The organism is Nocardioides salsibiostraticola, from assembly GCF_054783655.1.
Genome location: NZ_BAAGQD010000004.1, coordinates 1 through 57,295 on the forward strand (window position 1 = coordinate 1; position 57,295 = coordinate 57,295).

General features: G+C 67.2%; 53 protein-coding genes (1 of these 53 cut by a window edge). 34 read left to right on the forward strand and 19 right to left on the reverse strand.

Annotation, left to right across the window (positions count from 1 at the left end; translation table 11 throughout):
* Positions 1-520, reverse strand: a 520-nt coding sequence (locus tag ACYVLV_RS02815) for a GIY-YIG nuclease family protein (protein ID WP_460807533.1), incomplete at its 3' end; no start/stop codon positions are given.
* Between the two features lie 139 nt (positions 521-659).
* Here ACYVLV_RS02815 and ACYVLV_RS02820 point away from each other — a divergent pair.
* The 3 genes from ACYVLV_RS02820 to ACYVLV_RS02830 all read left to right on the forward strand — a co-directional run bounded on the left by ACYVLV_RS02820 (position 660) and on the right by ACYVLV_RS02830 (position 2,542).
* Positions 660-1,112, forward strand: coding sequence for a hypothetical protein (locus tag ACYVLV_RS02820; RefSeq protein WP_460807534.1), 453 nt, complete (start codon positions 660-662; stop codon positions 1,110-1,112).
* Between the two features lie 827 nt (positions 1,113-1,939).
* On the forward strand, positions 1,940-2,131 hold the full coding sequence (locus tag ACYVLV_RS02825; protein ID WP_460807535.1) for a hypothetical protein: 192 nt from the start codon (positions 1,940-1,942) through the stop codon (positions 2,129-2,131).
* 33 nt (positions 2,132-2,164) lie between these two features.
* Positions 2,165-2,542: a hypothetical protein gene (locus tag ACYVLV_RS02830; protein ID WP_460807537.1), complete on the forward strand. Its 378-nt coding sequence runs from the start codon at positions 2,165-2,167 to the stop codon at positions 2,540-2,542.
* Positions 2,543-2,609: 67 nt separating this feature from the next.
* Here the strand turns inward: ACYVLV_RS02830 and ACYVLV_RS02835 are convergent, their stop codons facing one another.
* The 4 genes from ACYVLV_RS02835 to ACYVLV_RS02850 form a co-directional block, all read right to left on the reverse strand.
* Positions 2,610-3,758 (reverse strand): DUF6544 family protein, encoded by a 1,149-nt coding sequence (locus tag ACYVLV_RS02835; protein ID WP_460807539.1) that lies wholly within the window; start codon positions 3,756-3,758, stop codon positions 2,610-2,612.
* Complete coding sequence (locus ACYVLV_RS02840; RefSeq protein WP_460807540.1) at positions 3,755-4,486, reverse strand: hypothetical protein; 732 nt, start codon at positions 4,484-4,486, stop codon at positions 3,755-3,757. Before ACYVLV_RS02840 ends, ACYVLV_RS02835 begins: the two co-directional genes overlap by 4 nt.
* An 82-nt stretch (positions 4,487-4,568) precedes the next feature.
* Entirely contained in the window at positions 4,569-7,112 is a 2,544-nt protein-coding gene (locus tag ACYVLV_RS02845; protein ID WP_460807541.1) for an ABC transporter permease, read from the reverse strand.
* 1 nt (position 7,113) lies between these two features.
* Positions 7,114-7,905: an ABC transporter ATP-binding protein gene (locus tag ACYVLV_RS02850; RefSeq protein ID WP_460807543.1), complete on the reverse strand. Its 792-nt coding sequence runs from the start codon at positions 7,903-7,905 to the stop codon at positions 7,114-7,116.
* Between the two features lie 391 nt (positions 7,906-8,296).
* Here ACYVLV_RS02850 and ACYVLV_RS02855 point away from each other — a divergent pair, with 391 nt between their 5' ends.
* The 3 genes from ACYVLV_RS02855 to ACYVLV_RS02865 all read left to right on the forward strand — a co-directional run bounded on the left by ACYVLV_RS02855 (position 8,297) and on the right by ACYVLV_RS02865 (position 11,278).
* Complete coding sequence (locus ACYVLV_RS02855) at positions 8,297-9,037, forward strand: hypothetical protein (protein WP_460807544.1); 741 nt, start codon at positions 8,297-8,299, stop codon at positions 9,035-9,037.
* Positions 9,034-10,128, forward strand: a complete 1,095-nt coding sequence (locus ACYVLV_RS02860; protein WP_460807545.1) for a YHYH protein — start codon at positions 9,034-9,036, stop codon at positions 10,126-10,128. Before ACYVLV_RS02855 ends, ACYVLV_RS02860 begins: the two co-directional genes overlap by 4 nt.
* Before the next feature lie 94 nt (positions 10,129-10,222).
* A complete protein-coding gene (locus ACYVLV_RS02865; protein WP_460807546.1) occupies positions 10,223-11,278 on the forward strand; it encodes a YHYH protein in 1,056 nt (351 codons plus the stop codon).
* 62 nt (positions 11,279-11,340) lie between these two features.
* Here the strand turns inward: ACYVLV_RS02865 and ACYVLV_RS02870 are convergent, their stop codons facing one another.
* Positions 11,341-12,912, reverse strand: a complete 1,572-nt coding sequence (locus tag ACYVLV_RS02870) for a Dyp-type peroxidase (RefSeq protein WP_460807547.1) — start codon at positions 12,910-12,912, stop codon at positions 11,341-11,343.
* A 635-nt stretch (positions 12,913-13,547) separates the two neighbouring features.
* Here ACYVLV_RS02870 and ACYVLV_RS02875 point away from each other — a divergent pair.
* Positions 13,548-13,955, forward strand: coding sequence for a hypothetical protein (locus tag ACYVLV_RS02875; RefSeq protein ID WP_460807548.1), 408 nt, complete (start codon positions 13,548-13,550; stop codon positions 13,953-13,955).
* A 115-nt stretch (positions 13,956-14,070) separates the two neighbouring features.
* Here ACYVLV_RS02875 and ACYVLV_RS02880 read toward each other — a convergent pair whose 3' ends face one another.
* Together ACYVLV_RS02880 and ACYVLV_RS02885 are read right to left on the reverse strand one after the other, a co-directional pair.
* Positions 14,071-14,613, reverse strand: a complete 543-nt coding sequence (locus tag ACYVLV_RS02880) for a hypothetical protein (RefSeq protein ID WP_460807549.1) — start codon at positions 14,611-14,613, stop codon at positions 14,071-14,073.
* A gap of 137 nt (positions 14,614-14,750) precedes the next feature.
* Positions 14,751-15,614, reverse strand: coding sequence for a patatin-like phospholipase family protein (locus ACYVLV_RS02885; RefSeq protein ID WP_460807550.1), 864 nt, complete (start codon positions 15,612-15,614; stop codon positions 14,751-14,753).
* Between ACYVLV_RS02885 and ACYVLV_RS02890 the strand changes: the two genes are divergently transcribed.
* Positions 15,607-15,744, forward strand: coding sequence for a hypothetical protein (locus ACYVLV_RS02890; protein WP_460807552.1), 138 nt, complete (start codon positions 15,607-15,609; stop codon positions 15,742-15,744). The two genes, ACYVLV_RS02885 and ACYVLV_RS02890, sit on opposite strands and share 8 nt — an antisense overlap.
* Before the next feature lie 120 nt (positions 15,745-15,864).
* Positions 15,865-16,566, forward strand: coding sequence for a Crp/Fnr family transcriptional regulator (locus ACYVLV_RS02895; RefSeq protein WP_460807554.1), 702 nt, complete (start codon positions 15,865-15,867; stop codon positions 16,564-16,566).
* A gap of 62 nt (positions 16,567-16,628) precedes the next feature.
* On the opposite strand, the gene ACYVLV_RS02900 is transcribed toward ACYVLV_RS02895, so the two are convergent.
* Both ACYVLV_RS02900 and ACYVLV_RS02905 read right to left on the reverse strand, forming a co-directional pair.
* Complete coding sequence (locus ACYVLV_RS02900) at positions 16,629-16,940, reverse strand: hypothetical protein (RefSeq protein WP_460807555.1); 312 nt, start codon at positions 16,938-16,940, stop codon at positions 16,629-16,631.
* Positions 16,940-17,230, reverse strand: coding sequence for a YiaA/YiaB family inner membrane protein (locus ACYVLV_RS02905; protein WP_460807556.1), 291 nt, complete (start codon positions 17,228-17,230; stop codon positions 16,940-16,942). The genes ACYVLV_RS02900 and ACYVLV_RS02905 overlap by 1 nt, the downstream gene beginning before the upstream one ends.
* 185 nt (positions 17,231-17,415) lie before the next feature.
* Here ACYVLV_RS02905 and ACYVLV_RS02910 point away from each other — a divergent pair, with 185 nt between their 5' ends.
* Entirely contained in the window at positions 17,416-18,156 is a 741-nt protein-coding gene (locus tag ACYVLV_RS02910) for an NAD(P)H-hydrate epimerase (protein WP_460807557.1), read from the forward strand.
* A 73-nt stretch (positions 18,157-18,229) separates the two neighbouring features.
* On the opposite strand, the gene ACYVLV_RS02915 is transcribed toward ACYVLV_RS02910, so the two are convergent.
* From ACYVLV_RS02915 to ACYVLV_RS02940, 6 genes are all read right to left on the reverse strand, one after another.
* Positions 18,230-18,985: a hypothetical protein gene (locus tag ACYVLV_RS02915; RefSeq protein WP_460807558.1), complete on the reverse strand. Its 756-nt coding sequence runs from the start codon at positions 18,983-18,985 to the stop codon at positions 18,230-18,232.
* Positions 18,986-19,031: 46 nt separating this feature from the next.
* Positions 19,032-21,014, reverse strand: a complete 1,983-nt coding sequence (locus ACYVLV_RS02920) for a thiamine pyrophosphate-dependent enzyme (RefSeq protein WP_460807559.1) — start codon at positions 21,012-21,014, stop codon at positions 19,032-19,034.
* Between the two features lie 69 nt (positions 21,015-21,083).
* A complete protein-coding gene (locus tag ACYVLV_RS02925) occupies positions 21,084-21,941 on the reverse strand; it encodes a formate/nitrite transporter family protein (RefSeq protein WP_460807561.1) in 858 nt (285 codons plus the stop codon).
* The gene (locus ACYVLV_RS02930; RefSeq protein WP_460807563.1) at positions 21,938-22,330 is read right to left on the reverse strand and encodes a glutaredoxin domain-containing protein; all 393 of its coding nucleotides are present in this window, start codon (positions 22,328-22,330) and stop codon (positions 21,938-21,940) included. The genes ACYVLV_RS02925 and ACYVLV_RS02930 overlap by 4 nt, the downstream gene beginning before the upstream one ends.
* 178 nt (positions 22,331-22,508) lie before the next feature.
* The gene (locus ACYVLV_RS02935) at positions 22,509-23,789 is read right to left on the reverse strand and encodes a cation:proton antiporter (RefSeq protein WP_460807565.1); all 1,281 of its coding nucleotides are present in this window, start codon (positions 23,787-23,789) and stop codon (positions 22,509-22,511) included.
* A gap of 165 nt (positions 23,790-23,954) precedes the next feature.
* Positions 23,955-24,224, reverse strand: a complete 270-nt coding sequence (locus ACYVLV_RS02940) for a hypothetical protein (RefSeq protein ID WP_460807566.1) — start codon at positions 24,222-24,224, stop codon at positions 23,955-23,957.
* A gap of 188 nt (positions 24,225-24,412) precedes the next feature.
* Here ACYVLV_RS02940 and ACYVLV_RS02945 point away from each other — a divergent pair, with 188 nt between their 5' ends.
* Positions 24,413-25,618 (forward strand): hypothetical protein, encoded by a 1,206-nt coding sequence (locus ACYVLV_RS02945; RefSeq protein WP_460807567.1) that lies wholly within the window; start codon positions 24,413-24,415, stop codon positions 25,616-25,618.
* Positions 25,619-25,652: 34 nt separating this feature from the next.
* Here ACYVLV_RS02945 and ACYVLV_RS02950 read toward each other — a convergent pair whose 3' ends face one another.
* Positions 25,653-26,168: a LysM peptidoglycan-binding domain-containing protein gene (locus tag ACYVLV_RS02950; protein ID WP_460807568.1), complete on the reverse strand. Its 516-nt coding sequence runs from the start codon at positions 26,166-26,168 to the stop codon at positions 25,653-25,655.
* Positions 26,169-26,293: 125 nt separating this feature from the next.
* Positions 26,294-27,514, reverse strand: coding sequence for an MFS transporter (locus ACYVLV_RS02955; RefSeq protein WP_460807570.1), 1,221 nt, complete (start codon positions 27,512-27,514; stop codon positions 26,294-26,296).
* 337 nt (positions 27,515-27,851) lie between these two features.
* Between ACYVLV_RS02955 and ACYVLV_RS02960 the strand changes: the two genes are divergently transcribed.
* The 5 genes from ACYVLV_RS02960 (at position 27,852) to ACYVLV_RS02980 (ending at position 35,592) form a co-directional block, all read left to right on the forward strand.
* Positions 27,852-29,315, forward strand: coding sequence for a class I adenylate-forming enzyme family protein (locus ACYVLV_RS02960; protein ID WP_460807571.1), 1,464 nt, complete (start codon positions 27,852-27,854; stop codon positions 29,313-29,315).
* A gap of 68 nt (positions 29,316-29,383) precedes the next feature.
* The gene (locus tag ACYVLV_RS02965; protein ID WP_460807572.1) at positions 29,384-31,165 is read left to right on the forward strand and encodes a DUF3556 domain-containing protein; all 1,782 of its coding nucleotides are present in this window, start codon (positions 29,384-29,386) and stop codon (positions 31,163-31,165) included.
* Positions 31,162-32,574, forward strand: coding sequence for a phytoene desaturase family protein (locus ACYVLV_RS02970; RefSeq protein ID WP_460807573.1), 1,413 nt, complete (start codon positions 31,162-31,164; stop codon positions 32,572-32,574). The genes ACYVLV_RS02965 and ACYVLV_RS02970 overlap by 4 nt, the downstream gene beginning before the upstream one ends.
* Positions 32,571-33,869, forward strand: a complete 1,299-nt coding sequence (locus ACYVLV_RS02975; protein ID WP_460807574.1) for a PucR family transcriptional regulator — start codon at positions 32,571-32,573, stop codon at positions 33,867-33,869. The genes ACYVLV_RS02970 and ACYVLV_RS02975 overlap by 4 nt, the downstream gene beginning before the upstream one ends.
* 58 nt (positions 33,870-33,927) lie before the next feature.
* The gene (locus ACYVLV_RS02980; protein ID WP_460807575.1) at positions 33,928-35,592 is read left to right on the forward strand and encodes a WS/DGAT/MGAT family O-acyltransferase; all 1,665 of its coding nucleotides are present in this window, start codon (positions 33,928-33,930) and stop codon (positions 35,590-35,592) included.
* Between the two features lie 9 nt (positions 35,593-35,601).
* Here ACYVLV_RS02980 and ACYVLV_RS02985 read toward each other — a convergent pair whose 3' ends face one another.
* Positions 35,602-36,495, reverse strand: a complete 894-nt coding sequence (locus tag ACYVLV_RS02985; RefSeq protein ID WP_460807576.1) for an AfsR/SARP family transcriptional regulator — start codon at positions 36,493-36,495, stop codon at positions 35,602-35,604.
* A 166-nt stretch (positions 36,496-36,661) separates the two neighbouring features.
* Between ACYVLV_RS02985 and ACYVLV_RS02990 the strand changes: the two genes are divergently transcribed.
* The 18 genes from ACYVLV_RS02990 to ACYVLV_RS03075 all read left to right on the forward strand — a co-directional run.
* Positions 36,662-38,233, forward strand: coding sequence for a phage tail sheath family protein (locus ACYVLV_RS02990; RefSeq protein WP_460807578.1), 1,572 nt, complete (start codon positions 36,662-36,664; stop codon positions 38,231-38,233).
* 25 nt (positions 38,234-38,258) lie between these two features.
* Positions 38,259-38,783: a phage tail protein gene (locus ACYVLV_RS02995; RefSeq protein ID WP_460807580.1), complete on the forward strand. Its 525-nt coding sequence runs from the start codon at positions 38,259-38,261 to the stop codon at positions 38,781-38,783.
* A gap of 21 nt (positions 38,784-38,804) precedes the next feature.
* Positions 38,805-39,482 (forward strand): hypothetical protein, encoded by a 678-nt coding sequence (locus ACYVLV_RS03000; RefSeq protein WP_460807581.1) that lies wholly within the window; start codon positions 38,805-38,807, stop codon positions 39,480-39,482.
* A 185-nt stretch (positions 39,483-39,667) separates the two neighbouring features.
* The gene (locus ACYVLV_RS03005; RefSeq protein WP_460807582.1) at positions 39,668-40,261 is read left to right on the forward strand and encodes a hypothetical protein; all 594 of its coding nucleotides are present in this window, start codon (positions 39,668-39,670) and stop codon (positions 40,259-40,261) included.
* Positions 40,258-40,506 carry a hypothetical protein gene (locus ACYVLV_RS03010; protein ID WP_460807583.1) on the forward strand — a complete coding sequence of 83 codons (249 nt, stop codon included), beginning with the start codon at positions 40,258-40,260 and terminating at the stop codon, positions 40,504-40,506. Before ACYVLV_RS03005 ends, ACYVLV_RS03010 begins: the two co-directional genes overlap by 4 nt.
* Entirely contained in the window at positions 40,506-41,138 is a 633-nt protein-coding gene (locus ACYVLV_RS03015) for a hypothetical protein (RefSeq protein WP_460807585.1), read from the forward strand. Before ACYVLV_RS03010 ends, ACYVLV_RS03015 begins: the two co-directional genes overlap by 1 nt.
* Positions 41,138-41,533 carry a hypothetical protein gene (locus tag ACYVLV_RS03020; protein ID WP_460807587.1) on the forward strand — a complete coding sequence of 132 codons (396 nt, stop codon included), beginning with the start codon at positions 41,138-41,140 and terminating at the stop codon, positions 41,531-41,533. The genes ACYVLV_RS03015 and ACYVLV_RS03020 overlap by 1 nt, the downstream gene beginning before the upstream one ends.
* On the forward strand, positions 41,526-42,653 hold the full coding sequence (locus ACYVLV_RS03025) for a hypothetical protein (RefSeq protein ID WP_460807588.1): 1,128 nt from the start codon (positions 41,526-41,528) through the stop codon (positions 42,651-42,653). The genes ACYVLV_RS03020 and ACYVLV_RS03025 overlap by 8 nt, the downstream gene beginning before the upstream one ends.
* Positions 42,650-43,177 (forward strand): phage baseplate assembly protein V, encoded by a 528-nt coding sequence (locus ACYVLV_RS03030; protein ID WP_460807589.1) that lies wholly within the window; start codon positions 42,650-42,652, stop codon positions 43,175-43,177. The genes ACYVLV_RS03025 and ACYVLV_RS03030 overlap by 4 nt, the downstream gene beginning before the upstream one ends.
* Before the next feature lie 15 nt (positions 43,178-43,192).
* A complete protein-coding gene (locus tag ACYVLV_RS03035) occupies positions 43,193-43,510 on the forward strand; it encodes a hypothetical protein (RefSeq protein ID WP_460807590.1) in 318 nt (105 codons plus the stop codon).
* A complete protein-coding gene (locus ACYVLV_RS03040; RefSeq protein ID WP_460807591.1) occupies positions 43,507-43,914 on the forward strand; it encodes a GPW/gp25 family protein in 408 nt (135 codons plus the stop codon). Before ACYVLV_RS03035 ends, ACYVLV_RS03040 begins: the two co-directional genes overlap by 4 nt.
* Positions 43,911-46,388 (forward strand): putative baseplate assembly protein, encoded by a 2,478-nt coding sequence (locus tag ACYVLV_RS03045; protein WP_460807592.1) that lies wholly within the window; start codon positions 43,911-43,913, stop codon positions 46,386-46,388. Before ACYVLV_RS03040 ends, ACYVLV_RS03045 begins: the two co-directional genes overlap by 4 nt.
* Positions 46,385-48,982, forward strand: a complete 2,598-nt coding sequence (locus tag ACYVLV_RS03050; protein ID WP_460807595.1) for a baseplate J/gp47 family protein — start codon at positions 46,385-46,387, stop codon at positions 48,980-48,982. The genes ACYVLV_RS03045 and ACYVLV_RS03050 overlap by 4 nt, the downstream gene beginning before the upstream one ends.
* The gene (locus tag ACYVLV_RS03055; protein WP_460807597.1) at positions 48,979-51,120 is read left to right on the forward strand and encodes a hypothetical protein; all 2,142 of its coding nucleotides are present in this window, start codon (positions 48,979-48,981) and stop codon (positions 51,118-51,120) included. Before ACYVLV_RS03050 ends, ACYVLV_RS03055 begins: the two co-directional genes overlap by 4 nt.
* A 48-nt stretch (positions 51,121-51,168) precedes the next feature.
* A complete protein-coding gene (locus ACYVLV_RS03060; RefSeq protein ID WP_460807598.1) occupies positions 51,169-54,264 on the forward strand; it encodes a DUF6519 domain-containing protein in 3,096 nt (1,031 codons plus the stop codon).
* Positions 54,264-54,599, forward strand: a complete 336-nt coding sequence (locus tag ACYVLV_RS03065) for a hypothetical protein (protein WP_460807600.1) — start codon at positions 54,264-54,266, stop codon at positions 54,597-54,599. Before ACYVLV_RS03060 ends, ACYVLV_RS03065 begins: the two co-directional genes overlap by 1 nt.
* An 11-nt stretch (positions 54,600-54,610) precedes the next feature.
* Positions 54,611-55,816 (forward strand): Pvc16 family protein, encoded by a 1,206-nt coding sequence (locus ACYVLV_RS03070; RefSeq protein ID WP_460807602.1) that lies wholly within the window; start codon positions 54,611-54,613, stop codon positions 55,814-55,816.
* Positions 55,813-57,295, forward strand: the 5' portion of a protein-coding gene (locus tag ACYVLV_RS03075) for an ATP-binding protein (protein WP_460807604.1). The gene runs 497 nt beyond the window's last position; only the first 1,483 of its 1,980 coding nucleotides appear in the window; the start codon lies at positions 55,813-55,815; its stop codon lies off the right edge, out of view. Before ACYVLV_RS03070 ends, ACYVLV_RS03075 begins: the two co-directional genes overlap by 4 nt.

Here is a 57,295-nt window from a genome sequence, read left to right on the forward strand (position 1 = left end):
GGGCTGTAGCGACGCGTAGTCGGCTTGCCCGGGGTGTTGTTTTTCGGCATGAGTCCATCCTCGTTTCAAAACGATGGAGACTCCAACCAACCCAGGGCGATTCACACGTCGACAGCGTCAACCGCTTGTCCATCCAGGCACTTAATCGCTCTTCGCTACGGTCTTCGAGTCCGAAGTTGGCACTCCCATCAGGCTTGACCAGGTTGCGAGGCACAGCAACCAGTTCGAAGTCGTTCGCGAGTAGGGCCGCGAGGCTGCGCCGAACTGTCGACGAGCCGGTCTTTCCAGCGGTGAAGTGCGTACCGACATCGCGTCCGTTCAAACTTCGCTCGGCTTTGCCAACGTAGAGAGGTTGGGTGGCAAAGACAGGCGATAGACCGAGATCCGACCATGCTCTGGCGTCGCCATAGAACGCATATAGTCCCGGATTCTTCGGCACAACCTCAGCTGCCTCAGCTCGGGAACGCTTCTTGTCGGCCAAGGCCCCAAGCGCGGCGACGACGATGTCTTCATTGGTCATATCTCATTCTCGCTCTCGGTGGCGTCCAGGAGCACATTGTTCGCGCCTTTCCGCGCGAAGAGGGCGACCATCCCTAGCGAGCGGTCGCAAGATCTGGAGCAACGCGACTCGGCGGCGACTACTCGTTAACCTGACCAGCATGACTATCTGGCGCAGCGTGATCTCGGCCGTCATGCTGGTGTCTGTGACTGCATGCGGTGGCTCCATCGATTCGTCTCCGACGCTGGGCGGGACGTCCGCGGACGTTGAAACTTTCACTGCGACAGGGGTTCTGACACTCGCTCTGCCATTAATGAGTGACAGCATCGAGGGCAACCTTGACCTGTGCCTTCGACAGATGCCCGTACAACTCGGCCGCCAGATCACGATCGAGAATGCTCAAGACGAAGTTGTGGGCTTCGGCACTTTGAAGCCACCAGACTTCGACCCGACCGATGGAACCTGCCGGTCTTCTTGGACTGCGAAAGGCGTCCCCGCGTCCGTGGAGGTCTACTCGCTCGTGGTCGGCGACGACTACAGGCCGATCTATTTTCGACAGTCTGAGGGCGAGGCAGGAATGGTCTCCTCGTTTCCCGCCTCAGCCACTCCCTGATGCAGAACCGGATCATGGTCGTTCAAGTCGGCGGGCCGAGTCGGACAGCGACCTCGACCGACCCCTAACTGCGGCTGCCTGATCTCGATTGAAATCGTTTGGGTAGCTTGATATTCGGACTACTCCGGCGCCATCTACAGACGTGCATGTGCGTCATTCCCCCGCGAATGCCCTTGAACCGGGTGCGCTCCAGAGCCAGCGCGACGGGTGTCCGACGGCGTCCACTCTCGGCGTGTTCATCGACGCCCAAGGTCGCGACGCTCTCTTACCGGTTTGTGTCCGCGGGTCGTCGCTTGGAGTGTGGGTCGGATCGAGTTCCACTCCGCGGCCCATGTTGTTGACAACGGCCGGGCCAGACGTTGGCTCAACCGTGTCTGCCTGGGGCGTCGGCGGGGTGCAGACTTGGGGTCGCTTGCTGCTCGTACCCCAAGTATTCCCCGTTTAATCGCGCAAACGGGGTCATCTAACGGCCCACAAGTTCAAGTTCTGTTTTGCCGGGGCGAGTGTTGTCGCAGGTCAGAGCACATGTCGGCACAGCTTGACCCATGCGCGTGACCCGTCGTTTGTGATCAAGGGGTCGCAGGTTCAAATCCTGTCAGCCCGACCGAGAACTGCCTCTGACCTGCGGAAACGCAGGTCAGAGGCGTTTTTTCTTTGTCGAACCGTCGTGTGGTCCCGAGTGGTGGTGACCCCTGCGCACGCGCAACGACACATGAACGGCGCTTTCTGCGGCAAGAAGTGACCTTCGGCTCTGACGAGAAGCGGCGGGCAGGGCGATGCTGAACCTGCGCCCCGACACGAGACGGCGGCCGCGGAAGGAATCTACGGTGACGAGCGACAGCAAGGCATTCGGACAAGCGGACCAGTACACGGGCCTCGGCGCCGGTGTCGGGGCGGGTATCGGCGCGACGATCGGCATTCTGATCGGTGGTTGGGCGTTCCCGGTGGGCATCGGTGTGGGCGCCGGAGTCGGTCTCGCGCTGGGTGCTGCGATAGATGGACGACACGTCGAGGGGTAGCCCTCGAAGCGAGATTCACGAAGGAGCGGCATCATGCGGTTCAACGCACTGGTCTTGAGGCTGATCGAGGGCCCCGGGCACCGTTTGCTGCCACGCGAGCTCACTGAGATCTCCTACATCGCTCCGATCTCTGGCAACGCCATCCGCTTCCCAGCGCAAAGCGTCGTGGATGCGAACCGGTTCCTGGTCGTAGCCGTCCGCCCGGAGAGTAAGCGGTGGTGGCGGGCGTTCAGGCATCCACTACCAGCGCTACTCGTCCGAGGCGGCACAAGGTACGAAGCGACCGGGCGGGTCCTCGAGGGATCGGAGCGGCTCACTGCTCTCCAGGCATACCTGGTTGCTCATCCCGGAAGCCGCCGCGCGATCGGACCCGAAACACCAATCATCGCGTTCGAGAAGGTGAACTTCTGACCGTTCTCGTCGTGTGCGCTTGGCGCGAGGGCCACGGGTCCACAGCCTCCACCATCGCCCTGGCTCCCTATCGCGCCGTTGCCTCGCCGGCGTCGGCGTTGTAGTCGATGTCGTCCAGATCGAACTCCAGATAGGTGAACGACTCTCCGGGCTGTGCGGGGTGCCAGACACCTTCACCCGACGTCAGGATCCGACGGCCACCGACGTCACGGTGTCCCGCCAGCGGGGTCGACCAGCGTCGTTGCTCGAAGGTCTTGCTGTCGGAGGATGCGGCGGTCCGGTCGTCCGAGACGAAGTCGACGAGGTCGTGCTGGGCGTCAAAGGTCAGAATGGCGGAGATGGTCTGGTCGCCGTCAGTGAACTCTCCGCGGACGTGCCGTTCGTCGATGTCTGTCCACCTCGCGGTGGCGTCGACGATCGCGCCGGGAGCCATAACGACGAGGTCGTTGAGCACAGTGACGGTCTCCGCGCGATCCATCTCAGGGCCGGAGGCGTCGACGAGGGTGAACAGGGAGAGCAGTTTCACGCGCATCGTGGCCGTGGTGTCGGCAAAGACGTGCAGGACGGTGACCGGTAGCCCGGATCTGGTGGCGTCCATCATGAAGATGCGTTGCGGCTGCGCTCCGTACGTGTTGACCTGCTGACCGGTGAACGGCATCCACGCCGCGTCCGGGCCGCTGCGGATCCGGCCGTGGAAATCGGCGTGGAAGCTCACCACCCGGGGCTGTCCCACAGCGCCGGAGCGCCGGATGTACGCCGCCAGGGGCTCAGGCAAGTCCACCAGATCCGCTTCGTCCAGGACCGCCGGAGACGGGTCGACGCCGGCGAGGGCGTGCGTGGCGCCTTCCCGGTACTCGGCATGGAAGCTGGTCGGCCCCTCGGTCGCGAAGCCGTACCCGGCGGCGAGGACGAGGACGACGTTCACGATGGTCCCGGCTCGCGCGTCCTGCCAGGAGGTGATGATGGCGATCTGCGAGATCGCCGCGGCGCCCAGGGCTAGGGCCCACCACCACGTGGGTGTACCGACGGCGAGGAGTGCCGCGGCGGTCAGGACGAGCACGGCAGCGAGCAGCCAGAGCACCCCTGTCACGACGCTGATCGGTTTCGTGAGCTGGGAGACGTCGGCCCACCCGAAGCCCTTGGCCACACCCAGGAGATGGATGAGTCCGTGGCCCGCGAAGACGACGACGAGCAACCAGCGGAGGGTTGTGGTCATGGGGTGGTCCTCCCGTGTGGCGGTAGGAAGGTGTCGGTGTCGGGGTTGTGCAGGACGGCGGTGACATGCAGAGCGGTGTGGCTGATGACCGAGCCGATGGGGTTGAGGGTGACGAGCGTGGGCACGCTCCACATCACGTTACCGATGAGTGGTTTCACCACCTTGTCCGAGCGGAAGTCGCTGTAGCCGACGTGGTACGTCGCAGTCATGACGAGCGAAGCGAGCATCGCCGCGGCAACGACGGCGACCTGGCCGATCAGGTGTGTGCGTAATCTGCTCCCCGACGCGGCCGCGAAGACGGCCAGGATCGGGAAGACGGACAGCAGCAGAGCATCCATTGCGCCGTACATCACGCCGCGCCAGAGCAACGCCCACGCAAGTTCCAGGCCCTCGGGTCGGGCGGTCGCGGCATCGGTGCGGATCACGACGACCGCGAGCACGCCGGCGAAGACCACGCCCAACGTGACGGCGAGCGGCCAGCGCCGACGCAGCATCGTCCCGACCTGCTGGTCGGTGGCGCGGGCCCACAGCGCGAAGAACGTGAGCACGAAGGCTGCGTAGATGCCGTAGTAGAGGTCGCGCGACAGGTCCAGCACGTCGGCGAAGACGAACGGGACCAAGAAGCCCAGGACCAGCCCGAGCGCGAGCCACCGGAGCTGCTGGGAGGCGACCCCGGGAAGTTGCGAGTCTGAGTGCGCACTCGGGGAGCTCAGTTGTGTGCTTGCCATGGTGGTGTCTCCTTCTTGCCCACTCCCGGCGACCTCTGGACTCCGGGAGTGTGCGCGTGAACGGTGTGTATCAGGGGTCGGGCTAGGAGGTGGCGATGGATTGCAGGATGTTCAGGCGTGCGGCTCGTAGAGCCGGTAGGCCTGCCGCCAGCACCCCGACGACGCCTGAGGCCAGCAGCATTGCGAGGATCAGGGTCCACGGAATGGCGAGGACCGTCAGTCCCTGGGAGACGAGACCGTGCTGGAGGGCGACGCCGAGTCCGAGCCCGAGCGCGGTGCCGAGCAGGGCGCCGAATACGGCAGTGGTCACGGCTTCGATGGTGACCATGGAGCTGAGCTGTCTGCGTCGTAGTCCGATCGCCCGGAGCAGCCCGATCTCACGCGTCCGTTCGAACACGGACAGTGCCAGGGTGTTGATGATCCCCAACACAGCGACGATGACGCTGAAGAGGAGGAGGACGTAGAGCAGGTTGATGAGTGTGTCGACCGAGGCCCCCTGGGCGTCTGCGAACTCCGCTTTGTCCTCGACCGAGACGATCAGATACGGACGGACGAGGTCGGTCAGCTCCGCTCGCAGGGCAGGGAGGTCGGCCCCGGGGATGGCCCGCACGAAGAGACGAGCATCGGCGCGCTGTCCCGAGGGGAGAGCGGCGTCATAGAGCGATCGGTCCACGATCACGCCTCCTTCGCCGAAGGCCTGACTGTCCTGATAGATCCCACCCACGACGAGCGACTCACCGCTCAGTGTCCCGACCGAACCGGTCAGGGAGTCGCCCACCTGCCAACCTTGCTCGTTGGCGGTGCTCTCACCGACCAGGACCGTGTGACGGTCGAGCGCTGACAGTTGGCCGCTCTTCATCGGGACCAGGAAGTTGTCCGCTACGTCGGTGGCGATGGCGGCGGCGGCTGTGGTGTGAAAAGTCCCGATCCGCAGGTCCACGAAGCTCAGGGCGGCGACCGAGCGCACGGCGGACAGCTCACGGGCGCCGAGTGCCACTGGTGCTGGCACCGGAGCAACGTTTCCGCTGTTCAGCACGAAGTCCGAGGTCAGCTCCTCGGACACACCACTGCTCACGCTGGCCTTGACGCTCTCGGCCAGCACGGAGGTGCCGGCGATCAGGGCAAGTCCGATCATCAGGGCGCTCGCCGTGGTCGCCGTACGACGGGGAACGCGCAACGCGTTCTCGCGGGCGAGTCGGCCGATGGCCCCGAAGAGGGCGACGAAAGGCAAAGCGATGACGCGTACGACGGGACGGGTCGCCAGCGGTGCCGCGACCAGCATGCCGAGCACCGCGGCTACGGCTCCCACGGCAGCGACCGGCCAGGAGACCTGGTCGCGCGTGACTGCGGCACCCAGGACCACCGCACCCGAGACCAACAGCACGAGGCCGATCCCGCCACGCCGCCCGAGACCGCCGGTGACTGCGCCGACGTCTCCGCGCATGGCTGCCACCGGGGCAACCCGGGAGGCACGCCGTGCTGGCATCACGGCGGAGACGACGGTGACCACGACTCCGACCAGGACGCTCAACGCGACCGTGGTCGCACTGAGCGGGAGGTCGGATCCGATGTCGGTGCTGAAGAGAGTCCGGATGGCCGCCCCGGCACCGGCAGCGATCAACAGGCCGAAGGCGATACCGAGGCCCGAGCCCACCACGCCGATGACGACCGCCTCGCCGAGCACACTGCGGATCACCTGGGCCCGGGTCGCGCCGATGGCGCGGAGCAGGGCGAGCTCTCTAGCGCGCTGTCCGACGAGCATCGAGAAGGTGTTGACGATGATGAATGAGCCGACGAAGAGCGCGACGCCGGCAAAGGCCAACAGAAAGGTGGTGAAGAAGGCGAGTCCCTTCTGTAGGGACGTTTCCTTCTCGCTCTGCACGGTCGCGCCCGTGACCGCCTCGAGGTTCGACGGCAGCACGTCCGCTACGGCTGTGCGCAGCGTTGTCTGGCTGACCCCGGGTGTGGCGGTCACCGACAGGGACGGGACCCTCCCATCGGGAGCGAAGGCCTCTAGTGCCGTGGCTTCATCCACGAGAACGACGGTGGCGCCGAAGAGAGAGGATCCGACCTCAACCTCACCGGTGATCGTGGCCTGCCCGGCCTGGTCACCGATGACGATGCGGGTGTGGTCGCCCACCTGCAGATGTGCTCGTTCCAGGGTGCTGCTCTCGACGACGATCTCTCCCGAATCGTTGGGGCCGCGACCCGAGAGCAGGGTGAACCCCGGATCGTCCGCGGAGTAGGCGAACCCGAGAGATGGCGCACCACCATTGCTGACCGCGATACCGTCGCTGCCGGCCAGGATGGCGGTGCCCTCGAGGCTCGGCAACACCCGCTCCACGCCGTCCACCGCCAGAATCGAGTCGACGAGCACCAGAGGCACACCGAGTGCGATGGTGGACCCGTCGACGTTGACCGGGGACACTGCGGCGGCCTCGGCGTCGCGAACCGAGACATCCAAACCCTTGGACGACTGGGCGACGAGCCCACCCAGGGTGTTGTCGATACTGTCGCGGAGCACGAAGGTGCCGGTGACGAACGAGACGCCCAGCATCACGGCGAACGCCGTCAGCAGGAGCCGGACGATGTGACCCTGCAGTCCGCGGAGGGTGACGTGCAGCATGTCAGGAGTCCTGTCCGGCGAGTTCGAAGGATTTCATCCGGTCGAGGACCCCGGCCGTGGTCGGCGCGAGGATCTCATCGACGATCCGACCGTCGACCAGGAAGAGCACCCGGTCGGCGTACGACGCTGCGGCCGGATCGTGAGTGACCATCACGATGCTCTGCCCGAAGTCGTCAACCGAGTGCCGCAGGAAGGCCAGGATCTCGGCACTGGCACGGGAGTCCAGGTTGCCGGTGGGCTCGTCGGCGAAGACGATGGCGGGGCGACGCACCAGCGCCCGGGCGCAGGCGACCCGCTGCTGCTGACCACCGGACAGCTCGTCGGGCCGGTGACCAAGCCGATCCCGGATCCCCAACGCTTCGACCACCGTGTCGAACCAGGCGACATCGAGCTTCACGCCCGCAATGTCGACGGGCAAGGTGATGTTCTCGCGAGCGGTGAGGGTCGGCACCAGGTTGTAGGCCTGGAAGACGAAGCCGAGGCGGTCGCGGCGGAGCAGCGTCAGTGCCTTGTCCTTGAGGCCGCGTACGTCGACCCCGTCGATGATCACGCGACCGGAGGTCGGTGCGTCCAGCGCGGCCATGCAGTGCATCAGCGTGGACTTGCCGGACCCCGACGGACCCATGATCGCGGTGAGCCGACCACGGCCGAACTCCACCGTGACGTCGTCGAGAGCCACCACCTGGGCGCCGCCCGTCCCGTAGATCTTGGACAGGCCCTCGGCTCGAGCGACAGCGTCCCCATCGGTGAGGGCGTCGATTTCTGCGGGGGTGCGTTCCCGGGTGAGCGTCATGTGGTGCTCCAGAACAGCCAGCGAGGAGGCAGACCGTGAGTTGTGTGTCATGCACGGCGCTTGGGCGATCTGGCGACGTACTTCCCTACCTAGGACGCTAGATGGACACTTACGGCACTCCCAGGGCCGAACGACCCGCCCCCGGGGGCCGCCCGGCACTGAATGGGTGGAGGCCGCCCTGAGCGAGCTCAAGGTCGAGCGGACGTGTTGAGGACGAACGACTCGATGGCAAGGCAAGCGAAGGTCGCCTGGTCAGGCTGAAACGCCAGACCTGAATGGAACGTACATCTGTCCTCATGCCTCGATCACAGCAAGTCCGCAGAGTTGTCACAGGCGGCCGTCGTAGGTTCTCGAAGCAACCAAGCAACCACCAATCCTAGGAGCCGACGCAGTGCCCATCACATCCCGACTGGCCAGTGCTCTGGTCGTCACAATGGGGTTGCTCGCGACGGGCTGCTCCTCGGACACCACCGCCCAAGATTCCGCCGTCAGCCAGAGTGCGAGTGCTTCTGCGTTCACCGATGACGCGCCCACGGCTGACACCTCTGGTGCCTCGACGGGGTTCCAGATCGAGGTGTGGGCCGACAACTGGAGCGTGGTCTACATCGACGGCGAGAAGATCGGAGAAGACTCGGTGCCGATCACGACCGAGCGCTCGTTCAACGCAGAGACGTACACCTTCGACGCCCAGACGCCGTTCACGGTCTCGATCGAGGCCAGGGACTTCAAGGAGACCGACTCGGGGATCGAATACATCGGAGAGCCCAACCAGCAAATGGGTGACGGGGGCATCATCGCCCAGATCACTGATCTGGCCACCGGGGACGTCGTGGCATCGACCGACGCGGACTGGCAGTCGCTAGTCGTCCAGCAGGCGCCGCTCAACACCGACTGCGCCGATGACCCGGACCCTGACGCGACCTGCGAATCGGCCGCGGTCGACATCCCCGCGGACTGGACGTCACCGGACTTCGACGACAGCGACTGGGTGGCGGCCACCGAATGGAGCGCGGCCGAGGTCAGCCCCAAGGAGGGCTACGAAGAGATCACCTGGGACCCTGCGGCGCGACTCATCTGGGGGACCGATCTCGAGGTCGACAACACCATCCTGCTGCGTTCGACGGTCTCGTGAGGACCAGTGGGAGCAACGCGATCGCGAAGTTCCACCATCATCCTCATGGGCACCCGCACGAGCACCCGCACGAGCACCCGCACATCGCAAGCGCGTTGGACCGGCGCGCGTTGTTGCAGTCCGGAGCCTTCGGAATCGGAGCCATGCTCCTCGCGGCGTGCAGCTCGAGCGCTTCATCGGTGTCCGGCCAAGACGGCAACTCGGCCCCGACCCCCTCAACCTCCCCTCCGGGCGCCACAGACGGGGTGGACCTCACCGATGGCGCCACGCAATCGTCACTCGACGGGTTCGACGCCTTCGCCGACTCGGTGCGGACCTTCACCACCGGTGACCTGTGGCTGGTCGAATCCGACGGCCTCCCGTCCCACCCGATGATGGTGGGCATCACCAGCTGGCAGCAGCAGGTGCCCGTCGCCCAGGCCTACGTCGGTGCCAACGCGTGGCAGTTCCCCGTGACACCCCAGATGGCAGACACGCCCATCTCGGCGAAGACGGGACTGTTTCGTGGGGCGATCGCGATCGCCGCGAACGGGGTCCCCGTCTTCAACGCGCTCAACAACCGCGGAGATGATGCCTTCCTGGCCGGCGAACTCGACGAGTTCGGGGGGCACTGCGGTCGCGGGGACGACTATCACTACCACGTGGCCCCCCTGCATCTCGAGGAAGCCGTCGGACCCCAGAATCCCATTGCGTACGCCCTGGACGGGTACGCCATCTACGGCTCCGTCGAGCCCGACGGCAGCGCGGTCCAAGACCTGGATGAGTACAACGGTCACCCCGGTATCGACGGCGCGTATCACTATCACGGCACCACGACGTACCCCTACATCAACGGCGGCCTCGTCGGCGTGGTCGATGTGTCCGACCAGGTCGAACCACAACCGGTGACCCCTGCGTTCCGTGAAGCCGGGGAACCCCTGCCCGGTGCCACCATCACCGCATTCGACGACCTAGGCAACGGGTCCTACGTGCTCGAGTACACCATCGACGGGACGGTCGGGTCTGTGGCTTACACGGTCACGGACGCCACCGTGGACTTCCAGTTCACCAGTCCTAGCGGTGAGGTCACGTCGGAGACGTACCGCCGCTGAGCCGGGCGCCCGGAGTTCGCATCACAGTGTCACCACAGGCGGGCACCGTAGGTTCCTCGGAGCAGCATCAGCCACCACCCGAGGAGCCGACATCTTGCCCATCACCCCCCGCCTAGCCAGCTTGCTGGTCGTCTCGGCAGTGCTCGTGTCCGCTTGCGGAAGCGATCCATCGCCCGAAGAGACGACGACCGAGTCGACCGACGGGGACACCGGCACGGTGAGCTCGATCGATCCCGATGGCTTCCTCGACGGCGCCCTGACCGAGGACGCGACCACCACGGACTGCACCCTGGTGAGCGGTACCGACACCTCCTGCTACGAACTCACCGTTGCCGGCTTCCCAGCCAACCGTGACGAGATCGGGCCGTGGTGCCCGGAGACGACGTCCGACACCGCGGAGGACGCCGGGATCTGGTTCGACGGCGAGACGGTGTACGACGTCGACGGGGAGTTCATCACGAGTCTCGCCGAGATCTACGACGACCCGACCTGGAAGCTGTACGACGACGAAGGCAACGTCCTGTCGACCGACACGTCCGAGAAGTTCAACGATCTCGTCACCGGAGGCGCTCAGGCGGATGCGGACGCCGGGCCGGTGAACCTGTGTGTCTACGGCGAAATCGAGTGGACCGACGACGGCGGTGCCATCCCCTCCACGGTGACCATCCCCGTTACGCCCGTCGTCGCCGACGAACCCACCAGCGCCGGCACAACTATCGGGGTCACGCTCGACGGCGTGGTCATCGACGGAAGCGCACCGATCGATCTCATCCTGGGCAACTACACGATCGGGGTCTTCGATGACTGCGGTGGTCACGTCAACCCCCAGGAGGGTTACCACATGCACGCCACGACGGGTTGTTCGGACGCCGATCAAGACGTCCCCGAGGGCGAGACGGCGATCTTCGGCTATGCCCTCGACGGCTTCGGCATCCACGCCCCCTACGAGACGGCCGCCGCGGTCGAGGCTGGGCTGGATGAATGCAACGGTCACGAAACCGAGAGCCTCGGCTACCACTACCACGCCAACGACGTGGCGGAGAACGCCGTCCTGACCTGCCTGACGGGTGAAACGACCGAGCTGGCCGACGCCGGGCCCGGCGGAGGAGGGCCACCCCCTGGTGGTGACGCACCTCCCAGCGACGGTTGATCACCTGCGCCCCGCCGCGTGCGGGTGCAGGTGGCTAGCCTCGCCGAACAGGGGGAGAGGTTTCAGCCGCGGCGCTGCTTTCGACGCTCGGTCGGCACGTGGCGCGAGAGTTGTCGCAGCGCGGAGATCGAAGGTTGGAACAGGTAGGCACCACCGGTCGTCGTGACGTAGCGCTCCAACATCGTGATGTGGTCGGGCTTTCCACCCGGGAGCGACATCGTCCTCGTCGAGTCGGCCTGTCCGATCACCAGATCGTGGCCAGCGTCCGTGCCCGGTGCGTCGGGGTTGTTGACCCAGTCGCGTTGGACGAACTCGAACTGTCGCTCGATCGAGGTCTGGTAGGCCAGGAACAGCAGCCCCCGGTCGTGGGGAAAAGCTGGCGTGGCGCCGCTGGGCGATGTCGACGGCGCAGATTCGTCGTACGACAGCCCGAACGGAATGCCACGGCGCAGCAGCCGCCGTGTCTGGGTGTCGGACTCGCCGCCGGTCGGGGTGGCGTCGTCGCGGGGGTAGGTCTTGCGGATGTGCGCGGCCAGCGGGACGACCCCACCGTCGATGTCCTCACCGAACTCGAAGTCGTTGATCCGGTCGTCGTCAAGCAGCGAGGGATCGTCGACCGACGGGTCGCCAGCGGTGGTGTCCAGCCTCGCCGGCTGATCCTCGGTGTGTTCCAGCGGGGCACCGCTGGGATAGCGCCCGACGATTTTGGCCCCGAGTTGTTCGTCACTCAGACCCTGGGTGCGGGCGGTCTCGCTGATGAACGACCGGAAACCCTCGACGTCCTGGTGGAGACGACGAAAGACCAGGTAGGACCCGTCGGCGGTCCACATCGGGCCGTTATGGGCGTCCGGGCCGGGGTCCGGGTTCACTCCTCCCGGGTGGTCGGGGTGCTCAGTGGCGATCTGGGTCGGGTGCCCGAGCACGAACTCGCCGGGCCAGAGCAGGTCTTGACCTGGCATACCCTGGTCGGGGTTGTCCGGGTTCTGGGGTTGGGTGAAGCCGCGGATACCGGGTTGGGAGATTCCGTCGCGGAAGCCGAAGTGCTCGTGTCCGCGAAGGTCTTGGCGCACCAGCCCGTTCTGGTTGAAGAGCACCTCGATCCCGGCGGCTGTCATCCGGCGGCGCTGCCTGGTGGTGAGGTCCTCCAGCTCAGCGGGGTTGTCGGCCGCAAGCAGGAGCACGCCGTGAAGTCGGCGTGAGGCGAACGGACCGACCCAGGAGTCGGGCGCGTTCTGGTCGACATCGCCGATGTGCGCAGCGCGGGCGGCCATCCCCTGCCGGAAGTCGGACGGGAATCGGGCCAGATCGCGCTCCTTCACGTTCAGGGCGGCAAACCCCTCATAGGTGAAGGCCACGTTGAGCCACCGCGACGTGGGCGTGTCGTCTTCGCCGCCCCGACGGGCCCTGGCCCTCTTGAAGAGTCGGTTGAAGCTCATCACTTCTTCGCTGGTGGCCACCTCGTCCACCAGGTCAGCCAACCACTGACACGCTGGAGCACCAGCGCCCAAGCGGAAGAACAGCAGCCGTTGATGATCCTTGTTGAAACCACCGAGGATGTTGCCCTGGATGTTGTCCAGCGCCAGCGCTGATCCTTCGGACTGCCCTGAAGTGTTCCCCGCGACGGCTCTGGTCACGACCGAGCCGGCGGCTGGACTGCTCTGGGTTACCACGACATTGGTCACTCCGGCGGCGATCAGAGATCGCCGGCTAAAGGGGTTTCGCAGATGATTCGTCATGGAGGCAATGGTGAAGGCCGCGACTGTGCCCGGGCTGAGCAGATGCTGTCGCCCAGGGATGGATCGAGCGTGGCTCAACACCTGCATACCCCGCACCCCCGTCGATCGCTCAGGCGGCGGCTCCCCGATAGTCCCGCGGAAGGCGGAGGGTGAAGGTGACCCCGCCGGTGGGGGTCGGATCGATGTGAACTGGGTGACGGCTAGGCCGAGACCGGCTCAGGCGTTGGCGCCGAGATTGAGGACAGTCTGGTGAATTCGGGCGGCAGCACCTGGCTCAATCAGCACCCCTTGTTCGTACAGGTCGACGTAGCACCATCACCTGACCTACGACTCCCCGAACCTGCCCGCTTGCCGGGTGGGGGCGGCAGCCGAGTCCGGACTCACCGCATCGCCGTATGCGCGGGCGCGGGTCTGGTCGGGCTCGGCTGGACGGCCGCTCTCCTGACCGCCCGATGGCGGCCACCGCTCGGCACAGACAACGTCGACACCTGAGGCCGTCGCTTCCGACGAAGCTGAAGTTGTATGGTCGGCGCATGTTGCCTGGCACGAGCGAACACGACCCGCGAACGCCCATCAGCCCGGATGGACAGTCCTGGTGGGACGGCGAAACTTGGTTGCCACGAGGCCAGGTGCGGGCTCAGCCGCCGCCGGAGGTTCTCGTCGATCTGGACCACAACCAGCGGGTCGAGGCGTTGAACGCAGAGATCGCTCGACGGGTCGAATCGAAGTGGACCGTCGAAACGCGCAGCGACTACCAGGCGGTCATGTCCTACGGCGGCACCACGAACCACGTGTTTCATCTGATCCTGACCATCCTCACGGGCCTGTGGTGGTTGCCTGTCTGGGCCCTCATCTGGGGCGCTGTGCACGTCCTGAACCTCTCGAGCCAGGACATTGCGACCGTCTCGGTTGACGAACAGGGCCAGTCCCACGTCACCTGAGTGAATCGCCCCACCCTGTCCGCGATCACGGTGCCGTTCCCGATGGCCTGCGTCATGACGATCTCCTCGGGTGGCTCGGCTCTGCCAGGGCCGATGATGGATGGGTCGGTTGGGTTCAGGCGTTCGTACGGGTCGAGACCGCTGCGTGGTGCCGGGCGACGATGAGGCCCAGGGTCATGCCGAAGGCGGCGTGAGCGAGGTACCAGAGCCACTGCGGCGAGACGGCTTCTCCGGTGAACAGGTCCGCGGTGCCGTCGTTCAAAGGGAGCACGAGGTAGCTCATGACGACCCAGGTGGCGATGCCGAACATGGAGCCCAGCGCGACCGAGATCAGCACCCCCTGCTTCTTGACCACGACCGCCATCAGGAGGGCGAACGCGACGCCGAGCATCATCGAGTTGGCCAGGTGACCGCCCATGCCCAGGACGATCGCATCGACGTGGTCGGACGGGGCGCCGAACTGGTCGCTGCCGGCGACGAAGGCCCAGATCGCCATGGGGGCATCCCACAGGGTGTGGCCGTCGGCGATGGCACCGTAGGCCATCTCGATCATCGCCATCATCATGCCGGCGACTGCGCCGCCGATGGCTCCGACGGTGATCGTGCGGCGAAGGTTGAGCGAGCCGTGCTGGGCCTTGGTCGAGTGCATGGTGGTCATGGTGTGCTCCTATGAATAGTTGAGGGATCAGGACTGCCGGGTCGGTCCCGGCGCGAACCCCACGGAACGGGGTCTGTATGGGGAACCCGTCGCTGTGTGCCGTTCCGCAGGGACTGTCCGGCTGCTGACACAGTTGGTCAGGACGAGTCAGGAGGACGATGGTGCGGGTGCTCTCCGAACAGACGCAGGGCGGGCCCGTGGGATCCGGAGACCGGGGAGGCCAGCCAGTCGGACGTGTGCTGATACGCCCGCCGGATCAGGTCGTCGGCCTGGCTGAAGTCGGTCGGCGCCACCGAGATCGGACACAGCGGCGGCACGACGCGTAGGTCCACCGCGTCGGCGTAGTGCTCGACGTCGATGCTCAGACGCTGATGGATCATCAGCGTCACCGCATGCAGAGCCATGCCGAGCGCGGCGCGAGGCGGCCGATGCAGCGAGCACGAGTAGCCGGTGGCCAGCACCCAAACGGTGTCTGCGCCCAGCTCCACGGCGTAGGAGATCGGGGTGTTGTTGACCACGCCACCATCCATGTAGTGCCGGCCCTCGATCGGGACCGGCGGGAGGACTCCAGGGATGGCGGTGCTGGCCAGGATCGCCTCTGCAGCGGGTCCGTCGGAGAACAGCACTCCGAGTCCAGTCAGCACGTCGGTCGCCAGGACGTGGAACGGCACCGGCGCGTCTTCGAGGCGCTCGAAGCGCAGATTCTCGCGCAGCAGCTTTCGGAGTCCGCGATCGCTGACGAGGTGGTCGCTACGGCCCGCGAACCCGAGGAGGCCGCGCAGTGGGTCGGCCGGAAACACCTGACCGCGACGCATCGAGCGCCACAGGTTGCCGAGCTCGTCGAGCGGGGCGTTTGCCGCGACCCAGGAACCGTTCAGTGCCCCGACCGAGGTCCCGATCACCAGGTCTGGGCGCACTCCGCCTTCCTGAAGCGCGGTCAGCATGCCCACCTGGGCCGCTCCCAGGTTGGCCCCTCCCGACAGCACGAGCGCCGTGGTCATCTCAGTGCCCGTGCTCGTGCAGATCGCCGAGGAGGGCCTCGATGCCCCGATGGAAGGTGGGGTAGACGAGCCCGGCCTCGGCGAGGCGGCCTGCGACCTCCTGGCCTGCCACACCCAGCCCGATTACTGACGGCGACCTGTTCATGCATGGTTCCAGCTCCTCGTTCGGCTTGTTCGACACCACGTCGTTAGCGATGCGATCTGCTCCGTTAACCCCCGGCCGGAGGAGGAAGATCCGTAGAGTGTCAGCGTGGTGACACAGATGCTCGCTCGGCGCCGGCCGGACCCGACCGCAGTGCAGAGCGCAGCGTGGGTCGCCCGTTGTGTCGGTCGTGGCGCAAGCGTGCCGCTGGGCCCTGAGGACATTCGGGCTCTGGCTGCCACTCTGGAAGCACGCACGATTGCCCCCGGAGGGGTGCTTTTCGCCGCGGGCGTCGGACCTCTGGGCGTGTGGTTGATCCGATCCGGACACGTCGAGCTGTCGGTGGGCTCGGGCCGCAAGCGCGCGGTCCTGACCGTGCTTCATGAAGGCGATGTGGACGGCGACATCGCGATGCTGTTGAAGATGCCCCCGCCCTACACCGCGCGAGCGCTGGACGAGGTCAGCTGCCTGTACCTGTCACCAGAGGCGTTCGATCGCCTTCTCGCCGGCCAAGGGCAGCTGGCGAGACGCTGGTTGACCAGCGTGGCCAGCCGCCTCGCCCACAGCCAGAAGAGGCTGGTCGGGCTTCTCGGCGGGTCACTGACAGCGCAGACCGCGCGGTTGCTCGTGGACGAGGCAGACGCGACCGGGAGCATCTCCCTCTCGCAGGCAACCCTCGCGGCCATGCTCGGCGCTCAGCGCCCCAGTGTGAACAAGATCCTGGGCGAGTTGGCCGCAGCGGGCCTCATCGAGGTCTCCTACCGCAATATCCGAGTGATCGATCGCGACCGCCTCGCACGGGTCGACTGACCCTGACGGGCCAGTCGGTTCAACCGATGCACCCGTCGACGGTGTTATCGCCGTCGGCGTTCTCAAGCGGGTCTGAAGGTGGCCAGTCGTTGCTGCTTCTCTGCCCGACGTGCCTTGGTCGCGGTCAGCAGCGCGCCGCCCACGAACGTCAGGCCGGTCAGGCCATAGAGCAGGGGGTAGGCCCACGGGGCTGGCGGAGTGTCGACCAGAAAGGGAAGTGCGTCGGTCGCGACGAGCAGGACGACGGTGCTGACGAAGACGACGCCCGTGGCGGTCAGGGTCCCCAACGCCGCGGCGATGACGTACCGCCTGGTGGCAGCGGCCACGACGAGCCCGAGCGGGAGCAACAGCGCCGTCACGGCCAGGAAGCCCATCAGGACACGGCCTTGAACGGGTCGTGCTCGGCCAGGATCTTATCGACGCGGGCCTGGTCGAGACGAGACACGACGTACTTGTCGTCCTGGGCGTCGCGGATGACCTTCGCGAGCGTGAAGGAAGAGGAGACGAGGAACAGGCAGGTCATGGCGAGGAAGCCGCGCTGCCAGGCGTCCATCGGCATGTAGAGCAGGGCCCACAGCAGGCCGAGGAGGGCAATGCCGAAGGAGGCAACCGCCTGGAAGAAAAAGGCCTGGGTGTTCTTGGTGGGTGCGGACTGGTTGCTCATGGGGGCTCTTTTCGTCGGGCGGCTGTTGCTCGGCTTGATGTCCCCAGGCTCGCGGGCCCCGTCCGCCGACGCATGAGTCCGAATACTCAATCGTTGCGCGAGTGCTGTGCGCGAACGATGATGCAGATCATGAGCCCTTTCGAGCCGTACGTCGTGGCGACAGCACCCAGAGTCTGCGAGTAGCGATGCAATCCTTTCGAACCGAGGCAGGAGAGATCGTCGGGGCCGTCACCGCCGACCAGATGCGGGAGCTCGATCGGGTGGCGATCGAGGAGACCGGGCCGAACCTGTTCCAGATGATGGAGAACGCGGGACGGAACCTCGCCTCGATGTGTGTCGAGATGCTGGGTGAGCAGTGGCCCTCGGCTCCGGTCGTCATCGTGGCCGGCACCGGCGGAAACGGTGGCGGTGGGATCTGTGCGGCACGACACCTCGCCAACCGCGGGGGAGACGTCACGCTGGTGGTCTCTGATATCCAGCGTCTGTCGGGTGTTCCGGCTCAACAGTTGGCCCTCTTTCGAGCCAGCGGCGGCAAGACCGCCGAGGGCGGGTCTTCACAGAACCTCGAGGCGTCGCTGACGGTGGATGCCCTGCTGGGCTACAGCCTCGCGGGCGCACCGTACGGCGCTGCCTTGGACCTGATCGAGTGGATGTCGCAGCTTGGTGCTCCGGTATTGGCGCTGGATGTTCCTTCCGGGATCGACGCCACCAGCGGTGACTCGCCAGGAGCGCACGTCCGCGCGGCAACCACGATGACGTTGGCCCTGCCGAAAACGGGGCTCGCGGGGGACACGGTTGGTGAACTCTGGGTGGCCGACATCGGCATCCCTCGTGGCGTCCTGGAGCAGGCACGGGTTCCACTGCCGCCCGCCAGCCTGTTTGCGCAGGGCTACCGCCGCCGGCTCGTCGTACCTCCACGCCAATGAGCCGAGCCGGACAAGGGGGCCTCCGCTCGCGAGGAGGGCGCCACTGTGTCGCTCACCGGTGCCTCCGGTCGAGCTAGCTGTTGCCTGCGGCTAGCAGGGAGCGACCTTCGCGAAGGAAGGCGAGGGCGGCGCTCGCTGGATCGGGCTCGGCGAGCAGATCGGCGTACCGCAGCACGGCCATGCTGCCTGCCGACCAGTAGGCGCTGTCGGGTTTGTCGTCGGGGTACCAGGGCGCGACGTACACGTAAGGCAGCTCCTCCGGACCGGCGGTGGCGTCCTGGGTCACGTCTCCTGGTGAGAACCCGTAACTGGCCCGGGTCGTCCCGTCGGGATCGCCGATCTCGATGGCGGGGTCGAAGTGTTCGGGCCACAGTTGCGGGTCGCTGGCGTGCTTCGAGTCTTCCTCCATCGACAGGGTCTCGAGGACCCCCCAGGCCAGGCCGAACCATCCGGCAAGCGCTGAGGCATCGGTTGCGTCAATCCCCAGATCGGCGTCGAGCGACCCGGGCTTGGGGATGTCGAGCTGTTCGGCCCACGCCACGTCGGGGTCGACACCGACGAAGCGTCCCGCGGCAGCCAGCGTCGACAGGGGTTCCTGGCGTCGACCGGCGTCGGAGTGCACAACGAGGTCTGCGCCCTCCACGGCGACCGCGGTCATCCCGTCGGGGCCCCCGTAGGTCGGAGTAGCCAGGCCGCCGGGGGAGGCGCGCAGTCCCATCCGGCCCATGGCGTGTCGACGAGCGGGGCTGACGACGTACGCCGCGACGCGGTGGACCGCGAGTCGGGTGGCGGGGAACGAGTCCGAGAGTGGGACCAGTGCTGGGTTCATGATGATTCCTTCGTTCAGAGGTGTCAGTGCATTCGGCGCTCGGGGTTTACATCAACATGGGGTCGGTGATCACTTCGACGAGGGAGGGTCCGTCGTGGGCCAGTGCTTCGGCGATGGCGTCCTGGAGTTGTCCGAGATCCGTGACGCGTACGCCGTGCGCGCCGCAGAGTTGGGCGAAGGCCGCGAAGTCGGGGTTGTGCAGACTGGTCTGCCACACCTCGAACTCACCGGACCGCTGTTCCTTGCTGATCTTGCCCAGTTCGCTGTTGTTGAGCAGCACGTGAGTGATGTTCATGCCGTACTTCACCGCGGTCGTGAGCTCCATCGCGTACTGCCCGAAGCCTCCGTCACCCGAGACGGAAACGACCTTGCGGTCGTCACCGACAGCTGCCCACGCCCCCATCGCGGCGGGGAACGAGAAGCCGATCGAGCCGAGGTAGCCCGACATCAGAACGTCCTGGTTCGCGACCTCGAAGTAGCGGCCGAAGGAGTAGGTGTTGTTGCCGACGTCGACGCAGATCACCGCATCGCCAGGCACCTGATCGGACAACTCGGCGAAGACCGAGGCGGCGTTCATCCCCAAGTCATGATCGTCGGTGGCCCGACTGGCCTTCTCCTCACGCCAGATCTGCCAGCGCTCGGCGATGATGGCCCGCTGGTCGATGCACTTGCGTTCACCATCCAGACCCGCAGAGAGCAGGCGGGCCGTAGTCGCGACCGCGCCCTGCAGACCGATGTCGACCGGGTGGTGACGTCCGATCGATAGCGGGTCGTGATCGACCTGGATGATCGACTTGTAGGGCGCGATGCCGGTGTGGTTGGAGAAGGAAGCACCGAAGGCGATGACGAGATCGCATTCGTTCATCAGCCAACTCGCGACCGGGGTGCCGCTGCGGCCGAGCACGCCGCAACCCAGCGGATGGTGGTCGGAGATCGCCCCCTTGGCCTTGAACGTGGTGATCACCGGGGCGCCGATCAGTTCAGCGAGTTCGATGACACCCTCGATATCGGCGCGCGCGCCCTGGCCGACGACGATCACGGGTCGTTCGGAGCCCCGGATGCTCTCGATCGCCTGGGCTACCACCTCGGAAGGCGGAGAGATCTCACGGGAGCCGGTGCGGCCCTTGGGTCCCGACGACTCCTGGTTCGAACGCTCGACCTGGACCTCGTCGGGGAAGATCAGGTGGGCGACGTTCTTGTCCACGATCGCGGTCTTGCAGGCGACGGTCATCAGCTCGGCGTGGTCGGCGTCCGACAGCACGACCTCACCGAAGCGCGCGACGTCCTTGAAGGCGTTGGCGAGATCCATGTCCTGGAACGCACCGCGACCCTTGGTCTTGGACGGAACCTGCCCGGAGAGAGCAAGAACCGGTGCGCGGTCGACCTTCGCGTCGTACAAACCGGTCAGCAGGTTGGTCGAACCGGGGCCAGCGATCCCGAAACAGGCCGCCAGCCGGCCGGTGAGCTTGCCGTAGGCCGTGGCAGCGAACGACGCGGCTCCTTCGTGGCGGATGCCGAAGTAGCGCAGGTCTCCGCGCTGCTCGGCGCGGTGCATCGCGTCCGCGAAGCCCAGGTTGGAGTGACCGACCATCCCGAACACGGAATCCACCCCCCAGTTCACCATGGTCTCGACCATCACGTCAGAGACCGTGCGCTGGTGCTCGACCTCGACCGGGAGCGCCACGTAGACGCCGTCCTCACGGGTGTCGACGGCAAAGGCCTCGGGACCATCGTCGAATCCCGAGGGTGGCGTGCCGTTGCAGGGGCTGAAGTCATAGCCGTGCCACGGGCAGCGCAGCCAACCCTTCTCGATCGATCCCTCGCCGAGTGGTCCACCCTGGTGCGGGCACTTGTTGTCCATGGCGCCGAAGGTGCCCTCGACGTTGGTCACCGCCAGTGTGCGCCGTCCCACGGTGACGGTGGTGACGCGGCCATCCGGGAGGCCGTCGGCGTCGAGCACCTTGTGCCAGGTGTGCTCACCATCGGGGGTGGGCACGGACTGGGTGGATGGACGTTCGGTGTCGCTCATGAGGTTCGGTTCCCGTCGGTAGATGGAATTGACGTTCTTGCTCGTGATCTCTGGTCGGGCGAGTGCCCGTTACGCCGTCCCTTCCGTCTCGCGACGGTTCCGCAGCATGTGGAAGGGAAGCGCTACGAAGAGGAAAGCGCCGATGATGTTGCCGATAGCGGCGGGGAGCACCGCCCATAGGAGGCCAGTGCCCCAGCCCGGTCCCACGCCCAAGGGTTGGCTCAGGGACAGGTAGGCCATGTTGGCCGGGCTGTGCAGAAAGCCTCCGGCGACGAAGGCCATCACGGTGATGAGCACCGGGATGTACTTGCCGATGATCGTTCGGCCCATGGTGGCCAGGAACGCCGCCATTCCGACGAGCCAGTTGGCAACGACGCCGGAGAGCATGGCCTTCGCGAATCCCTCGGCGCCACCGATCTCACTGAACCGGACCTTCGTCGACACCACCTCGCCGAGCAGTTCCTCATAACCGGGGCCGTAGTCCGAGACGTAGAAGATGACGTGGCCGATGACGAAGGCTCCGATCATGTTTCCGACGGCGGCCAGCAGCCACAGCTTGAGGATCGCGGTGCGAAGCGCGGGAAGGCCGAGCCGGTCGCGCTGCTTGCGCAGCAGCGTCGCGGGAAGCTCGACGTTGACCTCGGTGAAAAGCAGCGCGCCGCTGAGCACGACCAGGAAGAACCCGACCGAGAAGCCGAAGCCCTCCAGCAGTCGCTGGACACCCTCGTTCTCCGTGCCGGTTGCGATCAGGGTGCTGAACAGGGCACCGATCGATATGAAACCACCGGCCATCACACTGAGCACCAGCACCTGGGGGACACTCAGCCGGCACGCCCGCTTGGCGCCTGCCTCGGCCATCTCCATCATCACGTCTTCAGGTGCGATGAACTGATTGCGCGGCAGGTCAACCTCCGACTTCTCACTCACGGTGGGGAGACCTCAGCGTCCGTCGACGTGGTGTCGGTCTCGGCGCCCATCCAGCGAGCCACGCGACTTCTGGCGCGGCGCATCCACGATGACGAGGGTCGATCGCCGGTCGCTGCCTTGGGCTCGTCCGGGCCAGCGAGACCAGCGGCTTTGATGGCGTCGGTCACCTGACGCACCGAGGGGTTCACCAGGGCACGGCCGCCCACGAAAACGGTGGGCACGGTCTCATCGCCGCCGGTGGCCTTCCGCACCCGAGCCGAGGCGTCCTTGGACGACCAGATGTTGTGCTCGGTCGTCTCGATCTTCGCGCGGCGAAGGCCACGACGCAGGGAGGAGCAATAGGGGCAGCCTGGCCGCCACATCACCTCGATGGTGGTGGTGTTGCTCATGATGTTCCTCCGGTGATGTCGTTGTCGGTGGTCCGACCTGATCACGGAACCCGCTGACCCCCCTGAGAGCATCCCGGCGGTCTGGACCGGGGCCCGGGAGAACCCGAACCGGGTAGGGCGGGGTCGAGGAGTTCTAGACACCAGGCATGGCCGGAGGCGAGCGCACCAGCGGACCGGTCTAGCCCCTACCGACCGGCCTGGGAGCGCCGCGGTCGCTGGCGCGCGCCAAGGCGTCATCCGGACTGGTTATCGAGCGGTGCGGTAGCCAGCGGGCGACGGCGGGGAACACGATCACGGTGACGACTCCGGCGGCGACCAGCACGGAGGCGATATCGGACGGCATCAGATCGTTCTCGACCGCCACTTCCGTCACGGCGACGATGATCGGCAGCCCGGCCGCGGCGTACAGGCCGAGCTGGATTCTCTCGGAGACCGTGGTGAGACTCGACCCGGTGGGTGTCCACTGCTCCCGCGCCCACACGACGCAGCCGCGCACGAGCAGGATCATCACCACGAAGGTTGCGAGAAGGCCTGGGGCCGAGGCGACGGCTGCGAGGTCGACCTCCATGCCCGTGACCAGGAAGAAGATCGGCACCGGCAGGCTCCAGGCCACGATCGTGAGCTTCTCATCGAGGAAATGAGTGTCGGAGGGTGCGATGGCGCGCAGGACGAACCCGGCGGCGAACGCGCCGATGACGATGTCGAGATCAAGGACCGACGCCGTGGCCATCATCACGAAGAGCAGCCAGAAGATGAACCGCATACCGGTCTGCCCGGTTCCGTGCATGCCAGCCACGACTGCCCTGCTGACCCCGGGGATGCGCAACAGGACCGCACGCGGAAGAACGGCGACGACCACGGCGAGGGCGCCGAAGCCGAGCAGAACAGCCATCGTGGTCAGGCTGGCCCGCGAGCCCAGCAGCACGGTGATGATCACGATCGGCCCGAGCTCGCCGACGGCACCATGGGTGAGCACCGCCTGACCCAGTCGTGATGAGGCAACGCCTCGTTCCTGCAAGATGGGCATCAGCGCTCCCAGCGCGGTGGAACTGATGGCCAGCGCCAGCACGAGTGCGACGGAGAAGTCGGCGACGGGGATGAAGACCATCGCCACGCCGAACCCGAGGAGCAGACAAAGCACCCAGGTGGCCGTTGCGTGTCGCCCCTGGGTCGAGCGGAGCGTCGATGACTTGATCTCGGTGCCGGCGATCAGGAAGAGGAGCCCCAGTCCGAGCTCGCTGAGCAACTCGATGCCGGACTCGACCTCGGCGAGACCAAGTGCGGCGGGTCCGATCACGCAGCCGAGGACCAGCAGCGCGACCACATCGGGCACCACCCCTCGAGTGGCGCGGGCGATCAGCGGTGACAGCGCCACCACGGTCGCGATCCAGCAGAGGGACAACAGGGTCTGCGTCGTTTCACCGGAGGTGGTCGTCGAGGCCGCTACAGAGGGCAGCACATCTAGCAGGTTATTCACGGTCAAGGCCTCTCAAGCGGGTGCCTGGGAGCCGGCGGAGGTCGTCGGTCATGGCCGAAGCATGCATCGCGCGGTTGTGACCTCGCTGTGAAGCAGCAATGAGCCGACACCCCTGTTGGGGTGCCGGCCATTGGCCCGTCGGCGGGCCTACGCGGCCTTGCAGCCGCGCATCGGGCCGCTCTGGTCGCCGCCGCCTGCGGGTGCCTGCCCCGGCGGTGCGGTGTGCGGGTGGGTGCTGTCGCCGTTGCCGCGGCCGGGCCGCAGATTCAACGGGTCTTGACCGGGCGCTGCCTGGTGGCTGTGGTTGGTGTCGCCGTACCCGCAACCGGGTCGCGGCGGCTCGGCGTTGGCCGGTGCTGCTCCCAGTAGTGGCAGGCAGACAACGGCAGCACCTAGTGCGATCTTGCGTACGAACATCGATATCTCCTCGTGACTCGTTCACGGTGGCAACGCTTCAACTGGTTGCACAGTTTCGGCGCGTTTTCCGCGAACGTAGCCGGGCGGGCAAACCTCCCGGCCGCCTCATCAAGCCTGGACCTCGTCGGTAGTCGCCTCGACCTCGAGGCGGCTCCGCGCTGCGTGCAGCACTTGAATAATCAATTCTGGTGGGCGATCCGGACCAGCCAAATCCTTCGCCGGAGACTACCCATTCGAAAGCGATAACGCGGGTTTCGTTAAAGTCCTATAAGAAATGCTCAGCCGTGCAAAGATGTCCGAAAATCCACCGGCCGCCTTTGGTGTGGCCAATTTCCGGGGGGAAATTGAATATGAATCAAGAGTCAACGCACCCGTCTTCTGTCGGGCAACTGCAGACGCCGCGGAGATGGCGTCGAGTCACCGCGGTCGCCACGTCTCTCGCGCTCGTTTCGCTTGCGACCGCGGCCTTCGCTGGCACCACAGACTTCGAGGGGTTCACCGCCGGGAGTGTGAACGGTCAGGGCGGCTGGACGGTGGAGGATGAGTTCGGTAAGGGTCGAGCTGCTGCCCTGCCGCCGTTCGACGAAGAAGTCGTCATCGACGGCGACAACACCGTGTGGCGCGTCTCCAACGCGGTGACCGCCTCCAGTTTTTCTCTTCAACCGTTCTCGCCCGTTGCGCCACAAGTTGCCGGTGAGTCCGGCGCGAACCTCTACAACGATCGTGGGGACGACTACACCAAGCCGACGGTGCCGCCCACCGGACAGGACGCAACGTCCAACCTCTTCCGGTCCGGCTTCACGTTCCGCTCGGCAACCGGAGGACCACAGCCGGGCCTGACGATGGACCTCGCTCCTAGCGCGAAGCAGTCATCAAACCGGATGAGTCTGCTCGAACTCACCGACAGTGGTAGCGGCTTCGATCTCGTGTTCTACGAAAGGGGGCCAGCCAAGGAATACGTCCCCACGCTTGTGGCGACCAACCTGTCCTACACGGATGTGCACTCGGTCGATCTTTACATGGAGTTCAACGACGGGCGCAACGGCGACGAGACCGGCAACGACGTCGTCCACGTGCTTGTGAACGGCGACCTCGAATACACCGGGACGACGTGGGAGTCGTACTGGGCCAACACGGCTGTCCAGGGGGTTCCCGCTCCACGGATCCAGGCCGTGGACTCGTTGTTGATCCGCCTTGCAGGAGTTCCGCAAACAGCGTTCGAGGGCGGTGGCGTGTACTTCGACGACGTCGTCATCGACAACACGGCTCTCGTCACTGCGTCGCCGAGCCCTGCGACGAAGGATGACTGCAAGAAGGGTGGCTGGGAGAGCTATGGCTTCAGCAACCAGGGCCAATGCATCCGGTTCGTGAACACGGGCCAAGACAGCCGCTAGTCACGAGTCGTGAGCAGGGTCGCGTTGACCTTGTTCACGACTCGTTGAGCGGGACCCGCAGACGCCAGCCGGTCTTGATCAGGTCGGGATCCTCGATGCGCGGGTTGGCCTTGACGATCTGACCGACGGTGGTCTTGGTATAGACCTTGAGTGTGCGCACGATGCCCGTGAGCGTGTCGCCCGCTTCCACCCGGTAGATCAGGAACCCCTGGGACTTCGGGAAGCAGATCACCTCCACCTCCCGGGTGTCGAAACCGGGGCTGGGCCCCTCATCGGGGAGTCCGGGGTTGTCGCCGAAGACCTGGATGGTCAGTCGGGTCCCGGCCCGCGGTGGGTCGGGGATGCGGACGCGAGCCACGAAGTCACCCACGCCGATGCCGCCGCCGCTGGACTGTGCGGAGTCGGTGGCCAGGACCTTGCCGCCGGGGCCGAGCACCCGGATGCCGATGGTCCCCTCGAACCCGGCCCCGATCCCGGCGACCACGAAGCGGTCACCGACCAGGTCGTTCTGGCGCGGCTGCCGCACACGCACATCGGTCACCAACGGCATAACGCACCTCTTCAGACGCGATCGGGGTTCGACTGGTGTCTACCTGTCCATAGTGCGCTCAGTCAGGACGCCGCGGCAAGCGTTGGTCGATGACGGATACCTCGACTTCCACGTACGCCGCAGGGCTACTCAGCTACCGGACGGTGGCGAGCAGGCGTGTCGGCGAGGGACTGGGTTCCTCGAGTCAGCACGAGCAGCATGCTGATGGCAGCGGCGCCGGCGGCGATGGTGAGTGCCCAGGGATAGCCGACCTGCGGGGCGAGGAACGTGAGCAGGTACGGCACCAGCAGTCCGGTGTAGGCGAGGCTGTAGTAGACCGAGACAACGGCGCCGAGCTCGTCGGGTGCTGCGGTCTCCTCGACTTCACGCAGGCCGGTGCTGAGACAGAGCCCGTAGCCAGCGCCGAGCAGCGCGGCGGCGAGAGCAGCAGCGGCCAGGCCGGGTCGGGCTGTGGCGTACGCCGAGGTCAGGCACCCGAGCACGACCACGGCCAGGCTGGCTACCGCGGCGGCCCGCCCGTCGCCGTACCGGGCCGTGGCCTCGGCATGGAGTCGGCGACCGGTCGACTGGACGAAGTACCCCGCGGCCAGAGCGAGAGCGGCGAGCAGACCTGGGACAGCCACCTGCAGTCCGGCGACCTCGCCGATGCCGTGCGCCGGGAGTGTGGTGAACACGATGGTCACGCTGCCGAAGATCCACGGCGCCAGCACCATCGTGATGCCGCGGAACCGGCTGGTGCGGGCGGATCGCGGCCACAGCGGGGCCCTCGGAAGAGGCGCGCCGCTGCGGACCCGGATACGGGTTTCCGGGGCGCGGGGGAGGGCGGCGAGCGCCAGCACGGTCAGAACGAGGTGGACGAGGTAGGGCAGGAGAAGCGGTCCGGGTGCCCACTGCGCCAACACGCCCGCCACCAGTGGGCCGACGCCGAAGCCCGCCGTCAGCGCAAGCCCTGCTCGACGGGCCCCCAACCCCGGGCCCGAGAGCTCCTTGATCCAGGCGGTGCCGATGGTGAACGCGGCGCCCGAAACTACACCGGTCAGCATGCGGCCGGCGTAGAGCCACTCGACGCCCCACTGGCCACCGGCCAGGACGGCGGTTGCCAACAGCGAAAGTGCAGCGAAGGCGATCATCAGACGGCGGCGCCCGAACCGGTCACTTGCCCGTCCACCCACCAACAACCCGGGGATGAGCCCCAGTGCGTAGACACCGAAGATCGCGGTGGCTTGGGTGTCCGACAGGCTCAGGGTCCCGCGGTAGACCGCGAGCAACGGGACGAACTGGTTGGCCCCGTAGCCGACGGTGAACATGGCCAACGCAGGCCAGCGCCAATGCCCAGCAGCCGACATCAGATGCCGCCTATCAGGATCGAGACGGTCGTCGGGTGCAAGAGGTTTCCTTCGGAAAGCGCGACCAAGAACGCCTGCAGCACGCAGGTGTCGGAAGGGAGGCATCAGGAGGTGGGCGATATTCCCCCCCAGTAGAACAAGAAACCCAGCAAGGCGGAAAGCGAGCGCCTCGACCTGCCGGGAGTTGAATCCGCCCAGCACTCCGGTGTGGCCACCGAGAGTTTTGTGCACGTTGCACTAACGGGTGATCGAGATTCGTTCGGTGCGGACGTGGGCACGGGGACTGTGGATCCCTAGTGTCGTGAGTCATATCCATCCCCCACAAAAAGGTGACCCTGTGTCCTTCGCCTATCTCCCTTGGCTTCAGCCCGTCGAACGGCTCGATCGGCCGTGCGTGGCTGACGACGACGCTTCGTTGACGTACGCCGAGGTCGACGCGCGCGTCGCCGCGATCGCCGGCCAACTGGCGGACCGCGGATTCGGCCACGGGGATGTGCTCGCGGTCATGTTGCCCAACCGGGTCGAACTGATCCTGGCCATCTTCGCTGCTTGGCGGCTGGGTGGAGCCGCAACGCCGATCAATCCGGTCTTCACTGCAACCGAAGCGGACCATCAGATTCTCGACTCCGGAGCGGTGCTGGTCCTCACAGCCGGGACGCACGTCTCAAGCGCCGGGTTGCCGAGGATCGTCGTGGACGAGTTGGCGACGACGGCCACGAGAGTGCTCGAGCCGTATCCCTTGGCGGCGGACGATTTGGCGCTGTTGATCTACACCAGCGGGTCGACCGGTAGCCCCAAGGGTGTCATGCTCGACCACGCCAACCTCGAGGCGATGACGACGTCGATGGGCGGCCACATCGACGTCGGTGAGGATGACCACTGCCTACTCGTGCTGCCGTTGTTCCACGTCAATGCCATCGTGGTCAGCACGCTCACTCCGCTGGCACGGGGCGGGCGGATGACGATCGTCGGTCAGTTCTCGCCCAGCACGTTCTTCGGCCACGTGGAGCGGCTTCGCCCGACGTACTTCTCCGCCGTCCCCACGATCTACGCGTTGTTGGCTGCGCTTCCGAAGGACGTCCGGCCGGACACCACCTCGCTACGTTTCGTCGTATGCGGTGCGGCTCCGGTCTCCGCTGAACTGCTCGAGCGGTGTCAGGAGCGCTTCGGCTTCGTCATGGTCGAGGGCTACGGCCTGACCGAGGGCACGTGCGCGTCGGCCTGCAACCCGGTGATCGGCGTCCGCAAACTCGGCACCGTCGGCCCGGCCATGCCGGGACAGGAGATTCGTGTCGTCGACGAGGACGGCAACGACGTACCGACCGGCCAGACCGGTGAGGTGCTGATTTCAGGGCCGACCGTCATGCGCGGCTACCTCGGCAAACCCGAGGCGACCGCCGAGACCGTCGTCGACGGCTGGCTGCACACCGGTGACGTGGGCCGACTCGACCAAGACGGCTACCTCGCGATCGTCGACCGCGTCAAGGACATGATCATCCGCGGCGGCGAGAACATTTACCCCAAGGAACTCGAGAGTGTCCTCACCCGACTCGACGGCGTCCTTGAGGCAGCGGTGGTCGGTCGCCCGCACGAGATCCTGGGGGAGGTCCCGGTCGCCTACGTGACGCTCTACCCGTCGTCCACGATCACCGAGGACGAACTGATCGCCCACTGCCGGGTGCACCTCACAAGGGTGAAGGTGCCGCAGGGCATCACGATCGTCGAGGCCCTGCCCAAGAATCCCGTCGGAAAGATCGACAAACCCGAGCTACGCAGGTCGCTCCAGAGCCAGCCGGCCTGAGCCACCCCAGTACGACGACCGCGAGGACCCTCGCGGCATACGACCCTGCACGAAAGAAGGAGCACGCGATGGGCCTCAAGACAGCCGACATGCCACCGGTCGACCCGGCCGAGTTCGGATCGCTGCCGTTCATGGAGCGGATGAAGCTGCTGGCAATCCACTGGGGCGAGTACGGCTTCGGTGGTCCCAAACAGATTCACCTGCTCTACGTCTTCAAGCTCATCTTCTACGTGTTGGTCGGCTACACGATCGTGTGGGCGACGTCGCCCGGGCTCGGAGGATGGGCCGAGGTAGACAACTTCTGGGGGGAACCGATCCTGTACCAGAAGCTCATGGTGTGGACGATCTTCTTCGAAGTTCTCGGGTTGGGCGCTTCCTCGGGCCCCCTCGCGTTCAAGTTCAGCCCCATGATCGGCGGCTCGCTGTATTGGGGTCGGCGCAACACGCTCCGGGTGCCGCCGTGGCCCGGGAAGGTGCCGTTCACCGACGGTGACCACCGCACGACCTGGGACGTCGTGCTCTACGGCGCGATCGTCGTCAACCTCGTCTACGCCCTTGTCGCACCGGGTGTAACCACCGACCGACTCCCCGGCAGCGAGGCAGGCATGATCGCGGCGTGGCCGCTGTTGACCTTCTTGGTCCTCATCGTTCTGATGGGTCTACGCGACAAGGTCGTATTCCTGGCCTCGCGTCCTGAGCAGTACCTGCCCATCATTTTCTTCTTCGCGGTCTTCGACCTCGTTGACATGATCGTCGCGGCCAAGATCGCCATGGTCATCATTTGGATGGGCGCGGGTGTCTCCAAGTTCGGCCACAACTTCACCAGCGTCGTGGCTCCGATGGTCAGCAACACCCCCTGGATCACCTCGACCCGATTCAAGCGCTCCCTCTACCGTGACTGGCCCCGCGACATCAGGCCGTCCAAGGTCAGCAGCTCGCTGGCCCACGTCGGCGGCACCACCGTCGAGCTGGTCCTTCCGCTGGTGTTGCTGTTCTCGACCGACCGGACGCTCACGCTGCTGGCCATCATCGGCATGATCACCTTCCACGCATTCATCACCTCCACGTTCCCGCTGGCGGTCCCGCTGGAGTGGAATGTCTTCTTCATCTTCGCGCTGTCGTTCCTGTTCTGGCAGTACCCCGCCCAGAGCGGCTTCGGCGTCGGCGACATGACGCCCGGGATCCTGGCCGGCGTACTCGTTGCCCTGCTGTTCTTCCCGGTGCTTGGCAACCTGCGGCCCGACCTGGTGTCGTTCCTGCCCTCGATGCGTCAGTACGCCGGCAACTGGGCCTCGGCCTCCTGGGCGTTCCGCGGTGACGCTGAGGAGAAACTCAACACCCACATCACCAAGTACAGCTCCAACCAGGTCGACCAGCTGACCGACGCGTTCGGTCCGGAGGTGGCCGAGATCTTCATGCAGAAGGCGGTTGCCTGGCGCACGATGCACGTTCAGGGCCGGATGCTGATCTCGATGATGATGAAGCACCTCGACTCGCTCGAGAACTACACGATCCGTGAGGCGGAGTTCACCTGCTCGACCCTGGTCGGCTGGCAGTTCGGCGACGGCCACCTCCATGACGAGCGCCTCATCACCGCAGTCCAGAAACGGTGCAACTTCGCCCCCGGCGAGCTCGTCGTTACCTTCACCGAGTCGCAGGCGATCCACCGCAACTACGTCGAGTACCGGGTCATCGACGCCGCGCTGGGTGTCGTCGAGCGTGGGACATACGTCGTAAAGGTCGCCGCGGAGGAACACCCGTGGTTGCCCAACGGCCCGATCCCGCACACCGTCACCTGGACCCGGGAGGGATACGTCCCACAGGGCGTCGTGTCTACAGTGATCGCATGAGTCGAGCGGTCGTGGTCGGCAGCGGACCCAACGGGCTCGCTGCCGCCGTGACCCTCGCGGCCGAGGGTGTCGAGGTCACGGTGCTCGAGGCCGCGCCGACCATTGGCGGGGGTACCCGCAGCGGGGAGTACACCCTGCCGGGCGTACTGCACGACGAGTGTTCCGGGTTTCACCCGTTGGCGGTGGACTCGGCGTTCTCGCGGCGCATCGACCTCTCGCGCTATGGCCTGACCTGGCGGTGGCCGGAGGTGCAGTACTCCCACCCTCTGGATGACGGTGGTGGCGCCGCGGCCCGGCAGTCCGTCCCGGACACCGCAGCGACGCTGGGTGCGGACGGAGGCACCTGGCAGCGCGTCTTCGGGCCCCTCTCCCAGGGGTTCGGCGATGTCACGAAGGACTTCACCAGACCCCTGCTGCATGTGCCCGAACACCCGATCAAGCTGGGGCGTTTCGGTGCCTACGCCGCGCTGCCGGCGGCGGTCATGGCCCGCCGCTTCTCGACCGAGGAGGGGAGGGCGTTGTTCGGGGGAGTCGCGGCACACGCCTTCAGGCCCTTCGGTGGGCCTATGTCGTCGGCCGTCGGGATGGCCCTCGGTACCTCAGCGCACACCTACGGCTGGCCTGTCGCGGAAGGGGGATCTGCGTCGATCTCGGCCGCGATGGCCCACCTGCTCGACGACCTCGGCGGCAAGATCGAGACCGGGGTCCGAGTGGCGTCAGTTGCCGAACTGGGGAATCCGGACATCGTGATGCTGGACACCGCCCCCGCGGCCGCCGCGCGCATCCTGGGTGACGCGATGCCGCGCCGGATCGCGCGGGCCTACCACCGGTTCGAGCACGGACCGGGCGTCTTCCAGGTGGCCTTCGCCGTCGAGGGTGGCATCCCGTGGACGCACCAGGACTCGCGGTCGGCCGGCACGGTGCACGTCGCCGGGTCGTACGACGAGGTCGCACAGGCTGAACGCGACGTACATGCCGGTCGGATGCCGGAGCGTCCCTTCGTGCTGTTGGGACAGCAGTACCTCGCCGACCCCTCGCGCTCGAAGGGTGACGTCCACCCGATCGACGCCTACGCGCACGTGCCGACGGGCTGGACGGGCGACGCGACGGAGGCGATCGAACAACAGATCGAGCGGTTCGCTCCGGGCTTTCGTGCTCGTATCGTGGGCCGCCACACGCGCTCGGTGGCACAGATCGAGTCGGCCAACGCCAACTACGTGGGCGGGGACATCATCACCGGAGCCAACTCGCCTCTGCGACTGGTTTTCCGTCCACGCATCGCCCTCGACCCGTACCTCACCGGAGTCGACGGGGTGTACCTGTGCTCGGCGGCGACGCCCCCGGGCGCCGGAGCGCACGGACTGTGCGGGTTCAACGCGGCGCAATCGGCCCTCAAGCGGCTGGGATGAGTGCGTCGCCCCCACTAGGCGACCAGGCGGATCAGGCCGAGGTCCTCGCGCTCGTCGCAGTCATCGGAGACCGGTTGCGGGCGCGCAGCGACGAGATCGTCACGCGAATGAGCGACATCATCGCCGGGGAGGTCAACTACCTGGACGACCCCGAGCTGATGGCGATGCTGCGAGCCAGCGTCGAGGGAAACATTTCCACGATTCTGCACATCATCCGCAATGACATCCCACTCGAACACGTCCAACCGATCACGGCAGCCACGGAGTACGCCCTGCGGCTGGCCCAGCGCGGAGTGCCGGGGGCGTCGTTGCGACGGGCCTATCACTTCGGGTCCGACGACCTACGTTCCTGGATCTTCGAGGAAATAGAAGGGCTGGACTGCGCGCCTTCGATCAAGCTCCATCTGCTGCACCACCTCGGTAGCTTCATGCACAAGTACATCGACTGGATCACCCAGTTCGTGTTGGAAGCGCACGAGGACGAACGGCAACGATGGATCGCCCGGAACGCCAACGAGACCTCGATCCTGATCTCGCGAATTCTTGCGGGGGACAGCGTCGAGGCCGCGCACTTTGCGACCCGCACGAGGTATCGACTCGACCAGATGCACGTGGGTGCGGTGGTCTGGGCCGACGGTGCCAACGCGGGAACAGATCAAACTGACGCTCTCGGCGACGTGGCCCGCGACCTCGCAGCGAAGTTCGGCAGCGGCGCGAGCACCCTCTTGACCGCGGCCGACCGTGGCACCGTGTGGGTGTGGTTCGGGCGCGGGCTGGATGCATCCGCGGTGGACGTCGAGCGGATCCGGGACGCCATCCAGGGTGCCCCTGGCGTCCGAGTCGCCCTCGGCGTGCCGATCAGCGGTGCTCAAGGATTCCGCCGCTCGCACGCTCAGGCTGAGGCGGCGAAGAGCGTCGCCACCGCTTCGTCGAGCCCGGTGACCCACGCCATCGGATACGGCGAGCGGGGCGTCGCCGTGATGACGATGCTGGTCAAGGACGTTGCAGCTGCCCAGCAGTGGGTCTCAGAGGTGTTGGGCCCACTGGCCTACCAGGGCGAGGCGGAGGAACGGACCCGAGAGACGCTTCGGGCGTTTCTCGGGTCCGGGGGCAGCTACACCCGGACGTCGCACGACCTGATGCTGCATCGCAACTCCGTCAAATACCGCATCAGCAAAGTGGAGCAGGACCGCGGGCGACCGATCGACGACGACAGACTGGACCTGGAACTAGCCCTGCAGGTCTGCCATTTCCTGGGCAGCGCCGTCCTGAAGCCCTCAGCGCAAGGTGAATGACCGGGTCCGGTAGTCGGGTCTGCTCCCACAATGAGGCCGGGTGCGGCAAGATCACGACATGAGCACCAAGAAGCGGGTCCCGCCGCAAGACGCCATGTTCCTGTGGACCGAGACGCCCGAGACGATGATGCACGTGGCCTCGCTGATGCCGTTCACGCCCCCTGCGGGCGCGGGATCGACGTACTTGCGCGACCTGCTCGATGAGGCGCGCGAGGACAAGGTCACCTCGCCGTGGAACATGAAACTGACGCACCCGTTCCTGCTGCGACACCCGCGGCAGGCGTGGGTCGAGGACGAGAACTTCGACTTCGACTTCCACGTACGCCGCTCCGCGCTGGCCAGCCCGGGCGACGAACGCGAACTCGGCATCCTGGTCTCGCGACTGCACAGCCACCAACTCGACTTCACCCGACCCCCGTGGGAGTTGCACGTCATCGAGGGTCTCGAGGGCGGTCGGTTTGCCATGTACACCAAGGTGCACCACGCCCTGGTGGACGGCTTCACCGCCGTCAAGATGCTGGGTCGCTCGCTCTCGGAGGACCCGGACAGCAGAGACGGGAAGTTCTTCTTCAGCCTCGACCCGGTCAAGCGCTCCAAGCCGCCGAAGCAGTCAGCCTCCCTCATCAAGGCGGTCAGTGGCACCGCGACCGGAGCCGCCAAGGGCGCGGTCGGCGCGGTCGGGTCCGCCGCAGGCGTGGCGAAGGCGGTCGTGAAGCTCGAGCTCAGCCGAGGTGAGGAGCATCAGAACCTCAAGGGTGGCTGGAGTGCGCCCGACACGATCCTCAACCAGCGCACCAGCCGCACCCGCCGTTTCGCCACCCAGCAGTTCGAGACCGCCCGGTTCAAGGCCATCTCCAAGGCCACGGGCGGCACCATGAACGACGTCGTGATGGCAGTCTGCGGCGGCGGACTACGGACCTACCTCGACGAGCTCGGCGAGCTCCCCGAAAAGCCGCTGGTGGCGTTCGTTCCGGTGAACATCCGCGAGGGCGGGGATGAGGGCGGCGGCAACAAGGTCGCCGTACTGATGGCTTCCATGGGCACCCACGTGGGGGACCCGGTGCGCCGCCTGGAAACGGTGATGGACTCGACCACCCAGGCCAAGAAGCAGATGGTCGGACTGGGGCAGCTGCCCGCGCTGGCCTACTCCGGCTACCTGCTCGCACCCAGCGTCGCGCAGACCCTAGCCGCGATCGCCGGGGTCAAGAACCCGTTCCCGACGACCTTCAACCTGGTGCTGTCCAACGTCCCCGGGCCGAGGAAGACGTTGTACCTGCGCGGGTCACGCCTCGAAGCGGTCTATCCGGTCTCGATCCCGGCGCACGGGATGACGCTGAACATCACCCTCGAGACGTACGCCGACACGATGAACTTCGGCTTCATCGGCGACCGGGAGGCGGTGCCGCACCTGCAACGGCTGGCCGTCTACACCGGCGAGGCGCTGGCTGCGCTCGAGCAGGGCCTCGGCCTCCCGTCCGAACCGGCCAACGCCGGGGTCACCGTGCCACCGGAGCGGGCGCACAAGCGGGAGGACAAGCCCGGTTCGGGCCCCTCGTCCGCGACCCGCGCCGCGCTGGGCAAGCCGAAGAAGGCACTCGCCGAGAAGGCACCGGCGAAGAAGGCCACCGCGAAGAAGGCCACCGCGAAGAAGGCCACCGCCGAGAAGGCACCCGCGAAGAAGGCACCGGCGAAGAAGGCCACCGCCAAGAAGGCGTCGGACTGATCCTCGGGGTCAGTCCGGCACCAACTGATCTCGAAGGGCGTTGATCGAGTTCTCGACATGGCTGGTGATCTCTCGTAGTTCTTGGCGGGTGTGCTCGAGTTCCATGAGGACCTCTCGCACCGCACGAGTGGTGGTCTGGTCGGGGGCCGGGGGCGGATCGCTCCAGGGTCCCAGCCCGGCCGACATGGTCTCGGGCGATGGCTCTACGCCGAGCTCGTCCGCCAGGAGTGTGCGGAAGGTCGAGTAGTGGTGGGCGGCCATCTCCGGAAGGCCCGCTCGCCGATACTCCCGCATCAGCAGACGCTGAAGATCCTCGTGGAGTGGTTCGGTGGCGGCGGCCCGCTGGACGTAGCCCAGGGCAAGTTCGAAGAAACCGTGGTTCTCATGCCACCGCGTCATCCTCAGTAGCGCCGACACATGGACTTCGCGCAGCCTGGCCCGCTCGATCAACACCCAGTCGTCGTAGAACCCCTCGAGGAAGTCCCCGGTGTAGTTCTCGAGGGCTTCGGCGACCTGTTGGGCGTCAGCCTGGTTCCACTGAGCCACCGGCCGTGCGACGCGGCAGGCGCGGTCGAAGTCCTCCACGTCGACCCATGTGTGGCACCCCGGCGCGATGGCCAGCCCCTGGTCGCAGGAGATCACGCGCTCCTCGTTCGGTTCGCCCGTCGACTGCAACGCACACCGCAGTCGCCATACCGCCGTGTTCAGTCGCCGCCGCGCTGTGGCCGCGGAATCCTGATCACCGAGTGCATCCATGAGTTGTTGGCGGGTTGCGTGCCGTCCCGGGCGGGTGAGCAGGTAGGCGTAGAGCCGCAGCGACATGGGAGATACGGAGAGCGGCCGCCCGTCCCGGACCAGTCGCGCCGCCCCGAGAAGGTGTGCGTCGATCGACGTGTGAGTCATGCGCGCCCTCCCAGTCGGCTGACATCCGAGATCCACCTTCCTGTAGACCCCCGGCTTTGGCAATACCCACAGCCCGGAGAGCGTGACCGTTCGGTGACCGGTCTCGCCCACGAGAGAGTGGTCGGTGATCGACACCGCGTAGAACTACTTCTCGTAGACCTCGCTGATGTCCTCGCCCCACCTTGGAGTCCTGATGGCCCTTACTCCCGTCCAGACGAGCTACCCGGGCGTCTACGTCGTCGAAGTGCCGTCCGGCGTACGGACGCTCACCGGTGTGGCGACCTCGATCACCGCCTTCGTGGGCCGAGCGCTGCGGGGTCCGGTCGACGACCCGGTCACCATCGGCTCCTACGGCGACTTCGAACGGGTCTTCGGTGGGCTGTGGACCGACTCCCACCTGGGCTACTCGGTCAGCGACTTCTTCCGGCTCGGTGGGGGTGCGGCCATCATCGTGCGCGTTCACCGTCCCGCAGCCGACGACACCGCCACGCTGGGGATCGGCGCCGCCGCTGCTCGACTCGGACTGAGAGCAGCCAACCCGGGGGCGTGGGGATCCAGGCTGGTGGCAACGGTCGACAAACTCACCGCAGACCCGGCCGACACCACCCAGTTCAACCTCACCGTGACCGACAACGGCACCTTCTTCAGCGAGACCTTCCGGAACGTCTCCTTCGCCACGGACAGTTCGCGACGCGTCGATCTGGTGCTCGAGAGCTCGACCCTGGTGCGGATCGACGGAGCCCTCCCGACCGACCCGCAGGCCAGCGATTCCGTGGATTCGTCCGCGACGACCGGCGGCAACAACGGCGCCGCGATCACCGCCGCCGAGATCAGCACCACAGCGGGGATGCAGACCGCCAAGTTGGGCATGTACGCACTGGAGAAGGCCGATCTGTTCAACCTGTTGGTGATCCCGCCCTACTCGGGCACAGGCGATATCGGCGACCGCGACGTCGACGCCACCGTGGTCACCAATGCTCTGGCCTACGTGAAGTCCCGGCGCGCGGTGGCGATCCTGGACGCACCCACCGACTGGACCACCAGCGCGCTGGCCGTGACCGGTGCCGCGGTCGCGCCCTACGACCGCGGCGAACACGCCGCGTTGTACTTCCCACGCATCAAGCAACCCGACCCCCTACGCGACGGACAGGTCACCCAGTTCGCCCCGTCGGGGGCCATCGCGGGACTGATCGCGGACACCGACGCCAAGCGAGGGGTCTGGAAGTCCCCGGCCGGGCTCGACACCAATCTCGCGGGGGTCGCGGCGTTGGCGGTCCCGCTGACCGACTTCGAGATCGGACTCCTCAACCCGCTCGGCATCAACTGCCTCCGCCTCGCCCCGGGTGCGGGCCACGTCGTGTGGGGGGCGCGGACCCGTGACGGGTCCGACCGCTTGGCCTCCGACTGGAAGTACCTCGCGGTACGCCGCACGGCACTGTTCCTGGAGGAGAGCCTCTACCGCGGTTTGCAGTGGGCGGTATTCGAGCCCAACGACGAACCGCTGTGGGCCCAGGTCCGTCTCGGCGTCGGCGCCTTCATGAACAACCTGTTCCGCCAGGGCGCCTTCCAGGGCTCGGCGCCCAAGGACGCCTACTTCGTCAAGTGCGACCGGGACACCACCACACAGAACGACATCAACTCGGGCGTGGTCAACATCCAGGTCGGCTTCGCCCCGCTCAAGCCAGCCGAGTTCGTCGTCCTACGCCTGCAACAAATGGCCGGCCAGATCAACGTCTGAAGCGGATCAGCAAAGGAAGCCACCCATGGCCACGTTCACTGTCAACGCCAACCGGTTCGACCCCTACAAGAACTTCAAGTTCCGCGTGAAGTGGGACGGCCGCTACGTCGCCGGGGTCAGCAAGGTCAGTGCGCTCAAGCGCACCACCGAGGTGGTCGAGCATCGCGACGGCGCCGACCCCTCGACCTCACGCAAGTCGCCGGGACGGTCCAAGTACGAAGCGGTGACCCTGACCCGGGGCGTCACCCACGACGTGGAGTTCGAGCAGTGGGCCAACAAGGTCTGGAACCTCGGCAGCGGCCTGGGCTCGGAGGTGTCCTTGAAGGACTTCCGCAAGGACCTCATCCTCGAGCTGTACAACGAGGCGGGGCAGTTGGTGATCGCCTACAAGATCTTCCGCGCGTGGGTCTCGGAGTTCCAATCTCTTCCCGAGCTGGACGCCAACGCCAACGCGGTGGCCATCCAGACCCTGAAGCTCGAGCACGAGGGCTGGGAACGCGACTACGACGTGGCCGAGCCGAGCGAGCCGAGTTTCCTCGAGCCGGTCTGATCGTGAGAGGTCGCTGACCTGATGAGATTCGATCCACTCACGATGCTGGACCGCGGGGAGGCCCTGTCTGATCCCGAGCGGGCCCTGCTGATGGCGCAGTCGGCGCCCGGGGATTCGCGTCCCGAGTTCGAACCGGTGGGCCGGACCATTGCACGCCTCCTGGCGCTCTACCGACAGGTGGCGGCCGACGCGCTCGAGGGCACCGTCACGTGCACCAACTGCGACGAGGTCGTCGAGTTCACCATCGGCGTCGACGACCTCCTCAGCCAAGAGGACCTGATCGATTCCGAACCCCACCCCTTCGTAGAGGGTGATGTGACCTTGCGCTGGCGTCCGGTGTCGTTCGAGGACCTCGCGGTGGCCATCAACACTCCCGACGGGCCCGAGACCCTGCTCCGACGCTGCGTCCAGGAGCAGGTGCCGGCAGCTTCGCGGGCGGCCCTGGCGGAGCGGATGGCCGAAGCTGATCCTCTCGCCGAGATCGCGATCGACTTCGTGTGTGCCGAGTGCGGGGAGCAGCGCCTCGCGGTGTTGGACGTGGTGACCTTCGCGTGGTCACAGATCGTCGCTCAGGCCCGGGGCCTGTTGGTGGACATCGACGTCCTGGCCAGGGCCTACTCCTGGAGCGAGGCCGACATCCTCGCGCTACCGACCGCGCGTCGTCGACGCTTCGTCGCGTTGGTCGCAGGGGATCAGTGATGGGTGACTTCCTGGACCGCCTGGTCGCCCGCTCCCAGACCCGGAGGAGGTCGTCGCCCGCCCTGGTGGGGGGACTCACGATCGAGGAGGTGGTGCACCCCGCGCCGATGGGACCCACTCACGCTGCCCCGACGACCCAGACGCCAACGCATGCTGCCGTCGTACCCAGCCCGCCAACTCGACCCATGAGCCCCCCAGTTCCCCAGAACGATCCGACCCCGACTCCGACCCCGACTCCGCAACCGGCCCCGGCGTACGTCGAGGCCTCCCTGCCTCCGCTCATGGCTTCGCCGCGGGCCGAACAGGCGGCGGCGCTGTCACGGCCACCGGCCGCGGCGGACGTAACACCAGCCACGACACCCTCCGTCTCGCCGACCGTCCGGCCGATCGACGCGTCAGCACCGGAGCGGCTGGTCGTCGAGGGGGACCGATCGATCGAGCGGGTGATCGAAACCCGGGTCGAGAGGCCATCGCCAGTGGAGTGGAACTCGCAGGGAACGGACCCAGTCATCCGAGCCTCGGAGGCGGAACGAGGTCACGTGGAGACGGTTGTGTTCGCTCAACCCGTGCGGCCTGCGCCGACCCCGACCGCGGAGGTGGCTGCACCCACCGAGCTCCGGCCGCCGGCCGTGCACATCCACATCGGACGGGTCGAGGTCCGCGCGGACAACGAGCAACCCGCTGCCGGGACCGCCCCCACGGCGGCACCCGCGGTCCCGAACGCCTCGGTGTTGTCACTCAGCGAGTTCCTCCAGGGACGCACGAGGGAGACCTCATGAGCGATCAGTCAGCCACGAGCGGTGATGTCCACATCGCGATCGACCACCTGGTGCTCACGGGCCTCTCCGCCGCCGAAGCCCGGGAAGTCGTCGGCGAGATGCGTACGGCGCTGGCCGCTGCGCTAGCTCCGGCCGGCGCCGCCACAGGCCCGACGCCGTGGTCGGTGGCTCCGGCTCGGACGCGCGCGGGTCGCCTGGGTCAGAACGCAGCCAGGCACATCGCCATCGCCGCAGGACAGTCCTGATGTTCGCCCGGGTGGTCAAGGCGGGGCTGGTCACGATGGACCCGGCCACCGGAGCGGTCCAACGCGTCATCGCCCTGCAGTACAACCCCGAGACCCTCACCCGCACGCTCGCGCCGCAAGCCGCCGGGACGGACCCGGCCCAGGCCCTGCGACTCAAGGGGGTCGCGGTCGAGACGCTGCGGCTCGAAGCGGCCATCGATGCCACCGACCAACTCGCCGAGCCCGACTCACACCCGGCACACGTCGAACTCGGCATCCACCCCGACATCGCCGCCCTGCAGGCGTTGATCAATCCGACGGTCCAGGTCCTGAACGAGAACCAGCAACTCGCCGCCACCGGGGTCTTCGAGGTGTTACCCGCCGAGGCGCCGTTGTGCTTGTTCGTGTGGTCCAAGGAGCGGGTGGTCCCGGTCCGGGTCACCGAGATGACCATCGCCGAGGAGGCCTTCGATATCCAGTTGAATCCGATCCGGGCCAAGGTGACCCTGGCCATGAGGGTGCTGTCGGTCGACGACCTGGGGATGGCCCACCGTGGTGGGACGATCCACCTGGCTCATCTGGCGAACCAAGAGTTGATGGCGAAGCGGGCCACCTCCGCTGCGATAGGCGCCCTCGGTCTGGCGGCCCTGTGATGGTCGACCCGATCCAAGCCATGCTGGCCCTGGGCGTCGTACCAGGGGACTCGCTGCCGGGCACCAGTCGCTACCGGGATGTCGGTGTAGCGACCTACGACCCGCCCACCCAAGACCTGCCGACCGACGAGGTGGCCTACTTTCGTCGTCGTCTGGTGCCGCCTCCCGAGCAACACCGGCTGCTGCACTACGTGCAGGTGCGGGAGGGGGACCGGCGCGACCTCCTGGCCCAGGCCCAACTCGGTGATCCCGCGTGGTGGTGGCGGCTCGCCGACGCTCAGGGCGTCCTGGACGCGAACGAACTCGAGGAGCCACCCGGCCGCTGGATCAAGGTGACCCTTCCGGCGGACTCACGCCCCCAGGCGACCGGTGATGCGGTGGGCGACGATGCGTGACCTTCCCCCGGGACCTGTGCGCGTCCAACTGTTCCTCGGTGTGGGCGTGCCCGTCCCGGTGCCCGCCGACCTGCTGGCCACACTCACCGACCTCAAGGTCGAGACCGCCTCCGGGGACACCCAGAGTGGGTTCGAGCTGACCTTCGCCATCCCCAGGGAATCGCCCCTCCAACTGCTGTTCCCCATCGACGTACCGGTGCTCCGGTGCGTGATCGCGGTGACTCTGCGCGGCACCACCACGGTGCTCATGGACGGACTGGTGACCCACCACGACCTGACCACCAACGGGCCGACCGCCACGTTGCACGTCAAGGGCAAGGACCTGAGCGCGGCGATGGACATCATCCCCCTGGACGGGATTCCCTACCCCGCCATGCCGCCGGCGGCGCGAGCACTGCTGTGCATCGCGCCGTACGCCGCGCTGGGGTGCATTCCGGCAGTGATCCCCAGCCTGATGGAGGACGTCCCGATCCCCACCGACCGGATCCCCACTCACCAGGGCACGCACTACTCCTACCTCAAGGCGCTGGCTGCCGCGGTCGGCTACGTGTTCTACATCGACCCCGGTCCCGTGGTCGGGGTGAGCAAGGCCTACTGGGGTCCCGAGATCCGGCTGGGTACGCCGCAGCCCGCCCTGACCACCGGGTTCGGCAACCACCTGGACAACGTCACCGCGCTGTCCTTCACCTTCGACAAGGAGAAGAAGGAGTTGCCGTTGGTCTCCATTCAGGAACGCAACTCCCACGCGCCCATCGTCCTGCCCATCCCGGACGTCACTCCGATGAACCCGCCTCTGGGAGCCGTCCCACCGTTGCCCCCCAAGCTGCACCGGATGACCGAGACCGCGCAGATGAGTCCGGTGACCGCCATCCTCAAGGGCATCGGGTACGCAGCCGCGCACCAGGACAGTGTCTTCGGCACCGGCACCCTCGATGTCACCAAGTACGGCCATGTCCTGCGCTCTCGACAGCTCGTGGGGGTGCGGGGCACGGGCTACGCCTACGACGGGCTCTACTACGTCACGAAGGTGACCCATCAGATCACCCGAGGGGCCTTCACCCAGCAGTTCAGTCTGGCGCGGAACGCAGCGGTCTCGACGGTCCCGGTGGTGCCGGTATGACCGACCTCCAGGACGCCACCCGCACCCGGTTCCTCGGCAAGCACAGGGGTGTCGTGGTCAACAACATCGACCCGATGATGCTCGGCCGAGTTCAGGTGATGGTGCCGGACGTCTCACCAGGACTCTCGTCCTGGGCGTTGCCGTGCGCGCCGACCGGCGGGGTGGGACACGGGCTGTTCAGCGTTCCCTCCATCGGGGCCGCGGTGTGGGTGGAGTTCGAGCACGGCGACCCCGACTATCCGATCTGGGTCGGTTGCTTCTGGGGGAGTGCGGCAGAGGTTCCCGTGCTGGCGAAGGCGGTACCGCCCGGGGTCAACGGCCTGACCATCCAGACCCAGCTCGGCAACGCCCTTCAGGTCTCCGACACCCCCGGCCCGACCGGCGGGATCCTGATCACGACAGCCACCGGCGCGATGATCTCGGTCAGCGATATCGGGATCACCATCAGCAACGGCAAGGGAGCGGTCATCACCATGACCGGGCCGAGCACCGACATCAACGCCGGCGGGCTCACGGTGATCTGAGATGGGGGACCTCTGATGCCCGGCCCGGTGGTGACGATGTCGTCGACGATCATGTGTGCCCACGCGGGCACAGCAACCGCGACCACGCCCGCGCCCAGGGTGATGATCGGGGGCACACCCGCCGTCACGATCTCCTCGCCCTACGTGGTGGCCGGCTGCGCGTTGACCGGCACGGGTGCGCCGCCTTGCGTGAGTGGTCAGTGGCTCGTCGGAGCGGTGCGCACCACCACCGGGGGGCAACCCTTGGCCCTACAGACGGGCAGTTCCCTGACCACCCCACCGGGCACGCCGATGATGCCGCTGGTCGTCCAGCCGAGGGTGTTGGCGACATGACGGCGACGACCCCGGATTCCCAACCTCCGTCGTACCCCCTGCGGATCGGTTTTCCGTATGCCGTCGACGGGCGCGGCCGCACTGCCTCGTGCACCGAGGGGGAGCACGTGCGTCAGCTCATCGAGCAGGTCCTGCTGACCTCTCCGGGTGAACGGGTGATGCGACCGGGTTTCGGGGGGTCCCTGATGCAACGGGTCTTCGAACCCGGTGGCCCGGAGCTGCTGTCCACGACGCAGTACGTCGTCCAAGCGACCCTCAGCCAGGAACTGGGCGACCGGATCACCATCGACGAACTCGTGCTCGATTCGCGCGACAACGCACTGGTCGTCACGGTCACCTGGACGTTGCTCCGCACCGGGCAGCAGGCCTCTTCGGCCATCGTCATCCCCGGGACGACGTCATGACGCGCTTCGGCTGCCGCAACGAGTACCGCCTGCGGGTGTTGAAGGAGGCGGATGCGGCGACCACGCCCAATGCGATCGAGTACGTCGAGGTGCGGGATACCGATGAACCGGACAACGCCCTGCGGCAACGCACGTTGTACCTCCGCACCATCCACCCGGCTCCGGCGCCGGGCTCGGTCGACGAGATCACGCCGGCCAACGTCTCGATCACCGGTGGTGATCGCGTGCTGGAGGTCGAGGTCGAGTGGGTGGTCCGGGCCGACGCATCCGGGGGGTCGGTCCCCGGCGGCCTCAGCGCAGCGCAGTGGGCCGAACTGACCGACGATGTCGACGAACCCGATCACGTGCTGGTGGTCCGGACCGAGGTCCGGGGGGATTTCTCCACCTACACCCTGGCCCTGGTGGTGGCTGGTTCAAAGGCCCACCTCGCCGGCTTCGATCCCGAACTCAGCACCGTGGCGTTGCGCTTCAAGGTCGAGTGCCCGACCGACCTCGACTGTGCCTCCGCTCCTGAGTGTGGGGCACCTGCAACCGGCGAGACGCCACGGATCGACTACCTCGCCAAGGACTTCACCGGGTTCCGCCGGTTGATGCTGGAGCGGCTCTCGACCCTGTCGCCGTCGTGGGCCGAACGCAGCACCGCCGACATCGGGATCACGGTGGTCGAGCTGATGGCCTACGTCGCGGACGAACTGTCCTGGCGCCAGGACGCCATAGCGACGGAGGCCTACCTGGGCACCGCACGCAGCCGGGTTTCGCTGCGCAGGCACGCCCGTCTGGTGGACTACCGCCTCCACGAGGGGTGCAGCGCTCGCGCACTCGTCCGGGTAGAGACGACCGCGGCCAACGCCAACCTCCCCCGGGGCACGGTCATGTTCACTCAGGTGCCGGGGGTGGACCGCACCGTGGGGGCCGGTAGTCAGGCTCTCTCCGAGGCACTGCTTCACCACCCTGCGGCCTTCGCGACCTGCGCGGAGGCGGTGGTGCACGTGGACTGTGACGAGATGGAGCTCTACGGGTGGGGTGACCCCGAAGCCTGTCTGGCCCGGGGTGCCGTTTCGGGCACGCTCACGGGTCGTCCCCACGTCGGCGTGGGGGACCTGATCGTCCTCGCCGAGATCGCTAGCCCGTCGACGGGCAAGACGGAGGATGCCAGCCCCACTCAACGCTTCGCCGTACGTCTGACCGAAGTCACCCCTGACGTCGACCCGGCGGGAGGCCTGTTCGACGTACCCGCCACGGTGGCGGACAAGGAGGTCACCCGGATCGCCTGGCACGCCGACGACGCACTGCCGGAAGCGCTGCCGCTGCTCCACGCCGAGAGCCGAACCCCCACCGCCGTCGCCTGGGGAAACATCGTGCTCGTCGACCACGGACTGCCGGTGGTCGGCGAAGAGATGCCGCCCGAGTCACCCCAGCTGGCCCGCTCGCCGTTGGCTTATGTGGTGCCCCCACCCACCGACGACACCCCCGCATCAGCAACGCTACTTGGTCTCGAACCACGTCTGGCGGTGCCGGCAATCGAGCTCGCCGGCACCTTCCTCACCGTCGACACGGCCTGGAAACCGGTCGCCGATCTGTTCGCGAGTTCGCGGATCGACCCGCACTTCGTGGTCGAGCGGGAGGGTGACCTCTCGGCCGCGATCCGCTTCGGGGACAACAGACACGGCAAGCGTCCCGAGGTGGGAACGAGCTTCGTGGCCGACTACCGACTCGGCGGCGGGACGGCGGGCAACGTCGGAGCCGAGTCGATCACGCACGTGGTGACCAACAACCCCTCGATCATCGGAGTCATCAATCCGCTGCCTGCCGCTGGTGGGGTGGAGCCGGAGAGCCCGCAGGAAGTACGACGCGACGCACCGCATGCGTTCCTGGTCCAGGAACGAGCGGTCACTCCGGCCGACTACTCGGAGATGGCGCAGCGGATGGGCGCCGTCCAGTCGGCCGAGACCACCATGCGGTGGACCGGTTCGTGGCACACCGTCTTCGTGTCCGCGGATCGGTTGGGAGGAGCCGCGGTGGACCCGAGCTTCGGATCGGATCTGCGGACCTGGCTGGAGAAGTACCGGATGGCGGGATACGACCTGGAGGTCGACGTGCCCGTCTTCGTCCCCCTCGAGATCGACCTGCTCGTCTGCGTCGAGGCCCGGTCCTTGCGTTCGGAGGTGGCCGCCCTCGCCGGACGTGCCCTCGGGACTGGGATCGCCTCGGACGGAACGCGGGGGTTGTTCCATCCCGACCGGCTGACCTTCGGCTCCTCGGTCTACCTCTCGTCGGTCTACGCCAGCCTGCATGCCATCGCGGGCGTGGAGTCGGTGTCGGTGAGGACCTTTGAGCGACTCGGCCAACCGCACACCTCCGGTCTCACGAGTGGGGTTCTGGAGATGCAGCGTCTCGAGATCGCCCGCCTGGACAACGACCCCAACTTCGCGGACCGCGGTCTGCTGACCATCCGCACCGGGGGTGGACGATGAGTGACCCCACCTCGACCACAGCAGCCGAGTGCGGCTGCTGTCCGCCACAGCTGCTCAGCACGCCGCAACCGGTGGTCAATCGCGCCGGGTTGCCGGAGGTCGCCTACCGGTGCGGCACCTGGCGCCAGTTCCGGGCGACCATGCAGAGCGACCTGTCGGCGGCACGAGGCGCCCTGGCCGAGTTGCGCACTCGCGACGACGCCGATCCCACGGTCGCCCTCCTCGATGCCTGGGCGGTCGTGTGCGACGTGCTGACCTTCTACAACGAGCGGCTCGCGCAGGAGTCCTACCTCACCACGGCCGTCGAACCGGTCTCCCTGCAGGAGCTGGGCAAACTCATCGGCTACGTGCCGGACCCCGGCGTCGCCGCCGAGACCGACCTGGCCTTCACCCTCGAACGACCACCCACCGTTCCGGCGCTGAGCACCGACCCAGGGCTCGCACCACCCACCACCCCCGAGGAGATCGTGCTGCCAACCGGGTTGCGGGTGCAGAGCATCCCGGGACCAGGGGAGACCCCGCAGACCTTCGAGACCGTGGACGAGATCGACGCCCGTCCCGAGTGGAGCTCGATGCCCCTGGCTCGCACACTGGCGGCTCCGGTGCGCCAGGGGGACGTTTCGGCCTGGTTCCTGGGGGCCACCTTGAACCTCCAGGCGGGAGCCGCGGTCCTGATCAGTGGTCGGACGCCGGCGACCACTGACTTCGTCAACGACCGGTGGGACTTCCGACTAGTCACCCGGGTCGAGATCGACCGGAGACTCAACACCACCGCCGTGGACTTCGAGTGGCCGCTGGGTTCCTTCGTCCCTCCCAACACCCCGGCCGCAGAGCCGGCCGCCCATGTCCTGCGTCAGCGACTCAAGGTGTTCGGGCACAACGCCCCGGTGTGGCCCACCCTCGACGTGACCTACCGCTCGGGGTACGCCGCGTCCCGGACCGGCCATAGTGCGACCCAGGAGTCGATCATCGCAGCCAGCGAGTGGCACGGGTTCGACTCGACATCCCTGTCGGGGAGCTCGGTGATCGTCGATCTGGACGGGGCCCACGCCGATGTGGTGACCGGGTCGTGGGTCGTGGTCTCCCAGGAGGACGACACCTTCTACCGGGAGCTGTACGAAGTCGTCGGGCGCGCGGAGCTGTCCCGCGCCGAGTTCGGCATCTCCGGCACGGTGACGCGCCTGACCCTGCGCGGCGAGTACCGGCGCTTCGGCAGTCCCCGACAGGTGACGGTCTTCGCGGTCTCCGAATCCCTGACGTTGACCGAACGTCCCGACCGCAGCGAGGTCAGCGGCAACGACCTCATCGTGGACGGGGACGCGAGCGACATGGCACCGGGCCGGAAGATCCTCGTCTCGACCCCGACGATCGAAGGTGCCGCCGAGGCGGGTGTCGTCGAACAGGTCCGGGCCTGGGGTGTCTCACCCGGCGGCGAGCCCCGTACCCGCATCACCCTGGTAGCCAACCTGGTGCGTCACTTCGACCGCATCGACACGGTCGTGTTGGGCAACGTCGTGACCGCCACCCACGGAGAGACCGTCCACGAGATCCTCGGCGGTGGCGACGCCCGGCGTCCGTGGCAGAAGTTCGCGCTCACCCAGGGCCCGTTGACCTTCGTCCAGGCTCCTTCCGCGGAGGGGTCCGCCTCCACCCTGCACATCAGCGTCGACAGCGTCGAATGGCCCGAGGCGGCCACCCACTTCGGTGCCGCAGCGGGGGAGCGGACCTTTACCCACACGCGCTCCGCCGAGATCAATCCCGCCACCGACCAGCCCTACGACGTGGCGAACTTCGGCGACGGTACCCACGCCGCCCGGGTGACGACCGGCAGCAACAACGTCCAGGCCAGATACCGCAAAGGCCTGGGCAGTGCCGGGAACCTGGCCGCCAACCGGCTGGCGCAACCGCTCGACCGGCCGTTGGGCCTGAAGGCAGCCACCAATCCGCTCCCGTCCGGCGGTGGTGCGGATCCGGAGCCCCCCGATCGGGCCCGTCGGAGCATGCCGGTTTCGGTGCGCACCCTGGGGCGTGCGGTGTCGCTGGCGGACTACGCGGACTTCAGCCTGGCCTTCTCCGGGATCTCTCGGGCGACCGCACGGGTCCTCTCGCTGCGTTCGGGGCGGACCGTCGTGGTCACCGTGAGCGGGCCGGACGCGGGCCCCGCGGCGCCGAGCACCATCAGCCACCTCCGAGCAGCGCTCATCGACCTGGGCGATCCTCTCGTGCGCGTCGAGGTCGTCGCGGCGCGACCCGTGCCGGTGCGCCTCGCCCTGCGAGTAGGAGTCGATCCGGCCTACGCCACCCCCGACGTCATCGGCAGCGTCGGTGCCATGTTGCTCGCGGGCTTCGCACCCGTCGTGCGTGACCTGAGCGGCGTCATACCGGCCTCGGCCGTCATCGCCAGCGCACAACTGGTCCCCGGCGTCGTGGGTGTCGACCTGGACCGGTTCTATCGCGTCGGTGCCGGTGGATCGCAGTTGAACGACAGGCTGTTCGGCTCGGTCGCCACCATCGGCCCGACCGGAACCCCCCTGGGAGCCGAATTGCTCGGTCTCGCCGCGGACCCGTTCGACTGGTTGGAGCCGATGACATGAGCTCACCCCTGCCCGCCGTGGATCGGCTCTACGGATTGCTGCCCCAGATCGTCCGGCTGCGAGACATCGAATCTGGTCAACCGCTGCGCGAGTTCCTCGACATCATGGCCACCCAGGTCGAGGTGATCAGCGATGACCTCGACCGGTTCTACGCCGACCAGTTCATCGAGACCGCTGCAGACTGGGTGGTCCCCTACATCGGCGACCTCATCGGCTACCGGCTGGTCAACGGACGTGCGCCCGGAGCCCCGTCGCCACGCGCAGAGGTGGCCAACACGATCGCCTACCGTCGCCGCAAGGGCACCGCCTCGATGATCGAGCAGCTTGCCCGAGACGTCACCGAATGGCCAGCCCGCGCGGTGGAGTTCTTCGAACGGCTCGCCACGACGCAGTACCTCAACCACCCCCGCCCCCACGCCGTCGGCACCGTGGACCTCCGCCGCCGGGCAGCGGTGGGTGAGGTCACCAGACTCGCCGGGGCCTTCGACGACGTGGCCCACACCGCCGACGTACGGGCCATCGGTGCCACCGCACCGCATGGGCGGGGACGACACAACATCCCGAACCTCGGCATCTTCTTGTTCCGCACCCAACCGATGCCGCTCCAGCGCAGCAACCTGCGATCCCACTCGAACGACCGGCAGCGCTACCGTTTCGACCCCCTGGGCGCCGATACGCAGTTGTTCTCCAATCCCGTCCCGGAAACCGAGATCACCCACCTCGCCACCCCGGCGAACGTGCCCCTACCACTGACGGTGCGGTGGTTCGACGACCACGTGACCGACCTCTACCGCGCCGACCGCGGGTTGATGGTCGAGGTGCGGTCGGGCGCCGTACTCACCGAAGTTCCTCTGGCCGACGTGCTGCCCTCGGACCTGAGCGACCACGCCGGTGGATGGGCCAACCAGCCGCCTGCCGGGAAGGTGGCCATCGATCCCGAACGCGGTCGGGTGTACTTCGGGTCTCCTCTGCCGGCTGGTAGCTCGCCGGTAGCGTCGTTCTATCTCGGATCAGCGGTACCGGTCGGAGCGCGGACCATCATCCGTCGGGAAGCCATCACCGATCTACCCCAGCCCACCCTCCTCGCCGACGGAGGCGGGTCGCTGCAGCCCGGTCTGGACTCGGTCGCGGATGGCGGCACCCTGCGTCTGCAGGACTCGGCGCGGTGGACGCCGAGCCCCACGGTCAGGGTCAACGCCCCCGGACCCGGGCAACCCACGACCGTGGTTGCCGTGGTCAGTGAGGCGAGTGCACGACCGTTGATCAACGCACCCTCGGGATTGCGTCTGGAGATGGCGGCCGGCTCGACCCTGCTGTTGGACGGCCTGATGATCGCCGGTGGTCCGGTATTCCTCGACGAGGCCGGCGATGACCAGTTCCGCTCGATCACCTTGACCGACTGCACCCTGGTCCCCGGTATCACCCGCACCGAATCAGGGAAGCCTGCGCGACCCGAGGCGGCCAGTCTGATCGTGTTGGATCCCTTTGCGACGGTCACCCTGCAGGGATGCATCACCGGACCCATCGTCCTGGTCGAAGGAGCACGGTTGGTCATCGACGGCTCGATCATCGATGCCGGCGCGCGGACCGGTGTGGCGATCAGCGGACGCGAGGCGCAGGGAGGACTGCGTTCGGTGTCGACGCCGGCGGATCTCCTGGTCGGGGACGGGCTGGCGGAGGCGGGGGAGGTCAGGATCGCGGCGTCCACGGTTATCGGTGGTGTCCACGCCGTGCGGCTCGACACGACCGACTCGATCCTCCTCGCAGCCCTCGGGCCCGGTGACCCCCGGTCCGCACCGATCTGGACCCAGCGCCGGCAGGTGGGCTGCCAGCGGTTCTCCTGGTTGCCGGCCGAATCCCGCACCGGGCGCCGGTTCCGCTGCCAACCGGACCGAGAGGCTTCCCCGGAGCTCATCGAGCGCATGGTGCCGCAGTTCACCTCCCTGCGCTTCGGGGACGCGGCCTACGGCCAGCTCGCCGCCGACACCCTGGCCCCGATCCGGCGCGGCGCCGAGGACGAGTCCGAGATGGGCGCCACCCACGACCTGTACGCACCTCAGCGCGAGGACGACGTGACGACACGCCTCGAGGAGTACCTCAGATACGGGATGGAGGCGGGGATCTTCTATGCCACCTGATGACTCAGCCCGACCCATTCCGAACCAGCAACAGGAGAGGAACCACTGATGGGCGCCGACCTCAGTCGCGTGCGATTCGATGCACGCGCCGACATCAACAAGATCGTCCAGCAACAGGGCCGCGTGCTTCTCGACGCCGACGCCAACGAGCAGCAGGACGTCACCGACCGGCGGCAGCGCGCTCAGGCCGCCGATCTGGGCAGTTTCGGTGTGCGAGCCGACCTCGCCGGCACCGCAGTCGTGCCACGCACGACCCCGGATGCCTTCACCCTCCGCTTTGTCGGGGGCGCGCTCCGGTTGGGGCGCGGCCGGATGTACGTCGACGGACTGCTGGCGGAGAACCACGGCACCGGTACCTCCGAGTTCGACCCGCTCCTGGCCGAACTCCGCGGGGCCGACGACACGCCCTATCTCCAACAGCCCTACTGGCCCGAACCGGACCCGCTGCCGACCGGTGGCCGCCATCTGGTCTACCTCGAGGTGTGCGAGCGCGAGGTGACCTGGGTCGAGGAACCCGACCTCATCGACCCCGGCGTGGCGGTGGACACCACGGCTCGTGCCCAGGTGATCTGGCAGGCGAGGGTGCACGCACCATCCACCCCGGGTATCACCTGTGCGACCGCGGATGCGGACATCCCGGGCTGGGAGGACGTGCTCGCCGCAACATCGGCGCGGCTGACCGTGGGCACCATCCCGGTCCCGCCGGCCGACGATCCCTGCAGCCTGCCGCCAAGCGGTGACTACCGCGGCCTGGAGAACCAGACCTATCGCGTGGAGATCCATACTCCCGGCCCGGCCGGAACCGCCACGTTCAAGTGGTCGCGTGACAACGCCACGGTCGCCATCCCCGTCGTCGAGGTGACCTCCTCGAGCCGCCTCCGCCTGGCCTCCCTGGGCAAGGACGCCGATTCGCTCGGCATCGAGAGTGGTCAGTGGGTCGAGGTCCTGGACGACGCCCACGAGCTGGCAGGGAGAAGCGGTGAGCTGCGCCAGATCACGGTGCACCCCGAGGACCAGTCGGTCTCCTTCGCCCCGGCGCTGCCAGCCGGGTGGCCGACGACCACGCCGGCCGCCACGGAAGGACACCTTCGGGTCCGACGTTGGGACGGCACCTCGGGAAGCACGACCATCCCCGCACCCGCAGCGGCGGTGGAACTCGAACACGGGATCACGGTCAACCTCACCGCGACACCGGGCGAGTTCCGCACGGGGGAGTACTGGATCTTCGCCGCCCGGACCGCCACCGCGTCGGTCGAGATGTTGGACGCGGCGCCGCCGCACGGTCCACACCGTCACCTGGCACGCCTGGGAATCATCGAGGGTGCCGCCGTCATCACCGACCGGTGTGCTCCGCTATGGCCACCGGAGTACGACGGCGACGACTGTGCGTGCACCGCGTGCGTCAGCACCGAGGGGCATGCCAGCGGTGCGTTCACCATCCAGGACGCCCTCGACAGGGTCGCCGAAGCGGGGGGAACCGTCTGCCTCGGCGTCGGGGACTTCCGGATCGACCGGCCCCTAGTTCTTGCCCAAGCGGCCGGAGTTCGCCTGCGTGGTCACGGTCCGACCACGGTGATCAGAAGCGACGCCGGGGCGTTGGTGGCCGAAGCCTGCGCGCACATCACGGTCGAGGACCTGACGATTGTCTCCTCAGGCAAGTTCGATCGGGATCCCTCGGGGGGCAACAGGCCCGGCAGCATCATCGGGGTCAGGGGTTGCGTGGCCACGACCCTGCAACGGCTGACCATTCGGGCCGACGGGGAGGAGGGTCCGAACGTGGCCGCCATCACGCTGAGCGACCTATGCGTTTCCACCAGGGTCCACGGCAACGACCTGGCCGCACCGGTGGGGGTCTGGGCAGCCGCAGATGTCGAGGTCCCGTTGCTGGTCGATGACCTCACCATCACCGAGAATCGGATGACGTGCACAGTGACGGGCGTCTTCGCCGCGGACGCGGTGCTGTTCGCCCACGACACGCGAATCGCTGAGAACCGGATCGAAGCCGCACGAGGAGCGGGCATCCACCTGGGTGGAGTGCTCGACGGCGCGGCCCGGGTGCAGATCAAAGACAACCGGATCACGGTGGGCGGTCATGGCATCGTGTCCGTCGGAGGCGTTGCCATCACCGGAAATCACGTCAGCTCCGGCGAGCAGACGGTCGACGAGGAGTCGCACGGGATCCAGGTTCGCCCCTCGCAGCTGCCCGGGCAAGCTACGACGACCACCTCGCACAACCAGGTCGAGGGATTCGATCGGGCACTGATCATCGAGTCCGTCGGTGAAGACGTCGAGGTCAGCGGCAACGACGTGACGCACTGTGGCAACGGCATCTTCATCTCCTCCCGGACGGCCGGGATCGATGTCGCCGTCCGTCACAACTCGGTGACCGAGATCGGGGAGAGAGGCAGCGGCTCCGGCAGCATCCAAGGAGTCCTGGTGGCGGGCGCCGGCAGCCTGGTGGCCGCCGAGAACACCATCGGAAACATCGGTGCCGGCCTGAAGCCCGAGCAGACGGCCATCGGACTCGGGGTGATCGGCACCCTGAGCTGCCGCCTCACGACCAACCTCGTCTACGGCGTGGGCAACACCGACGGCAGCAACATCAGTTTCGACTACGCGATCGCCGGAACAGTCCTGGCGACGTTCACGAACAACCAGTCCCTGCACGACCTCGACAACGACGGTCAGCGCGCCACCGGGTTGTACGTGACTGCCGCGTCCAGGTTCGCCGTCGACGGACGCAGAGCGATGATGGCCGCGAGTTCGCGGGGCAGCGTCGTCTACGCCTCCGAGGATCTGGTCATGGTGCAGGGCCTGGAGAACAGGGAGCCGTCGGTCGCGGTCGCGGACAACACCTTGACCGGCGGACACCTGGGGGCCGCCATCAACGCTGAGATCGCCGGAACGATCCTCCTGTCCCACAACCACTGCACCTGTCCCGACCAGACCAGCGGGGCCATCACGGTCACCGCACTCACGGCCGCCATCACCGGCAACCGGGTCTTCGGCGGAGCCCCCTCGATGCAACTGGCCGTCTCCAAGGAACGCCTCACCGTGCTCGGCAACCTGGCTTCCAACGGGATCTCGGCCCCCGGAGGGCTCGACTCCCGTTGGGCCTCCCTCAACCTGGACGGAGTTCTCTGATGGCCCCCCGCACCCCACCGAACCTCGACGATCTGGTCAACCTGACCCATCTCGACGGGGTCATCAAACCCCTGGCCAGCACGGCCGCGGCCCGCCAGAAGCTCGTCACGAGCCGACGACTCACCGTCGTCGACGACCTGAGATCCGCCCCGGGCCTCGTCGAGGACGGGCAGGTCAGACGCTTCTTGACGAAGTCGCGAGCCAACGCAGCGGTCGATCGTGCCGAGTCGGACAAACAGCAGGCCGCTGCCCTCGCCCAAGCGTTCGCCGAGGCCGCCCCACGCTGGGCCAAACAGGTGCGCGCACTCACCGCACTACTCCACCGAGGGACCTGACAGGCCGGGCCATGAGCAATCCTCTTGCCGTACCCACCGTCAGCGCCGCCCTGGTGACGCTGATCCAGGGTGCGGTCGACACGGTCGGCCTCACGCCCGGACCGCGGGTCAGCGCAGGGTCGTTGGAGGACACCGGCGACAACGCGCGCGTCAGCGTTCACCTGTACCGCGTGAGCCGGGACGAACACGCGAGCAATCGGGACCTGCCGACCCGCAGCGCTGCCGGCGACCTCCGATCCCGTCCAACCGTGGCCCTGAACCTGCACTTCCTCCTGTGCTTCCGCGGCGATAGTGACTTCGACGCCCAGACCATGTTGGCGGTCGCTGCCGTCACCCTGGAGGCGAACGCGCACCTGAGCGCGCAACTGCTGACCCTGACCGAGGCGGATCATCCCGAGGTGGCCGGGCACGACCTGGACGAGGCACCGTTCCCGGTGCGGTGGGGCGCGGACTCCCTGAGCGTGGACGAGCTGACGAAGATGTGGGCCCTCTATCCCGCCGGGTCGTTCGGTCTCACCCTCGCGGTGCAGGCCGGCCCCGTGCTGGTGGAGGCCGCCGCGGTGCCGACCTCTGGCCCGCCCGTTCAGGCTTTCGCTCTGGGCGCGTACCCGATGACCGCCCTGCGCCTCGACAGTGTCGGTGGCCCCCAGGGGCCGGGTGCTCAGGTTCGCGCGGAGACACCCATGCCGGATCTGACGCTGCGGGGAGCCGGATTTACCGCCGCGGACGACGAGACGGTCGTCGTACTCATCGACGGGGTCGAGTTCACCGCCAGCGACGGCGGCGCCACCCACCTCACGGTTTCGGCTCCCTCACTGTTGCCCGGCGCGCACCGCGTTCAGGTCCGCAAATGGGGGCCTCCCATCGACTCAGACCTGTCGGGGACGCCCACCACTGTCATCAGTGAGAACCGGGTGGTCATGGTGGTGCCGACCCTGGTGGACGCGACCGCGTCGAGTACCACGATCACCACCGACGTCCGGCCGGCGTTGACCTCCGACGAGCGCGTGCGGCTGTTGCTGGATCCGGTGTCGGGCGGTCCCTCGGTGGCGCTCGTGCCCACCGGATTGACCGGCACAGCGGTGTCGATCGTGGCGTTCTCCGCTGCCGAAGTGGCGTCCGGGCCCTACCGGCTGACCCTTGAGGTCAACGGTGTGCGCAGCATCCCCGCGCTGGATGCTGCGGGCCATTACATCCAGCAGGAGGTGATCTTGTGACGAGCACCTTCGGGGTCCCCACCGATGCCCCCACCGAGGCTTGCGCCGATCATGAGGCGACCTGGCACAGGGACAACCAGCGTCATCTGACGCTTCGTGCTGCGGCTGTCGCCGATCGACTCGATGGCCGACCGGAGGCCCGACCAGATGGTGGTGAAGGGCCCGCTCACGCGGCGGCCTTCGTGGCGCAGGAGGTCCTCGCGCGCACCGGCCGCCGAGTCGCGGTCGATGCGGTGGCGGCCCTGTTCGGCCTGACGACCTTCGAGACCGACATCCTGGTCGCCGCGGCGGTCCCCGAGTTGGGCCTCACGGCCGCGACGGGTCCGGTGACCTTCAACCGGGCCCTGGCGATGCTCGCCGATCCCCACTGGAGCGCGTTGCTGCCGGACTCGCCGCTGCGTGGGTGGGGCCTGCTGGACCTCCCCGACAGCATCCCGGGCGCGGAGTACGGCGGGCTGGGGGAGCTCAGCCTGTCGGTGGACGAGCGCGTTCTACACGCCCTCGCCGGCGCTCAGACCCTTGACAACCGGCTGGCCGGACGGGCCGAGATCGGAGTGCCCGTCTGTGAGGTGTCGCAGGAGCATGGTCGGTCCGCGGCCGATCTTGCCCGGCTCGTCGCCCCCGGACCCGGCCTTCGACCGGTGTTGCTGACCGGTGAGGACCAGCTCACACGTCGACAGGTCGCCCTGCTGGCCGCGACGGGGTTGGGGTTCGGGCTCCTCGTGGTCTGCGGGGACGAACTACCCGGACATCCCGCCCAAGCCGACTTGTTGGCGCGGATGATCGCCCGAGAGGCAGGGCTGGGGCACCGACTGGTCCTCGTCGAGTCGGGCGACCCCGCAACGGCGACCGCTTTCGCCGATCGATCCGCCCTGGTGGGTGTCCCGGTGACCGTGTCGTCGTCGACCGTGCCAGCGGGTGGCAGGGCCGGTGACCTTCCCGGGGTGCCCCTGACCCGGACCTCGGCGGCGGACCGGACGCGTTTGCTGACCGAGACTCTGGCCCCGCTCGGGCTGTTCGCGACACCAGATCAGGTCCGTCGGTGTGCCGACCACCTCCTCACCCCGTCCCAGATCGCCTCAGCGGTGGATCGAGCCGTACGGCTGAGCGATGAACCGGAGACGGTGGGCGAACAGTTGGCCACCGTGTGTCGTTCGCTGGCCACGCGGCCTCTTCACGACCTCGCCACGGTGTCACCCGGCCGAGCCGGTCTGGACGACCTGGTTCTGCCTGCTGGTGCGCAACGCAGTCTGCGCGCCGTGGTGGCGACCGTCCGGCAACGCTCTCGAGTCCATGGCGACTGGGGGTACGGCGAGCGCGCTCGTGGGTTGGCGGTGACCGCACTGTTCGCCGGGCCCTCGGGCACCGGCAAGACGATGGCTGCAGAGGCGCTGGCCCATGAGCTCCGGCGTGACCTGATGGTCGTCGACCTCAGCCAGGTGGTGAGCAAGTTCTACGGGGAGACCGAGAAGAACCTGG

Bases quoted from the DNA above. Each gene is read 5' to 3' on its own strand.
- ACYVLV_RS02905 (WP_460807556.1), bottom strand. From the start codon at position 17,230: ATGAGCAACCAGTCCGCACCCACCAAGAACACCCAGGCCTTTTTCTTC.
- ACYVLV_RS02965 (WP_460807572.1), top strand. From the start codon at position 29,384: ATGGGCCTCAAGACAGCCGACATGCCACCGGTCGACCCGGCCGAGTTC.
- ACYVLV_RS02930 (WP_460807563.1), bottom strand. From the start codon at position 22,330: ATGAGCAACACCACCACCATCGAGGTGATGTGGCGGCCAGGCTGCCCC.
- ACYVLV_RS02900 (WP_460807555.1), bottom strand. From the start codon at position 16,940: ATGGGCTTCCTGGCCGTGACGGCGCTGTTGCTCCCGCTCGGGCTCGTC.
- ACYVLV_RS02880 (WP_460807549.1), bottom strand. From the start codon at position 14,613: ATGACCACCATGCACTCGACCAAGGCCCAGCACGGCTCGCTCAACCTT.
- ACYVLV_RS03005 (WP_460807582.1), top strand. From the start codon at position 39,668: ATGAGCCCCCCAGTTCCCCAGAACGATCCGACCCCGACTCCGACCCCG.
- ACYVLV_RS03000 (WP_460807581.1), top strand. From the start codon at position 38,805: ATGAGATTCGATCCACTCACGATGCTGGACCGCGGGGAGGCCCTGTCT.
- ACYVLV_RS03025 (WP_460807588.1), top strand. From the start codon at position 41,526: ATGCGTGACCTTCCCCCGGGACCTGTGCGCGTCCAACTGTTCCTCGGT.
- ACYVLV_RS02995 (WP_460807580.1), top strand. From the start codon at position 38,259: ATGGCCACGTTCACTGTCAACGCCAACCGGTTCGACCCCTACAAGAAC.
- ACYVLV_RS02940 (WP_460807566.1), bottom strand. From the start codon at position 24,224: ATGTTCGTACGCAAGATCGCACTAGGTGCTGCCGTTGTCTGCCTGCCA.
- ACYVLV_RS03065 (WP_460807600.1), top strand. From the start codon at position 54,264: ATGGCCCCCCGCACCCCACCGAACCTCGACGATCTGGTCAACCTGACC.
- ACYVLV_RS03045 (WP_460807592.1), top strand. From the start codon at position 43,911: ATGACGCGCTTCGGCTGCCGCAACGAGTACCGCCTGCGGGTGTTGAAG.
- ACYVLV_RS02885 (WP_460807550.1), bottom strand. From the start codon at position 15,614: ATGACCACGGCGCTCGTGCTGTCGGGAGGGGCCAACCTGGGAGCGGCC.
- ACYVLV_RS03030 (WP_460807589.1), top strand. From the start codon at position 42,650: ATGACCGACCTCCAGGACGCCACCCGCACCCGGTTCCTCGGCAAGCAC.
- ACYVLV_RS02835 (WP_460807539.1), bottom strand. From the start codon at position 3,758: ATGACCACAACCCTCCGCTGGTTGCTCGTCGTCGTCTTCGCGGGCCAC.
- ACYVLV_RS02950 (WP_460807568.1), bottom strand. From the start codon at position 26,168: ATGCCGTTGGTGACCGATGTGCGTGTGCGGCAGCCGCGCCAGAACGAC.
- ACYVLV_RS02850 (WP_460807543.1), bottom strand. From the start codon at position 7,905: ATGACGCTCACCCGGGAACGCACCCCCGCAGAAATCGACGCCCTCACC.
- ACYVLV_RS03040 (WP_460807591.1), top strand. From the start codon at position 43,507: ATGACGGCGACGACCCCGGATTCCCAACCTCCGTCGTACCCCCTGCGG.
- ACYVLV_RS02990 (WP_460807578.1), top strand. From the start codon at position 36,662: ATGTCCTCGCCCCACCTTGGAGTCCTGATGGCCCTTACTCCCGTCCAG.
- ACYVLV_RS03010 (WP_460807583.1), top strand. From the start codon at position 40,258: ATGAGCGATCAGTCAGCCACGAGCGGTGATGTCCACATCGCGATCGAC.
- ACYVLV_RS03055 (WP_460807597.1), top strand. From the start codon at position 48,979: ATGAGCTCACCCCTGCCCGCCGTGGATCGGCTCTACGGATTGCTGCCC.
- ACYVLV_RS02915 (WP_460807558.1), bottom strand. From the start codon at position 18,985: ATGAACCCAGCACTGGTCCCACTCTCGGACTCGTTCCCCGCCACCCGA.
- ACYVLV_RS03035 (WP_460807590.1), top strand. From the start codon at position 43,193: ATGCCCGGCCCGGTGGTGACGATGTCGTCGACGATCATGTGTGCCCAC.
- ACYVLV_RS02875 (WP_460807548.1), top strand. From the start codon at position 13,548: ATGTTGCCTGGCACGAGCGAACACGACCCGCGAACGCCCATCAGCCCG.
- ACYVLV_RS03070 (WP_460807602.1), top strand. From the start codon at position 54,611: ATGAGCAATCCTCTTGCCGTACCCACCGTCAGCGCCGCCCTGGTGACG.
- ACYVLV_RS03015 (WP_460807585.1), top strand. From the start codon at position 40,506: ATGTTCGCCCGGGTGGTCAAGGCGGGGCTGGTCACGATGGACCCGGCC.
- ACYVLV_RS02820 (WP_460807534.1), top strand. From the start codon at position 660: ATGACTATCTGGCGCAGCGTGATCTCGGCCGTCATGCTGGTGTCTGTG.
- ACYVLV_RS02910 (WP_460807557.1), top strand. From the start codon at position 17,416: ATGCAATCCTTTCGAACCGAGGCAGGAGAGATCGTCGGGGCCGTCACC.
- ACYVLV_RS02920 (WP_460807559.1), bottom strand. From the start codon at position 21,014: ATGAGCGACACCGAACGTCCATCCACCCAGTCCGTGCCCACCCCCGAT.
- ACYVLV_RS02830 (WP_460807537.1), top strand. From the start codon at position 2,165: ATGCGGTTCAACGCACTGGTCTTGAGGCTGATCGAGGGCCCCGGGCAC.
- ACYVLV_RS02980 (WP_460807575.1), top strand. From the start codon at position 33,928: ATGAGCACCAAGAAGCGGGTCCCGCCGCAAGACGCCATGTTCCTGTGG.
- ACYVLV_RS02970 (WP_460807573.1), top strand. From the start codon at position 31,162: ATGAGTCGAGCGGTCGTGGTCGGCAGCGGACCCAACGGGCTCGCTGCC.
- ACYVLV_RS02845 (WP_460807541.1), bottom strand. From the start codon at position 7,112: ATGCTGCACGTCACCCTCCGCGGACTGCAGGGTCACATCGTCCGGCTC.
- ACYVLV_RS02955 (WP_460807570.1), bottom strand. From the start codon at position 27,514: ATGTCGGCTGCTGGGCATTGGCGCTGGCCTGCGTTGGCCATGTTCACC.
- ACYVLV_RS02985 (WP_460807576.1), bottom strand. From the start codon at position 36,495: ATGACTCACACGTCGATCGACGCACACCTTCTCGGGGCGGCGCGACTG.
- ACYVLV_RS03020 (WP_460807587.1), top strand. From the start codon at position 41,138: ATGGTCGACCCGATCCAAGCCATGCTGGCCCTGGGCGTCGTACCAGGG.
- ACYVLV_RS03060 (WP_460807598.1), top strand. From the start codon at position 51,169: ATGGGCGCCGACCTCAGTCGCGTGCGATTCGATGCACGCGCCGACATC.
- ACYVLV_RS03050 (WP_460807595.1), top strand. From the start codon at position 46,385: ATGAGTGACCCCACCTCGACCACAGCAGCCGAGTGCGGCTGCTGTCCG.
- ACYVLV_RS02840 (WP_460807540.1), bottom strand. From the start codon at position 4,486: ATGGCAAGCACACAACTGAGCTCCCCGAGTGCGCACTCAGACTCGCAA.
- ACYVLV_RS02975 (WP_460807574.1), top strand. From the start codon at position 32,571: ATGAGTGCGTCGCCCCCACTAGGCGACCAGGCGGATCAGGCCGAGGTC.